Annotated in this window: 58 protein-coding genes and 2 tRNA genes (2 of these 60 cut by a window edge); 30 read left to right on the top strand and 30 right to left on the bottom strand. The window is 68.8% G+C overall.

What is annotated here, in order from left to right; genetic code table 11:
• Together H7J89_RS11220 and H7J89_RS11215 are read right to left on the bottom strand one after the other, a co-directional pair.
• Positions 1-125, bottom strand: partial view of an ABC transporter permease gene (locus H7J89_RS11220; RefSeq protein ID WP_264043429.1) — the start only. It extends 802 nt beyond the left edge of the window; 125 of the gene's 927 nt are visible here — the first part of the coding sequence; its start codon is at positions 123-125; its stop codon lies off the left edge, out of view.
• A 3-nt stretch (positions 126-128) separates the two neighbouring features.
• Positions 129-1,760: a peptide ABC transporter substrate-binding protein gene (locus H7J89_RS11215; RefSeq protein WP_264043427.1), complete on the bottom strand. Its 1,632-nt coding sequence runs from the start codon at positions 1,758-1,760 to the stop codon at positions 129-131.
• A 312-nt stretch (positions 1,761-2,072) separates the two neighbouring features.
• Here H7J89_RS11215 and H7J89_RS11210 point away from each other — a divergent pair, with 312 nt between their 5' ends.
• Positions 2,073-2,645, top strand: a complete 573-nt coding sequence (locus H7J89_RS11210) for a hypothetical protein (RefSeq protein WP_264043425.1) — start codon at positions 2,073-2,075, stop codon at positions 2,643-2,645.
• Position 2,646: 1 nt separating this feature from the next.
• On the opposite strand, the gene H7J89_RS11205 is transcribed toward H7J89_RS11210, so the two are convergent.
• Positions 2,647-3,189 carry a DUF4232 domain-containing protein gene (locus tag H7J89_RS11205; RefSeq protein WP_264043423.1) on the bottom strand — a complete coding sequence of 181 codons (543 nt, stop codon included), beginning with the start codon at positions 3,187-3,189 and terminating at the stop codon, positions 2,647-2,649.
• 115 nt (positions 3,190-3,304) lie between these two features.
• Here H7J89_RS11205 and acs point away from each other — a divergent pair, with 115 nt between their 5' ends.
• Complete coding sequence (acs, locus tag H7J89_RS11200) at positions 3,305-5,254, top strand: acetate--CoA ligase (protein WP_264043419.1); 1,950 nt, start codon at positions 3,305-3,307, stop codon at positions 5,252-5,254.
• A gap of 6 nt (positions 5,255-5,260) precedes the next feature.
• Here the strand turns inward: acs and H7J89_RS11195 are convergent, their stop codons facing one another.
• Positions 5,261-5,959 (bottom strand): chymotrypsin family serine protease, encoded by a 699-nt coding sequence (locus H7J89_RS11195; RefSeq protein WP_264043417.1) that lies wholly within the window; start codon positions 5,957-5,959, stop codon positions 5,261-5,263.
• Positions 5,960-6,308: 349 nt separating this feature from the next.
• Here H7J89_RS11195 and H7J89_RS11190 point away from each other — a divergent pair, with 349 nt between their 5' ends.
• On the top strand, positions 6,309-6,836 hold the full coding sequence (locus H7J89_RS11190) for a phage holin family protein (RefSeq protein WP_264043415.1): 528 nt from the start codon (positions 6,309-6,311) through the stop codon (positions 6,834-6,836).
• Entirely contained in the window at positions 6,837-7,790 is a 954-nt protein-coding gene (locus H7J89_RS11185; RefSeq protein WP_264043413.1) for an alpha/beta fold hydrolase, read from the top strand.
• Here the strand turns inward: H7J89_RS11185 and marP are convergent.
• From marP to nth, 4 genes are read right to left on the bottom strand one after another with little or no spacing between them, the layout of a single operon-like run.
• On the bottom strand, positions 7,783-8,976 hold the full coding sequence (marP, locus tag H7J89_RS11180; RefSeq protein WP_264043411.1) for an acid resistance serine protease MarP: 1,194 nt from the start codon (positions 8,974-8,976) through the stop codon (positions 7,783-7,785). The genes H7J89_RS11185 and marP overlap by 8 nt on opposite strands.
• Positions 8,977-8,987: 11 nt before the next feature.
• Positions 8,988-9,812, bottom strand: coding sequence for an NUDIX hydrolase (locus H7J89_RS11175; RefSeq protein WP_264043409.1), 825 nt, complete (start codon positions 9,810-9,812; stop codon positions 8,988-8,990).
• Positions 9,813-9,841: 29 nt separating this feature from the next.
• The gene (locus tag H7J89_RS11170) at positions 9,842-10,489 is read right to left on the bottom strand and encodes a TlpA family protein disulfide reductase (protein ID WP_264043407.1); all 648 of its coding nucleotides are present in this window, start codon (positions 10,487-10,489) and stop codon (positions 9,842-9,844) included.
• A 12-nt stretch (positions 10,490-10,501) separates the two neighbouring features.
• Entirely contained in the window at positions 10,502-11,182 is a 681-nt protein-coding gene (nth, locus tag H7J89_RS11165; RefSeq protein ID WP_264043824.1) for an endonuclease III, read from the bottom strand.
• A 173-nt stretch (positions 11,183-11,355) separates the two neighbouring features.
• Between nth and H7J89_RS11160 the strand changes: the two genes are divergently transcribed.
• Both H7J89_RS11160 and crp read left to right on the top strand, forming a co-directional pair.
• Positions 11,356-11,751, top strand: coding sequence for a hypothetical protein (locus H7J89_RS11160; RefSeq protein ID WP_264043405.1), 396 nt, complete (start codon positions 11,356-11,358; stop codon positions 11,749-11,751).
• 98 nt (positions 11,752-11,849) lie between these two features.
• A complete protein-coding gene (gene crp / locus H7J89_RS11155; RefSeq protein WP_044508824.1) occupies positions 11,850-12,524 on the top strand; it encodes a cAMP-activated global transcriptional regulator CRP in 675 nt (224 codons plus the stop codon).
• A gap of 79 nt (positions 12,525-12,603) precedes the next feature.
• On the opposite strand, the gene H7J89_RS11150 is transcribed toward crp, so the two are convergent.
• The 3 genes from H7J89_RS11150 to sp36 are packed head-to-tail and all read right to left on the bottom strand — an operon-like array spanning position 12,604 to position 14,018.
• Positions 12,604-13,395 carry an MBL fold metallo-hydrolase gene (locus H7J89_RS11150; RefSeq protein ID WP_264043403.1) on the bottom strand — a complete coding sequence of 264 codons (792 nt, stop codon included), beginning with the start codon at positions 13,393-13,395 and terminating at the stop codon, positions 12,604-12,606.
• Positions 13,392-13,856 carry a RidA family protein gene (locus H7J89_RS11145; RefSeq protein ID WP_264043401.1) on the bottom strand — a complete coding sequence of 155 codons (465 nt, stop codon included), beginning with the start codon at positions 13,854-13,856 and terminating at the stop codon, positions 13,392-13,394. The genes H7J89_RS11150 and H7J89_RS11145 overlap by 4 nt, the downstream gene beginning before the upstream one ends.
• Positions 13,857-14,018 carry a Sp36 family protein gene (gene sp36, locus H7J89_RS11140; protein ID WP_007166633.1) on the bottom strand — a complete coding sequence of 54 codons (162 nt, stop codon included), beginning with the start codon at positions 14,016-14,018 and terminating at the stop codon, positions 13,857-13,859. It abuts the gene before it with no gap.
• Between the two features lie 77 nt (positions 14,019-14,095).
• On the opposite strand from sp36, the gene bagA reads away from it, so the two are divergent.
• Entirely contained in the window at positions 14,096-15,115 is a 1,020-nt protein-coding gene (gene bagA, locus H7J89_RS11135; RefSeq protein WP_264043399.1) for an ATPase BagA, read from the top strand.
• Positions 15,112-16,281 (top strand): ATPase BagB, encoded by a 1,170-nt coding sequence (gene bagB / locus H7J89_RS11130; protein WP_264043397.1) that lies wholly within the window; start codon positions 15,112-15,114, stop codon positions 16,279-16,281. Before bagA ends, bagB begins: the two co-directional genes overlap by 4 nt.
• 21 nt (positions 16,282-16,302) lie before the next feature.
• Here bagB and H7J89_RS11125 read toward each other — a convergent pair whose 3' ends face one another.
• On the bottom strand, positions 16,303-16,653 hold the full coding sequence (locus tag H7J89_RS11125) for a WhiB family transcriptional regulator (protein ID WP_067943293.1): 351 nt from the start codon (positions 16,651-16,653) through the stop codon (positions 16,303-16,305).
• A gap of 363 nt (positions 16,654-17,016) precedes the next feature.
• Between H7J89_RS11125 and ponA2 the strand changes: the two genes are divergently transcribed.
• From ponA2 to H7J89_RS11100, 5 genes are all read left to right on the top strand, one after another.
• Positions 17,017-19,446: a transglycosylase/D,D-transpeptidase PonA2 gene (gene ponA2 / locus H7J89_RS11120; protein ID WP_264043394.1), complete on the top strand. Its 2,430-nt coding sequence runs from the start codon at positions 17,017-17,019 to the stop codon at positions 19,444-19,446.
• 69 nt (positions 19,447-19,515) lie between these two features.
• Positions 19,516-20,475 carry a metallophosphoesterase gene (locus tag H7J89_RS11115; RefSeq protein ID WP_264043392.1) on the top strand — a complete coding sequence of 320 codons (960 nt, stop codon included), beginning with the start codon at positions 19,516-19,518 and terminating at the stop codon, positions 20,473-20,475.
• The gene (gene cds1 / locus H7J89_RS11110) at positions 20,472-21,578 is read left to right on the top strand and encodes an L-cysteine desulfhydrase Cds1 (RefSeq protein ID WP_264043390.1); all 1,107 of its coding nucleotides are present in this window, start codon (positions 20,472-20,474) and stop codon (positions 21,576-21,578) included. Before H7J89_RS11115 ends, cds1 begins: the two co-directional genes overlap by 4 nt.
• Positions 21,579-21,639: 61 nt before the next feature.
• Positions 21,640-21,713, top strand: a tRNA-Pro gene (locus tag H7J89_RS11105).
• Positions 21,714-21,795: 82 nt separating this feature from the next.
• A complete protein-coding gene (locus H7J89_RS11100) occupies positions 21,796-22,371 on the top strand; it encodes a hypothetical protein (protein ID WP_264043388.1) in 576 nt (191 codons plus the stop codon).
• Between the two features lie 42 nt (positions 22,372-22,413).
• Here the strand turns inward: H7J89_RS11100 and H7J89_RS11095 are convergent, their stop codons facing one another.
• A complete protein-coding gene (locus tag H7J89_RS11095) occupies positions 22,414-22,716 on the bottom strand; it encodes a DUF4193 domain-containing protein (protein WP_264043386.1) in 303 nt (100 codons plus the stop codon).
• Positions 22,717-22,790: 74 nt separating this feature from the next.
• Entirely contained in the window at positions 22,791-23,081 is a 291-nt protein-coding gene (locus tag H7J89_RS11090) for a hypothetical protein (protein WP_264043384.1), read from the bottom strand.
• Positions 23,082-23,433: 352 nt separating this feature from the next.
• On the opposite strand from H7J89_RS11090, the gene H7J89_RS11085 reads away from it, so the two are divergent.
• On the top strand, positions 23,434-24,126 hold the full coding sequence (locus tag H7J89_RS11085; protein ID WP_264043381.1) for an HAD family hydrolase: 693 nt from the start codon (positions 23,434-23,436) through the stop codon (positions 24,124-24,126).
• On the opposite strand, the gene H7J89_RS11080 is transcribed toward H7J89_RS11085, so the two are convergent.
• Together H7J89_RS11080 and H7J89_RS11075 are read right to left on the bottom strand one after the other, a co-directional pair.
• Positions 24,094-24,594 carry a DUF6328 family protein gene (locus tag H7J89_RS11080; protein WP_264043822.1) on the bottom strand — a complete coding sequence of 167 codons (501 nt, stop codon included), beginning with the start codon at positions 24,592-24,594 and terminating at the stop codon, positions 24,094-24,096. The genes H7J89_RS11085 and H7J89_RS11080 overlap by 33 nt on opposite strands.
• Positions 24,595-24,776: 182 nt before the next feature.
• Positions 24,777-25,145: an STAS domain-containing protein gene (locus H7J89_RS11075; protein WP_264043379.1), complete on the bottom strand. Its 369-nt coding sequence runs from the start codon at positions 25,143-25,145 to the stop codon at positions 24,777-24,779.
• 162 nt (positions 25,146-25,307) lie between these two features.
• Between H7J89_RS11075 and H7J89_RS11070 the strand changes: the two genes are divergently transcribed.
• Genes H7J89_RS11070 through H7J89_RS11045 form a run of 6 tightly spaced genes read left to right on the top strand, consistent with a single transcriptional unit; the run spans position 25,308 to position 30,923 of the window.
• Positions 25,308-26,210 carry an STAS domain-containing protein gene (locus tag H7J89_RS11070; RefSeq protein ID WP_264043377.1) on the top strand — a complete coding sequence of 301 codons (903 nt, stop codon included), beginning with the start codon at positions 25,308-25,310 and terminating at the stop codon, positions 26,208-26,210.
• Between the two features lie 22 nt (positions 26,211-26,232).
• Positions 26,233-26,622, top strand: coding sequence for an STAS domain-containing protein (locus H7J89_RS11065; protein ID WP_067206181.1), 390 nt, complete (start codon positions 26,233-26,235; stop codon positions 26,620-26,622).
• Complete coding sequence (locus H7J89_RS11060; protein ID WP_264043820.1) at positions 26,612-27,022, top strand: anti-sigma regulatory factor; 411 nt, start codon at positions 26,612-26,614, stop codon at positions 27,020-27,022. Before H7J89_RS11065 ends, H7J89_RS11060 begins: the two co-directional genes overlap by 11 nt.
• Positions 27,015-27,641 carry a SpoIIE family protein phosphatase gene (locus H7J89_RS11055; RefSeq protein WP_264043374.1) on the top strand — a complete coding sequence of 209 codons (627 nt, stop codon included), beginning with the start codon at positions 27,015-27,017 and terminating at the stop codon, positions 27,639-27,641. Before H7J89_RS11060 ends, H7J89_RS11055 begins: the two co-directional genes overlap by 8 nt.
• Positions 27,638-29,854: a SpoIIE family protein phosphatase gene (locus H7J89_RS11050; RefSeq protein ID WP_264043372.1), complete on the top strand. Its 2,217-nt coding sequence runs from the start codon at positions 27,638-27,640 to the stop codon at positions 29,852-29,854. The genes H7J89_RS11055 and H7J89_RS11050 overlap by 4 nt, the downstream gene beginning before the upstream one ends.
• A 49-nt stretch (positions 29,855-29,903) precedes the next feature.
• A complete protein-coding gene (locus tag H7J89_RS11045; protein ID WP_264043369.1) occupies positions 29,904-30,923 on the top strand; it encodes an iron-containing redox enzyme family protein in 1,020 nt (339 codons plus the stop codon).
• Here H7J89_RS11045 and H7J89_RS11040 read toward each other — a convergent pair.
• From H7J89_RS11040 to selD, 10 genes are all read right to left on the bottom strand, one after another.
• The gene (locus H7J89_RS11040; protein WP_264043367.1) at positions 30,871-31,119 is read right to left on the bottom strand and encodes a CDGSH iron-sulfur domain-containing protein; all 249 of its coding nucleotides are present in this window, start codon (positions 31,117-31,119) and stop codon (positions 30,871-30,873) included. The two genes, H7J89_RS11045 and H7J89_RS11040, sit on opposite strands and share 53 nt — an antisense overlap.
• Positions 31,116-31,805, bottom strand: coding sequence for a HemK2/MTQ2 family protein methyltransferase (locus H7J89_RS11035; RefSeq protein ID WP_264043365.1), 690 nt, complete (start codon positions 31,803-31,805; stop codon positions 31,116-31,118). The genes H7J89_RS11040 and H7J89_RS11035 overlap by 4 nt, the downstream gene beginning before the upstream one ends.
• Before the next feature lie 99 nt (positions 31,806-31,904).
• A complete protein-coding gene (locus tag H7J89_RS11030) occupies positions 31,905-32,459 on the bottom strand; it encodes a type 1 glutamine amidotransferase domain-containing protein (protein ID WP_264043362.1) in 555 nt (184 codons plus the stop codon).
• A 24-nt stretch (positions 32,460-32,483) separates the two neighbouring features.
• Positions 32,484-33,656: a zinc-dependent alcohol dehydrogenase gene (locus H7J89_RS11025; protein WP_264043360.1), complete on the bottom strand. Its 1,173-nt coding sequence runs from the start codon at positions 33,654-33,656 to the stop codon at positions 32,484-32,486.
• On the bottom strand, positions 33,653-34,582 hold the full coding sequence (locus H7J89_RS11020; protein WP_264043358.1) for an SRPBCC family protein: 930 nt from the start codon (positions 34,580-34,582) through the stop codon (positions 33,653-33,655). The genes H7J89_RS11025 and H7J89_RS11020 overlap by 4 nt, the downstream gene beginning before the upstream one ends.
• Positions 34,583-34,760: 178 nt before the next feature.
• Entirely contained in the window at positions 34,761-35,747 is a 987-nt protein-coding gene (locus H7J89_RS11015) for an LLM class F420-dependent oxidoreductase (RefSeq protein WP_264043356.1), read from the bottom strand.
• 144 nt (positions 35,748-35,891) lie between these two features.
• Positions 35,892-36,977, bottom strand: a complete 1,086-nt coding sequence (gene nrfD / locus H7J89_RS11010; RefSeq protein ID WP_264043354.1) for an NrfD/PsrC family molybdoenzyme membrane anchor subunit — start codon at positions 36,975-36,977, stop codon at positions 35,892-35,894.
• Positions 36,978-36,984: 7 nt separating this feature from the next.
• Positions 36,985-37,956, bottom strand: coding sequence for a 4Fe-4S dicluster domain-containing protein (locus H7J89_RS11005; protein WP_264043352.1), 972 nt, complete (start codon positions 37,954-37,956; stop codon positions 36,985-36,987).
• Complete coding sequence (gene fdh, locus H7J89_RS11000) at positions 37,919-41,242, bottom strand: formate dehydrogenase (protein WP_264043350.1); 3,324 nt, start codon at positions 41,240-41,242, stop codon at positions 37,919-37,921. The genes H7J89_RS11005 and fdh overlap by 38 nt, the downstream gene beginning before the upstream one ends.
• A gap of 40 nt (positions 41,243-41,282) precedes the next feature.
• A complete protein-coding gene (gene selD, locus H7J89_RS10995; RefSeq protein ID WP_264043348.1) occupies positions 41,283-42,284 on the bottom strand; it encodes a selenide, water dikinase SelD in 1,002 nt (333 codons plus the stop codon).
• Between the two features lie 27 nt (positions 42,285-42,311).
• Between selD and H7J89_RS10990 the strand changes: the two genes are divergently transcribed.
• The 3 genes from H7J89_RS10990 to H7J89_RS10980 all read left to right on the top strand — a co-directional run bounded on the left by H7J89_RS10990 (position 42,312) and on the right by H7J89_RS10980 (position 45,402).
• A tRNA-Sec gene (locus tag H7J89_RS10990) sits at positions 42,312-42,406 on the top strand.
• A gap of 18 nt (positions 42,407-42,424) precedes the next feature.
• Positions 42,425-43,705 carry an L-seryl-tRNA(Sec) selenium transferase gene (selA, locus tag H7J89_RS10985; protein WP_264043346.1) on the top strand — a complete coding sequence of 427 codons (1,281 nt, stop codon included), beginning with the start codon at positions 42,425-42,427 and terminating at the stop codon, positions 43,703-43,705.
• Entirely contained in the window at positions 43,693-45,402 is a 1,710-nt protein-coding gene (locus H7J89_RS10980; RefSeq protein ID WP_264043344.1) for a selenocysteine-specific translation elongation factor, read from the top strand. Before selA ends, H7J89_RS10980 begins: the two co-directional genes overlap by 13 nt.
• Here H7J89_RS10980 and H7J89_RS10975 read toward each other — a convergent pair.
• Positions 45,386-45,850, bottom strand: coding sequence for a GatB/YqeY domain-containing protein (locus tag H7J89_RS10975; RefSeq protein WP_066955779.1), 465 nt, complete (start codon positions 45,848-45,850; stop codon positions 45,386-45,388). The genes H7J89_RS10980 and H7J89_RS10975 overlap by 17 nt on opposite strands.
• Between H7J89_RS10975 and H7J89_RS10970 the strand changes: the two genes are divergently transcribed.
• From H7J89_RS10970 to H7J89_RS10950, 5 genes are read left to right on the top strand one after another with little or no spacing between them, the layout of a single operon-like run.
• Positions 45,849-47,138: a DUF7847 domain-containing protein gene (locus H7J89_RS10970; RefSeq protein WP_264043340.1), complete on the top strand. Its 1,290-nt coding sequence runs from the start codon at positions 45,849-45,851 to the stop codon at positions 47,136-47,138. The genes H7J89_RS10975 and H7J89_RS10970 overlap by 2 nt on opposite strands.
• A gap of 9 nt (positions 47,139-47,147) precedes the next feature.
• Complete coding sequence (locus H7J89_RS10965) at positions 47,148-47,801, top strand: DUF4129 domain-containing protein (RefSeq protein ID WP_264043339.1); 654 nt, start codon at positions 47,148-47,150, stop codon at positions 47,799-47,801.
• Positions 47,801-48,949, top strand: coding sequence for a DUF4350 domain-containing protein (locus tag H7J89_RS10960; RefSeq protein ID WP_264043337.1), 1,149 nt, complete (start codon positions 47,801-47,803; stop codon positions 48,947-48,949). The genes H7J89_RS10965 and H7J89_RS10960 overlap by 1 nt, the downstream gene beginning before the upstream one ends.
• On the top strand, positions 48,946-49,923 hold the full coding sequence (locus H7J89_RS10955) for an AAA family ATPase (protein WP_264043335.1): 978 nt from the start codon (positions 48,946-48,948) through the stop codon (positions 49,921-49,923). The genes H7J89_RS10960 and H7J89_RS10955 overlap by 4 nt, the downstream gene beginning before the upstream one ends.
• Positions 49,923-51,245, top strand: coding sequence for a DUF58 domain-containing protein (locus tag H7J89_RS10950; RefSeq protein WP_264043334.1), 1,323 nt, complete (start codon positions 49,923-49,925; stop codon positions 51,243-51,245). The genes H7J89_RS10955 and H7J89_RS10950 overlap by 1 nt, the downstream gene beginning before the upstream one ends.
• A gap of 63 nt (positions 51,246-51,308) precedes the next feature.
• Here the strand turns inward: H7J89_RS10950 and H7J89_RS10945 are convergent, their stop codons facing one another.
• Positions 51,309-52,301 carry a stage II sporulation protein M gene (locus H7J89_RS10945; RefSeq protein ID WP_264043332.1) on the bottom strand — a complete coding sequence of 331 codons (993 nt, stop codon included), beginning with the start codon at positions 52,299-52,301 and terminating at the stop codon, positions 51,309-51,311.
• Positions 52,302-52,337: 36 nt separating this feature from the next.
• On the opposite strand from H7J89_RS10945, the gene H7J89_RS10940 reads away from it, so the two are divergent.
• The gene (locus H7J89_RS10940) at positions 52,338-53,216 is read left to right on the top strand and encodes an RDD family protein (RefSeq protein WP_264043330.1); all 879 of its coding nucleotides are present in this window, start codon (positions 52,338-52,340) and stop codon (positions 53,214-53,216) included.
• On the opposite strand, the gene H7J89_RS10935 is transcribed toward H7J89_RS10940, so the two are convergent.
• On the bottom strand, positions 53,213-53,605 hold the full coding sequence (locus H7J89_RS10935; protein ID WP_264043328.1) for a hypothetical protein: 393 nt from the start codon (positions 53,603-53,605) through the stop codon (positions 53,213-53,215). The genes H7J89_RS10940 and H7J89_RS10935 overlap by 4 nt on opposite strands.
• Positions 53,606-53,813: 208 nt before the next feature.
• Between H7J89_RS10935 and H7J89_RS10930 the strand changes: the two genes are divergently transcribed.
• On the top strand, positions 53,814-54,530 hold the full coding sequence (locus H7J89_RS10930; protein WP_264043326.1) for a PadR family transcriptional regulator: 717 nt from the start codon (positions 53,814-53,816) through the stop codon (positions 54,528-54,530).
• A gap of 27 nt (positions 54,531-54,557) precedes the next feature.
• On the opposite strand, the gene glpK is transcribed toward H7J89_RS10930, so the two are convergent.
• Positions 54,558-55,928 carry the 3' portion of a glycerol kinase GlpK gene (gene glpK / locus H7J89_RS10925; RefSeq protein ID WP_264043323.1) on the bottom strand. 150 nt of this gene lie beyond the right edge of the window, so only the last 1,371 of its 1,521 coding nucleotides appear in the window; the start codon falls outside the window, past its right edge — the gene reads right to left on this strand; its stop codon occupies positions 54,558-54,560.

Here is a 55,928-nt window from a genome sequence, read left to right as displayed (position 1 = left end):
CGGTCCCCGGCTATCGCGGCCACCGGGTCACCAGGCAACAGGAAGACCATCCCGTAGATCAGCAGCGTGGCGCCGAGGAAGACGGGCACCATGACGGCGATCCGGCGCGCGATGTACCAACCCATCTGTCAAGCCTTGACGATGTTCTCGTAGTCGGGCAGACCGTTCCAGGTGAGCTTGACGCCACCGACCTGCGGCGACCATCCGACCACCGCGATGTAGTACCACAGCGGCACAGCGGGCATGTCGTGCAACAGGATTCGTTGGGCCTCGTTGACCAGCACATCCGCTTGCTGCAGGTTGGGTGCGGCCTCGGCGGCGGCCAGCCCGGCGTCGAATTCCCGGCTCGAGTACCCGACGTCGTTGGATCCCGCCCCGGTGGCGTACAGCGGGGCCAGGAATTCGATCATCGACGGGTAGTCGCCGATCCAGCCCGCGCGGAACGCGGTATCGATGGTGCGGTTGGTGATCTGGGTGCGGAAGCCCGCGAACGTGGGGTGCGGCGCGCCGACGGCGTCGATGCCCAGCACGTTCTTGATGCTGTTGGCCACCGCGTCCACCCACTCTTGATGGCCGCTGTCGGCGTTGTATGCGATGGAGTACCGCCCGCGCCACGGCGAGATCGCGTTGGCCTGCGCCCAGAGTTGGCGTGCCCGTTCGGGGTTGAAGTCCAATGCGGCGTTGCCCGGGATGTTCCGATCGAAGCCGGGCAACGAGCTGGCGGTGAAATCGCGGGCGGGGCTGCGGGTGCCGTTGAAGATCTGCTGACAGATCTGCGGCCGGTTGATGGCCGCCGACAACGCCAAGCGGCGCAGCCGACCTTCTTCGCCCCCGAAGTGCGGCAAGCGCAACGGCGTGTCGAGCGATTGGCTGACCGCGACGGGCCCGCTGGCGGCGTTGCCCCCCAGGTCACGCTGGTAGATCGTCAGCGCGCTGGACGGAATCGTGTCCAGCACATCGAGATTGCCGGACAGCAGGTCGGCGTAGGCGGTGTCCAGGTTGGCGTAGAACTCGAACCTCAAACCTTTGTTGTGGGGCTTGCGATTGCCGTGGTAGTCGGGGTTTGGTTTCAAGTCGATCTTAACGTTGTGTTCCCAGGCCGGCCCGTCGGGACCGTCCGCCAGCTCATACGGGCCGTTGCCGACCGGATTGCGGCCGAACGCTGCCATGTCGCGAAAAGCCATGTCCGGTAACGGGTAGAAAGCGTTGTGTCCCAGCCGCAACGTGAAGTCGACGGTCGGCGCCTTGAGCCGCACGTCGAACTCGAGATCGTTGACCACTTGCAGCCCGGACATCGTCGTCCGGGCCGGCCTTTGGTCGCTCGTCAGACCGGCGACCTCGTCGTACCCGACGATCGGACTGAAGAAGCTTTGTTGCAGCTGGGCATTGGTACTCAGCGCCCCGTAGTTCCACGCGTCGACGAACGAATGCGCCGTCACCGCAGAGCCGTCGGTGAACTTCCAGCCAGGCTTGAGAATGATTCGGTAGTTGATGTTGTCGGTTGTCTCGACCGACTGCGCCACTTCCGGCGACGGTTTGCCGGCGGCGTCATAAGACACCAAACCAGCGAACAGCCGATCCAGGATGCGGCCTCCGAGGCTGTCGTTCGTGGCGGTCGGAATCAGCGGGTTCGGCGGTTCACCACCGTTCACCACCACCGACTCAGGGGTCAACGCGCCGCCGCCGCAACCCGTCAGCGACCCGGCCGCCAGCAGCCCGGCGACGACCACAATGGTCGCAAAGGCCCGCGTCCGACGCATGACACCCGACCCTAGGGCCTACCACGTCGCCGGCGGTGAAGTGCCCGGCGCGGGTCCGCGAATTTAGAATCGCGTCGTGACTGTCGCGTATCTGGCTTCGGAGAGACCGGGTGTGCTAGCGGGGGAACTGATCTTCGCCTTCGGCCTTCCGGCAGCCGGATTGGTGTGTCTGATCATTGGCCTGCGGGCTCGCGCAGGCGTCGACAGTCCCCGCCCCCGTACCACCCCCGCTATCCGTATCCACCGCCGCCACCACCGGCCATGGGGTACCCGTATCCCGCTCCGCCGCCCTATCCGGGTTACCCGCCTGCGGTGCCGCCCCGCCCGACCGCGGGCAAGTCGGCCACCACGCTGATCACCATCGGTATCGTCCTGCTGGGGCTGGGCGGGCTGAACCTCTTCTTCCACGCTGCGCGCGTTGCGTCGAGCCAAGCTGAGCGGTCCCGTAATACGTCGATGCAGGTGGGCGAGTGCGTGAATGAATCGACTTTCAAGGCAGAGCATTTCGCGTCCCGGCCGGACAACGACTGTGCCAACCCCGCGGCTGTCTACGAGCTCGCCTTCAAAGGCGGCCCCTCGGCGACGTGCCCCGACGGCAAACGCGATCACTCCGTGTACGACCGTTTCACGGACGATGATTCGATCCTGTGCTTCGCCTTCAACCTCAAAGAAGGGCAGTGCTACCGGGTACCGAGCTTGGATGCCGCCGACACTGACATGACGATGCGTCTCGACGACTGTCCGCCGCATTCCGGAGCCACGCAGGTGAAAGTCGTGCAACGCATCGACGGGAGCACCGACAAGACGCAATGCCCGCAAGGGTCCAAGGGCATCGGCTACCCCGTCCCGGCGCGCGTCTACTGCCTGGCGAGGGCCGACTCGTGACTCAGACGGGCGTGACGGGGTGCACCTGCAACGCGCAGGCGTCGATGGTGGCCGGCACGGTCAGCACCACGGTCGTGTCCGGCGGGTTGACCAGCAGCTCGGTATAGGTGGGGCAGGGCTCGCCGTTGGCGTCGATGGCGATGCCCTCCACGATCGCCTGCGCCTGGGTGGACAGGGACAGGATGACGGTGGGCGGCACCTCGGCGCCGCCCGGCAGGCCTCCCATGTAGCCGCGCAGCGTGGGCTGGGCGTGTATGAGCGGCCCGCCCGCGCCCGAGTCCACCCCGGGGTACCCCGTCAGCGTGCAGGGCTCCGCGCCCCCGGCGAGGCTGAACACCAGGGTCGCCGCGCGGTGGCCGACCGCGGCCTGCGTCGGCGAGGCGGTGACGGCGATCTGGTCCGACCAGCATGGGGTCGGCGCGTCGGCGGTGTCGGTCGGCATGGCCCACGCCGGTGACCCCAGCATGACGGTGGCCGCGTAACCCGTTGCGGCCGCGGCGAAGCTGGGGGCTAGTCGGCGGTTGCGCCGCCCGTGACCGGGCACACCGGTGATTATCCGCTACGGGGAAGGCTTTGACCTTTGATTTGCAGCTTCGCTTTTCACCTTGTGGGGCTAGGCTCTCTGACGATTGACGAGCCTCGACACCAGGAGGAAGCCAGTGACCGCCACAGACGCCGTAGGCCCGTCGTCGTATCCCCCGCCGCCGGCGTTCGCCGAACAGGCCAACGCGGGTGAGGAGCTGTACCGCGAGGCCGACGAGGACCGGCTGGGCTTCTGGGCCAAGCAGGCCAATCGGCTCTCCTGGTCGACGCCGTTCACCGAGGTGCTCGACTGGTCGCAGCGCCCCTTCGCCAAGTGGTTCGCCGACGGCAAGCTCAACGTCGCCTACAACTGCGTGGACCGCCACGTGGAGGCCGGCCATGGCGACCGCGTCGCCATCCACTGGGAAGGCGAGCCCGGCGACAGCCGCAGCCTGACCTACGCCGACCTGCAGGCGCAGGTGTGCAAGGCGGCCAACGCGCTGACCGGCCTGGGCCTGGTCGCCGGTGATCGGGTCGCGATCTACCTGCCGCTGATTCCCGAGGCGGTGATCGCGATGCTGGCCTGCGCCCGGCTCGGCATCATGCACAGCGTCGTGTTCGCCGGTTTCACCGCGAAGGCGCTGCGGGCCCGGATCGCCGATGCCCAGGCCAAGTTGGTGATCACCAGTGACGGGCAGTTCCGCCGCGGCAAGCCGGCACCGCTGAAGGACGCGGCCGACGAGGCCGTCGACGATCCCGACAGCCCCGTCGAGCATGTCCTGGTGGTGCGGCGCACGGGGATCGACGTGTCGTGGAACGACGACCGCGACCTGTGGTGGCACGACGTTGTCGACGCCGCGTCGCCCGAACACACCCCGGAGCCCTTCGATGCCGAGCAGCCGCTGTTCCTGCTGTACACCTCCGGCACCACCGGCAAGCCCAAGGGCATCGTGCACACGAGCGGCGGCTATCTGACTCAGTCCTCCTACACGCACTACTACATCTTCGACATCAAGCCCGAACGTGACGTCTTCTGGTGCACCGCCGATATCGGCTGGGTAACCGGGCACACCTACGGCGTCTATGGTCCGCTGTCCAACGGGGTCACCGAGGTTCTCTACGAGGGCACGCCCGACTCGCCGACCCAGCACCGGCACTTCGAAATCATCGAAAAGTACGGCGTGACAATCTATTACACCGCACCCACGCTCATCCGGACGTTCATGAAGTGGGGGCGCGAGATCCCCGACGCACACGACCTGTCCAGCCTGCGGCTGCTCGGCACGGTGGGCGAGCCGATCAACCCCGAGGCCTGGCGCTGGTACCGCACGGTGATCGGCGCCGAGCGCCTCCCGATCGTGGACACCTGGTGGCAGACCGAAACGGGCTCCGCGATGATCTCCCCCCTGCCCGGGGTCGCCGCGGCAAAACCGGCTTCGGCGATGAGGGCTTTGCCGGGCATTTCCGCCAGCATCGTCGACGACCACGGCGACCGATTGAAGCCCACGGTCCATCACGGCGAACACGTCACCGGGTACCTGGTCCTGGACCAGCCGTGGCCGTCCATGCTGCGCGGCATCTGGGGCGATCCGGAGCGCTACGTCGAGACCTACTGGTCCCGGTTCGCCGAGCAGGGCTGGTATTTCGCCGGGGACAGCGCCTATTACGACCGCGACGGCGCCATCTGGGTGGTGGGCCGCATCGACGACGTGATGAACGTGTCAGGGCACCGGCTCTCGAGCGCCGAATTGGAGTCGGCGCTCGTCGGCCACCACGGAGTGGCCGAGGCCGCGGTGGTCGCGAAGGCCGACGAGACCACGGGCCAGGCCGTCTGCGCGTTCGTCGTCTTGTGTGCCGAGTACGAGCTGCACGACGGAATCGTCGACGAGTTGCGCGCCGAGGTGGCCCGGGAGATCTCACCCATCGCCAAGCCGCGTGAGATTCATGTGGTGCCCGAACTGCCCAAGACCCGCAGCGGCAAGATCATGCGCAGGCTGCTGCGTGACGTCGCCGAGAAGCGGGAGCTCGGCGACACGTCGACGCTGCTGGACCCCGGCGTTTTCGACGCGATCCAGAGCTCGAAGTAGCCCGGCTCAGGCCGGCAGCGGCGTGAACCCGGCACCGGGCCGGTGCTTGGCGTTGATGTCGGCCAGGACCGCGTTGAACGACTGGACCACCGCCGGCGTGTGCAGCGGAATGTACTTGATGACGCAGGTCGGCAGGTTGTCGCTGAACGCCCCGTGGATCATGCCGACCAGCAGGTTGTTGACGGTCACCGGCGCCCCGGAATCTCCCGGCTGGCCGCAGACCTGCATGACGATCGTGCCCGGGTCCTGGCCCGGCCCCCAGGTGACGCCGCACGAGTTTCCGGTGGTCCGGCCCTGCTTGCAGGCGATCTCACCGAAGGCCGGATCCGGGCCGAGGCCATTGATCGCGAAGCCGTTGTAGTTGGCCGTCGGCGTCACCTTGGCGGGATCGAACTTGATTACGGCGTAGTCGAGGTTGTCGTTGCCGGCCACCATGGTGCCCAGAACGCCGGCGTTCTCGGCGCCCTCGGCGGCGACCTGCGCGCCCGGACCGCCGCAGTGTGCCGAGGTGAAACCGATCAGTTCACCGGCGGCATCGCCCCCGATGGTCGTCAGGGTGCACATCGTGTCCCCGTTGATGACGATGCCGGCGCCGCCGCCAATCGGGATCCGGACATCGGCGGCCGCGGCGCGAACGGGACAGCCCACCAGGACCAGGAGCGCCGTCGCTACTGCCGCCACGAAGCACCGGTGCGCCGTCTGCACAGCACCACTCCCATCGACAGGCCGGACCCGGACCGGCTTGACCAGTCTAGTCGGCCGGGCATCCCGCTCGCCGTGCCCAGCGCGGCCGCCGGCCCGCATCGACCGCTCCCGTTGTGCCCGTTGCGCATCTGAGCGGATGAAACCCACCGCCCGGCGGCTCGCTGACGCCGTAGAAGTTTGGAAACCGTCCGCATGGGCATGTGGTTGAACGCCCTCGCGACGACGCCGGTCGACCTCCGACAGGCGCCGGGCCGGCCGCCGCCTTCGGCTGGCCTCGTCCGGCAGGGCGCCGCATGGCAACATGAACCGCGACGACAGCGCCGGGCAGTGACGAAAGAGGGGACCGTCTGTGAGCAAACCCGATGGCAAGAACGGTGTGCCCAGCACCCTGACCACGATCCCCCTGACCGACCCGAACGCCCGGCCCGCCGACCCCTCGATCGGCGACCTGATCAAGGACGCCACCACCCAGGTCTCCACGCTGGTGCGCGCCGAGGTCGAACTGGCCCGGGCGGAGATCACCCGGGACGTCAAAAAAGGGTTGACCGGCAGCGTCTTCTTCATCGCCGCGCTGGTGGTGTTGTTCTACTCCACGTTCTTTTTCTTCTTCTTCGTCGCCGAACTGCTCGACACCTGGCTGTGGCGCTGGGCGGCGTTCCTGATCGTGTTCGCGGTCCAGGTGGTGGTCGGGGCGCTGCTGGCCCTGCTGGGCTTCCTCAAGGTGCGCCGGATCCGGGGACCGCGGGAGACGATCGAATCGGTCAAGGAGACGCGCACCGCGCTCACCCCGGGCCACGACAAGGCGCAGGGCACCCCCAAGCAGCTCGCCGAGCGTGGCAGGCACGAAAAGCCCGAAACCGATCCATCGGGTTGGTAAATGGCCCCGCCGGATCCGTCGGTAACCCGCATCGACGGGCCCTGGCGCCATTTGGACGTTCACGCCAACGGCATCCGGTTCCACGTCGTCGAGGCACTGCCCACCGGCGCGGACCCGACCGCGCCACCCACAGCCCGGCCGCTGGTGATGCTGCTGCACGGTTTCGGCTCGTTCTGGTGGTCATGGCGTCATCAATTGCGGGGACTGACCGGGGCGCGGGTGGTCGCGGTCGACCTGCGCGGCTATGGCGGCAGCGATAAGCCGCCCCGCGGCTACGACGGCTGGACGCTGGCCGGCGACACGGCCGGCCTCATTCGGGCGCTGGGGCACTCGTCGGCGACGCTGGTCGGTCACGCCGACGGCGGGCTGGCCTGCTGGGCCACCGCGCTGCTGCATGCGCGATTGGTGTCGGCCATCGCGCTGATCAGCTCGCCGCACCCGGCGGCGCTGCGCCGGTCCACGCTGACCCGGCGCGACCAGGGGTATGCACTGCTGCCGACGTTACTGCGCTATCAAGTGCCGATCTGGCCGGAGCGCCTGCTGACCCGCGACAACGCGTCGGAGATCGAGCGCCTGGTCCGCAGCCGCAGCTGCCCTAAATGGATTGCCTCCGAAGACTTTTCCGAATCCATTGGTTACCTGCGGATGGCCATCCAGATTCCGTCGGCGGCGCACTGCGCACTGGAGTACCAGCGCTGGGCGGTGCGCAGTCAGCTGCGCGACGAAGGCCGCCGCTTCATGAAATCGATGTGCCGGCAACTCAGCGTGCCGCTGCTACACCTGCGCGGCGACGCGGATCCCTACGTGCTGGCCGACCCGGTCAACCGGACGCGGCGTTATGCCCCGCAGGGGCGTTACGTATCAATCGACGGCGCAGGGCATTTCAGCCACGAAGAGGTGCCTGAGGAAATCAACAGACACTTGATGAAATTCATCGACTACGTGGTCAGCTGACGCAGGCCCCGGTGGTCACCTGCTGGGTGGCACCGATTTTGGCGAGCTGACCGGCCACCTCGTCGGCCGTCAACACGAAGCCGGTGTCGGGATCGTCGACGGCCGCGCCGAACACCACGCCGAGCACCTGACCGCTGAGGTCGATCAACGGCCCACCCGAATTGCCTTGTTCCACATTGGCTCTGATGGTGTAGACGTCGCGGGTTACCGGCGCGGGGTCGCGGTAGATGTCGGGTCCGCTGAGTTTGATGACCTCGCGGATGCGCGCCGGGGTCGCGGTGAAGTTACCGCCGCCCGGATACCCCAGCACCACAACGCTTGTGCCCGTTTTCGCCTCGGCCGACGCGAATGCCAACGGCTGCGGCGGCAGGTTGGGGACGGCAAGAATGGCGATGTCGACCGACGGATCGTAGGAAACAACGGTGGCGTCCAGGGGACTGCCGCTGGCGTAGATCTGCACGCTGTTGGAACCGGCGACCACGTGGGCGTTGGTCATCACCCGGTCGGGGGCGATCACAAATCCGCTGCCCTCCAACACTTTCTGGCAGCTCGGCGCCAGGCTGCGAACCTTGACGACGCTGGCCGCGGTGGCCTGCACCACCGGATTGTTCGCCAACGCGGGGTCGGGCGAGGCGACCGGAATGACCGGAGTCCGGCTGAACGGCTCCAGCACCGCGGGCAGGCCGGAGGTGTTCAGCAGCGCCGACAACCGCTTGGGCACCGTCTTCAGCCACGGCGGGGCGACCTCGTTGACCTGGGCCAGCACCCGCGAGCCGCGGACCGCCGCGGCCAGCTCGGGCTGGTCCTTGGACTGGGTCAGCGGCGTCGCCAACAACCACGCCGCGGTCAACACCACCACAAGCTGGACACCCACCCCGATGAACGAGTCGACCGTGCGGATGGTCCGGCTGCGGATCGCGCCGCGAACCGCCCGTCCCAACACCACTCCCGCGACCTCGCCGACGACGACCAGCGCCAGGATCAGGAAGAGGGCGGCGAACAACTTGGCCCGTGGCGCGGCGATGTGGCTGACGAGGTGGGGCGCCAGCAGCACACCCGCGATCGCGCCCAGCAACACACCCACGAACGAGAACAGCGACCCCACCGCGCCGGAACGCCAGCCCGATACGGCCGCGATGAAGGCGACCGACAGCACGGCCACGTCAAGCCACTGTGACGGGGTCATCGAGTTCATGTTCATCGAGGGGGACCGCCCTGCTCGCCGACCAGCGCCATCGCCGCGTCCAGCTCGCGGACGTCGGTGGTGTCCCAGGGCTGGGCCCAGCCGGCGACGTCGAGCATCGCACAGATCACCTGGCCAGTGAATCCCCAAACCAGCATCTCGTTCAGCAGAAACGCCGGTCCGGCCCACCGGCGGCCGAGGTCACCCCGGTAGACCATCAGCCGGTTGGCCGGGTTGATGAAGGCGCGCAACGGAACTCGCGCCACGACCGCGGTTTCGGCCTCGTTGACGACGGCCACCGGACCGGGATCCGGCGAGTAGGCCAGCACCGGGACGACGTGAAACCGCGACGGCGCAATGAACGTGCGCTCCATCGTCACCAAGGGACGCAACCGCGACACGTCGATCCCGGTTTCCTCCTGGGCTTCGCGCAAGGCGGTGGCCACCGGGCCGTCATCGGTGGGATCGGAGGCGCCGCCGGGAAACGCCGCCTGGCCGGCGTGGTGGCGCAAGGTCGAGGCGCGCACGGTGACCAGGAGGTCGGCGCCGTCGGGGACGCCGCCGTCGGCCGGCGCGGACTCCGGGCCCGAGAACAGCACCAAGACCGCGGCTTCACGACCGCTGCCGCGCATCGCCGACAAAGACGACGCGGCCTTGCCGGTGATCATCGCCAGCACGTCGGCCGGCAGCCGGCGCCGGTACGCGTCCGGCATCCGCTCGACGTTGTCGACCAGGGGCCTCAGCCACGGCGGGGAGGCGTCGGGGCTCAGCGCCACCGTCCCGCGCTCCCGGGTGGGGTTCCCACCTCCCGCGGATGGGGGCGTACCCCCAACACTCACGGGGCGCTCCAGTCCGTCCAATTTTCGGCTTATCCCTTGTCATTTCCGACCGCGGCCGCGATCTCGTCGGCGCTGTCGAAGGCCCGCGGCAGCATCTGGGCAACGCTACCGTCCGGTCGCAGAACCACAGTCGCGGGCATCACGTTTACCACGCCCAGGGCAGCCGCGACCCGTCGGCGACCGTCCTGCAGGGTCGGCAGCCGAACGCCCAGTTCGGAAAGCCGCAGCAACGCGGCCGTCTCGTTCTCGTCCTGATGCACCGTCACCACCATCACGTCGGACCCGACTCGCCGTTGATACTCGGCCATCGCGGGCAGTTCGGCCGCACACGGCGCGCACCAATACGCCCACAAGTTGAGGACCACCCGTCGCCCGGCCAGCGCGCGGGCGACGTCGACGGCCGAACCGTCGGCGGCGCACTCGGCCGTGACACCGCGCAGCGTCGGGGGGCCCGGGCCGTCACCGGCGGCCGGACACGGCGCCAGGTCGGCCCGTTGCCGCGGACCCGCCAGCGCGGCGGCCGTGTCGGCGTCGCGGTGTTCGCGATCGGGCGGGCTCGCGGCCGTGCCGGGCTTCGGGGCGGGCGCGGACTCGTCGCGCAGCTGGGCGACCAGGGCCACCGCCAGCGCCGCCACCACCGCGAGGATCGCGATGGTCCAGCGCGTGGTCCGCGTCAAGGTGGTAGACGCCTACAGGCCGGCCAGGGCCAGCAAGTGCTCGGTTTCCGGGCCCCGCACCAGGGGCGCGGCCAGCAGCGGTTCGGTGGGGCCGAGCCCGAAGGAGGGGCAGTCCTTGGCCACCACGCACACACCGCAGGCCGGCTTGCGCGCGTGGCACACCCGGCGGCCGTGGAAGATCACGCGGTGGCTCAACATGGTCCACTCGCTGCGTTCGATCAGTTCGCCCGCCGCGCGCTCGATCTTCACCGGGTCCTTGTCGCTGGTCCAGCGCCACCTGTGCAGCAGCCGCGCGAAGTGGGTGTCGACCGTGATGCCGGGGACGCCAAAGGCGTTGCCCAGGATGACGTTGGCGGTCTTGCGGCCCACGCCGGGCAAAGTGACCAGTTCCTCCATGGTGGAAGGCACTTCGCCGTCGAACCGTTCGACCAACGCCTGCCCGAGGCCGATGAGGGAGGTCGCCTTGTTGCGGAAGAACCCCGTCGGACGGATCAGGGTTTCCAGTTCGTCGCGGTCCGCCTGCGCGTAGTCCAGCGCCGAGGGGTACCGCTTGAACAACGCCGGCGTCGTCAGGTTCACCCGTTGGTCCGTGCTCTGCGCCGAAAGGATCGTGGCGACGGTCAGCTCCAGCGGCGTGGTGAAGTCCAGCTCGCAGTGCGCGTCCGGAAACGCCTGCGCCAGCGCCCGATTCATCCGGCGGGCCCGCCGCACCAAGCCCGCCCGCGTCTCCTCAGACCAGCGCCGCGCACCGTTGCCACCCGGTGGGACCGAAGTGGACTTCGAGCGCCCGGACGACTTTGCCGCTGTCACCTACGACAGAGTACTGATTTCGTGATCTCGCCGAGACCACGTGTTGATTGAAGTCCATGTTTACTCTCCTTGTGTCGTGGTTGCTGGTGGCCTGCGTTCCGGTGTTGCTGATGCTGGCGGCGCTCGGCTTGGGGCGGCTCGAACGGGGGCTCGCCCGCGAGGACGTCACCATGCTCGCGGTCACCGAGCTTTTCGAGTACGCCGAACTTGTCGACGTGCACACCCTGGCCCGGGAGGGGATGCCGGAGGCGCTGGAATTTCTGCACCGGCGCGAGGCCCGGGGACTTTCCGAGGCCGCGCTGGCCGGGCTGACGTCCGTACCGCGGCATGCGGCGCCGTCGTTCGCCGCCAGCTTCATTGACCATGCCGAGCTGACATTGCCGACGCGAATACAAGCGCATCCGCAGATCAATCCGCAGTTTAAGGCCACTCGACACGTCAATCGTGTGTAGCGTTGCACGTTGGACAAAATGTCCTACCGCTAGACTCATCACGCGAGCAAGGGATTAACCTGCCCGTACACAAATCATTGGAAAGCTGAAGAGGCAACGTGGACGAGATCCTGGCAAGGGCAGGAATCTTCCAAGGGGTTGAGCCCGGCGCGGTCGCCGCGCTGACCAAGCAACTGCAACCCGTCGACTTTCCCCGTGGGCACACGGTCTTCGCCGAAGGCGAGCCGGGTGATCGGCTGTACATCATCGTCTCGGGGAAGGTCAAGATCGGCCGTCGCTCACCGGATGGCCGGGAGAACCTGCTGACGATCATGGGCCCGTCGGACATGTTCGGCGAGTTGTCTATTTTCGACCCCGGCCCACGGACTTCCAGCGCCACCACCATCACCGAGGTGCGCGCCGTGTCGATGGACCGCGACGCGCTGCGGGCGTGGATCGCCGACCGTCCCGAGATCGCCGAGCAGCTGCTGCGGGTGCTGGCCCGCCGGCTGCGCCGCACCAACAACAATCTGGCCGACCTCATCTTCACCGACGTGCCCGGCCGGGTGGCCAAGCAGCTGCTGCAGCTCGCCCAGCGGTTCGGCACCCAGGAGGGTGGCGCGATGCGGGTCACCCACGACCTGACGCAGGAGGAGATCGCCCAGCTGGTGGGGGCGTCCCGGGAGACGGTGAACAAGGCGCTGGCCGATTTCGCCCATCGCGGATGGATCCGGCTGGAAGGCAAGAGTGTGCTGATTTCGGACTCCGAAAGGCTCGCCCGCCGAGCGAGGTAAGCGCGCGAATTGCGTCGAGTTCGACGTTATCGACCGTTCACTCGATCTTTTCCGCGATAGCGTCGATTTCGGCGCAAGTTCAGCGCTGCAAATAGTCCAGCTGCGCCTGAACGGACCATTCGGCCGCGTCCCAGAGTTTCTCGTCGACGTCTACATAGACGTGTTCGACGACTTGGCGCGCGGTGGCGTCGTCGCCGATGTCCCGCAACGCGGCACGCACCTGTTCCAGCCGTTCCTGCCGGTGCACCAGGTAGCCGGACGCGACGGCCTCCAGGTCGGGCAGGTCCGGCCCGTGGCCGGGCAGCACCGTACGTCGCCCCAGGCCACGCAAGCGCCGCAACGATTCCAGATAGTCGGCCAGGCTGCCGTCTTCGGAATCAATGACGGCCGTGCCGCGGCCCAGCACGCTGTCGGCGGTGAGGACGGCGTCGTCGAGCACGAACGAGAACGAGTCGGCGGTGTGTCCGGGGGTGGCCATCACCCGGATCTTGAGGCCGGCCGCATCGATGACCTCACCATCGGTGAGGTGACCGCCGAGGCCGCGCAGAAACCCACTGCCCGCCGACCGCACCGTCGCGCCGGTCCGCTCGACCAGCTTGTCGATGCCGTCGGTGTGATCGCCGTGCCGGTGGCTGATGAGCACCAGGGTGATACGGCCCAGCTCGGCGACCCGGGCGATGTGATCGTCGTCGTCGGGCCCGGGGTCCACCACGACCAACTCGTCGCTGCCCCTGCCGCGCAGCACCCAGGTGTTGGTGCCCTCGAGCGTCATCAACCCGGGGTTGTCGGCCAACAGAACCGAGGCAGTGTCGGTGACCGCCCGCAGCGTGCCGTATGCGGGATGACTCGGCGACTCCGGCGCGTCGGTCACGGTCGCGAGCCGACCTCCACGATCAGCTCCACCTCGACCGGCGCATCCAGCGGCAGCTCGGAAACGCCGACGGCCGACCGCGCGTGCGCGCCGTCCTCGCCGAACACCTCGGCGAGCAGTTCCGAAGCGCCGTTGACGACGCTCGGCTGGCCGTTGAAACCCGCAGCGGAGGCGACGAATCCGACGACCTTGACCACTCGGGTCACCGCGTCGATGCCCACCAGCGAATCGACGGCCGCCAGGGCGTTGAGCGCGCAGATTCGTGCCATCGCCTTGCCTTCTTCCAAGCTGACCTGCGCCCCGACCTTGCCGGTCCCGGCCAGTTGTCCCGCCTGCAGCGGCAGCTGACCGGCGGTGTACACCAGGTTGCCGGTCCGCACCGCGGGCACATAGGCGGCCAGCGGCGCCACCACCTCCGGAAGTGCGACCCCGAGTTCCGCAAGCCGGGCGGAGGCAGTCATCTACTTGGGACGCTTCAGATACGCGACGTGTTGCTCACCGGTTGGCCCGGGCAGAACGGACACCAACTCCCAGCCGTCGGCACCCCACTGGTCGAGAATCTGTTTGGTGGCGTGTGTGAGCAGCGGGACGGTGACGTATTCCCATGCGGTCGGTTGGCTCATGGCGCGAGCTTATCGGTCGGATGTGAACGGCTCTGGCCTGCCCGGGGGCCGAACGCCGGTCGGGCTAGCATGCGAAGGTGGCAAACTCATCGAGCGGCGGTAGCGCCGTCGGCTGGCCGGCGCGGCTCTCAAAGGCCCGCCTGCATTTCGTCACCGGCAAAGGCGGTACGGGCAAGTCGACGATAGCGGCCGCGCTGGCACTGACCCTGGCGGCCGGAGGCCGCAAAGTACTTCTCGTGGAAGTCGAAGGGCGGCAAGGTATTGCGCAACTCTTCGACGTCCCGCCGCTGCCGTACCAGGAGGTCAAGATCGCGACCGCCGAACGCGGCGGTCAGGTCAACGCGCTGGCCATCGACATCGAGGCCGCGTTCCTGGAATACCTGGACATGTTCTACAACCTCGGCATCGCCGGGCGGGCGATGCGGCGCATCGGCGCCATCGAGTTCGCGACGACGATCGCGCCCGGCCTGCGCGACGTGCTGCTCACGGGAAAGATCAAGGAATCGGTGGTGCGGGTCGATAAGAACCGGTTGCCCGTCTACGACGCGGTCGTCGTCGACGCGCCACCCACGGGACGCATCGCCCGCTTCCTGGACGTCACCAAGGCCGTGTCGGATCTGGCCAAGGGCGGGCCGGTGCACTCGCAGAGCGAGGGCGTGGTGAAGCTGCTGCACTCCGAGCAGACGGCCATCCACCTGGTCACCCTGCTGGAGGCGTTGCCGGTGCAGGAAACCCTGGAAGCCATCGAGGAGCTCGCCGAGATGGAGCTGCCGATCGGCAGCGTGATCGTGAATCGCAACATCGTGTCTTACCTGCAACCCGCCGATCTGGCGAAGGCCGCCGAGGGGCACGTCGACGCGGACTCGGTGCGGGCGGGGCTGGACATGGCGGGGATCAAGCTGAACGACACCGAATTCGCCGGACTGCTGACCGAGACCATCGAGCACGCGACGGTCATCGCCGCGCGGGCCGAGATCGCGCAGCAACTCGACGCGCTGCAGGTGCCGCGGCTGGAACTGCCGGCGATCTCTGACGGCGTCGACCTCGGAAGCCTCTATGAGCTTTCGGAATCACTTGCACAGCAGGGGGTTCGATGAGCACCACGCCGAATAGGCTTGACATGGCCTCGATCTTGGCCGACACCACCAACCGAGTGGTGGTGTGCTGCGGCGCCGGCGGGGTGGGCAAGACCACCACCGCCGCCGCGATGGCGTTACGCGCGGCCGAATACGGCCGCAACGTATGCGTTTTGACGATCGACCCGGCCAAGCGGCTGGCTCAAGCGCTGGGGGTCAACGACCTCGGCAACACCCCGCAGCGGGTGCCGCTGGCGTCCGAGGTCTCCGGCGAGTTGCACGCGATGATGCTCGACATGCGCCGCACGTTCGACGAGATGGTGGTCCAGTACTCCGGAAACGGCCGGGCGCAAGCGATTCTGGACAACCAGTTCTATCAGACGGTCGCCAGCTCGCTCGCCGGCACACAGGAATACATGGCGATGGAGAAGCTCGGTCAGCTACTGGCCGAGGATCGTTGGGACCTGGTGGTGGTGGACACCCCGCCGTCGCGCAACGCGCTGGACTTCCTCGACGCGCCCAAACGGTTGGGCAGCTTCATGGACAGCCGGCTGTGGCGGCTGCTGCTCGCGCCCGGCCGTGGCATAGGCCGATTGGTCACCGGCGCAATGGGTTTGGCGATGAAGGCGATGTCCACCGTGCTCGGCTCACAGATGCTGAGCGACGCGGCGGCTTTCGTGCAATCGCTGGACGCCACCTTCGGCGGTTTCCGGGAGAAGGCGGATCGGACGTACTCGCTGCTGAAGAGGCGCGGCACGCAGTTCGTGGTGGTGTCGGCGGCCGAACCCGACGCGCTGCGCGAGGCCTCCTTCTTCGTCGACCGGCTGTCCACCGAAGGCATGCCCCTGGCCGGGCTGGTCTTGAACCGCACCCACCCGACGTTGTGCTCGTTGCCCGCCGAGCGGGCGATCGACGGAACCGAAACGTTGGCGGCCGAGCCCGATTCCGAGGCCGCCTCGCTGGCCGCGGCCGTGCTGAGGATTCACGCCGACCGCGCGCAGACCGCCAAGCGGGAGATCAGGTTGCTGTCGCGGTTCACCGGTGCCAACCCGCACGTGCCGGTGATCGGCGTTCCCTCGCTGCCGTTCGACGTCTCGGACCTCGAAGCGTTGCGCGCGCTCGCCGATCAGATCACGTCGGCGGGCGACGACGCGGCCCGCGCCACGGCCCAGGGGCCCCTGCACTAGGAGCCCGGCCGAACCGCCGGGTCAGCCGACGCTGCGGGTTCTCCTCTTGTCGAAGAAGTCCGACCAGGACACCACTTCCGGGTGCTGCTTGAGCAGGGCCCTGCGCTGACGCTCGGTCATGCCGCCCCAGACGCCGAACTCGACTTTGTTGTCCAGCGCGTCCGCCCCGCACTCCTGCATGACCGGGCAGTGCCGGCAGATGACGGCGGCCTTGCGTTGGGCGGCCCCTCGAACGAAGAGTTCGTCCGGGTCCGTGGTCCGGCACAGTGCTTTGGAAACCCAGGCGATCCGTTCTTCGGCATCAACGCTGCGGAGTACCCCTTGTGCGGCCGCAATGTTTGTCCTACGCGCCGCAGGCCGTGTTCCTGACACGAACTGTTCCCTTCCCTACCGGCCGCTCTCACGGCCGCCCTCCTGGGGTGCAGATCCCCACCTGCGATCTACGCCACACTGTGTACATCGGTGTTACCTGAATCTCACCGTGTGTCTAAGTTAGGTGGTCAGCCACCAATTGCGCAACAGTCCGATAACGCCTTTTTTGGGACGGGCGTCCCGTCTCGTCTCAAAAGGGTAGGCGATCGAAGTGATCTTGCACACGTGCGCGGGGGCTCGCCTCACTGACGCACGCGCAAATTTTATCGCACTCGCGGCGGTAAAGCGCTGGTCAATGACAGCGCAAAAAGTCGGTGAACTCGCAGCGTGGCGGCGTGACTGGGGGCCGCTACTGTAGTAGCCATGTCAGACCGCCCCCCGGCCCTTCTCACGATTTTGAAGCTCGCCGGGTATTGCTTGCTGGCCGGCGTCGTCGCCACGGCACTGATGTTTCCGTTCGCGGGTGGTTTGGGACTGGTGTCCAACCGGGCCTCCGAAGTCGTCGCCAACGGCTCGGCCCAGCTCCTCGAGGGTGAGGTGCCCGCGGTCTCGACGATGGTCGACGCGAAGGGCAACACCATCGCCTGGCTGTACTCCCAGCGCCGCTTCGAAGTGCCCAGCGACAAGATCGCCAACACCATGAAGCTGGCGATCGTGTCCATCGAGGACAAGCGGTTCGCCGACCACAACGGGGTGGACTGGAAGGGCACGCTGACCGGGCTGGCCGGCTACGCGCGCGGCGACGTCGACACCCGTGGCGGTTCGACCATCGAGCAGCAGTACATCAAGAACTACCAGTTGCTGGTGACGGCGAAGACCGACGCGGAAAAGCGCGCCGCCGTGGAAACCACCCCGGCCCGCAAGCTGCGCGAGATCCGGATGGCGCTCACGCTGGACAAGACCTTCACCAAGCCCGAGATCCTGACCCGCTACCTGAACCTGGTGTCGTTCGGCAACGGTTCGTTCGGCGTGCAGGATGCGGCCCAGACCTACTTCGGCATCAACGCCTCGGACCTGAACTGGCAACAGGCGGCGCTGCTGGCGGGCATGGTGCAGTCGACCAGCGCGCTGAACCCTTACACCAACCCCGACGGCGCGCTGGCGCGGCGAAATCTGGTGCTGGACACCATGATCGAGAACATCCCTCAGGAAGCCGACGCGCTACGCGCCGCCAAGGCCACCCCGCTGGGTGTGCTGCCGCAGCCCAACGAGTTACCGCGGGGCTGTATCGCGGCCGGCGATCGCGCCTTCTTCTGCGACTACGTGCAGGAGTACCTGTCCCGCGCCGGCATCAGCAAAGAACAGGTGGCCCGCGGCGGCTACCTGATCCGCACCACGCTGGACCCGGACGTGCAGATCCCGGTCAAGGCCGCCATCGACCAGTTCGCCAGCCCGACCCTGCCCGGCATCTCCAGCGTGATGAGCGTGATTCAGCCCGGCAAGACGTCGCACAAGGTGATGGCGATGGCCAGCAACCGCACCTACGGCCTGAACCTCGACGCCGGCGAAACCATGCGACCGCAGCCGTTCTCGCTTGTCGGCGACGGCGCGGGGTCCGTTTTCAAGATCTTCACGACGGCCGCCGCCCTGGACATGGGCATGGGCACAAACGCCACGCTCGAGGTGCCGAGCCGATTCCAGGCCAAGGGCATGGGTAGCGGCGGGGCCAAGGGCTGTCCCAAGGACACCTGGTGCGTGGTCAACGCCGGCAACTACCGCGGGTCGATGAACGTGACCGAGGCGCTGGCCACCTCGCCGAACACCGCGTTCGCCAAGCTGATCCAGCAGGTCGGGGTGACCCGCACGGTGGACATGGCGATCAAGCTGGGCCTGCGCTCCTACGCCGATCCCGGCACCGCCCGCGACTACAACCCCGACAGCAACGAGAGCCTGGCCGACTTCGTCAAACGGCAGAACATCGGCTCATTCACCCTGGGCCCCATCGAGGTGAACGCGCTGGAGCTGTCCAACGTCGCCGCCACGCTGGCCTCCGGCGGCACGTGGTGCCCGCCCAACCCCATCGACAAGCTGATCGACCGGCACGGCAACGAGGTCGCGGTGACCACCGAGACCTGCGACCAGGTGGTTCCCGAAGGCCTGGCGAACACCCTGGCCAACGCAATGAGTAAGGACGCGGTGGGCGGCGGCACGGCCTCCGGCTCCGCCGGCGCGGCGGGCTGGACGCTGCCGATGTCCGGTAAAACGGGCACCACCGAGGCGCACCGCTCCTCCGGCTTCGTGGGATTCACCAACCACTACGCGGCGGCCAACTACATCTACGACGACTCCACGACGCCGACGGACCTGTGTTCGTCGCCGCTGCGCCATTGCGGCGAGGGCGACCTGTACGGCGGTAATGAGCCGGCCCGCACCTGGTTCACGGCGATGAAGCCGATCGCCACCAATTTCGGACCGGTGCAGTTGCCGCCCACCGATCCCCGGTACGTCGACGGGTCGCCCGGGTCGCGGGTGCCGAGCGTCGCCGGCCTGGACATCGACGCGGCCCGCTCGCGACTCAAGGAGGCGGGCTTCCAGGTCGCCGACCAGAACAACTTCGTCAACAGCACCGCGAAACAGGGCGAGGTGGTCGGAACCACGCCGAGCGGCGCAACGATCCCGGGGTCGATCATCACCATCCAGGTCAGCAACGGCATCCCACCGGCTCCTCCGCCGCCGCCCGAGGGCGGGCCGCCGCCCGTCGGGTCACAGGTGGTGGAGATCCCGGGCCTGCCCCCGATCACCATTCCGCTGCTGGCGCCGCCGCCCCCCGCGCCGGGGCAGCCGCCTCCGTAGGCCGCCATCTTTTGGTGCTGTGGCGCAAGGTATGCGTTGCCAAAGCGCAACCGGCAGTAGGCTGCCAGCATGGCTGATGTTTTGCCCACGCTGATACGCACCGGTGCCGCCGCACTCGGTTCGGCCGTCGCCGGCATCGGTTACGCCGCCGTCGTCGAGCGCAACGCCTTCGTCCTGCGCGAGATAACCATGCCCGTCTTGGCGCCCGGTTCCACGCCGCTGCGGGTGCTGCATATCAGCGATTTGCACATGCTGCCCAACCAGCGCCGCAAACAGGCTTGGCTGCGCGAGTTGAGCAACTGGGAACCCGACCTGGTGGTCAACACCGGCGACAACCTGGCCCACCCCAAGGCGGTGCCCGCGGTGGTGCAGGCCCTCGGGGATCTGCTATCGCGGCCGGGCGTCTTCGTGTTCGGCAGCAACGACTACTTCGGCCCGCGCCTGAAGAATCCGCTGAACTATCTGACCAACCCGTCGCACCGGGTTCGCGGTGAGCCGCTGCCCTGGCAGGATCTGCGGGCGGCCTTCACCGAGCGCGGCTGGCTCGACCTCACCCATACGCGGCGCGAGTTCGAGGTGGCCGGCCTGCACGTCGCCGCCGCCGGCGTCGACGACCCGCACATCGACCGGGACCGCTATGAGACGATCGCAGGCCCGGCCAGCCCGGCCGCGAACCTGCGACTCGGCCTGGTCCATTCGCCGGAGCCGCGGGTGCTGGACCGCTTCGCCGCCGACGGCTACCAGCTGGTGATGGCCGGACACACCCACGGCGGGCAGGTCTGCCTGCCGCTCTACGGCGCCCTGGTGACCAACTGCGGCCTGGACCGGACCCGGGCGAAGGGCCCGTCCCGGTGGGGCGCGAACATGCAGCTGCACGTCTCCGCCGGCATCGGCACCTCACCGTTCGCGCCGGTGCGCTTCTGCTGCCGGCCCGAGGCCACCCTGCTGACGTTGATCGCCACCCCGATGGGCGGCCGCGATTCGGCCAGTGACCTAAGCCGTTCGCAGCCAACAGTTTCGGTGCGTTGACCGAGCGGACCCGGATCGCGGTCCGCAACCGTTCGCGGTGCTGGACCGACAGCGCGGTCCGGCTGATCCAGGCCGACGCGCGCCGCAGCGCCGACACGCACCTGTTGCGTTACCCGCTGCCGTCGGCGTGGGGCGCGGACGTTGACGTGACGCTCTACCTCAAAGACGAGACCACGCACATCACCGGCAGCCTCAAGCACCGGCTGGCACGCTCCTTGTTCCTGTATGCGCTCTGCAACGGCTGGATCGACGAGGGCACCACGGTGGTCGAGGCCTCGTCGGGTTCGACGGCGGTGTCGGAGGCGTATTTCGCGGCCCTGCTGGGCCTGCCGTTCGTCGCCGTGATGCCGGCGTCCACCAGCTCGGCCAAGGTGGCACTGATCGAAGCCCAGGGCGGCCGTTGCCATTTCGTGCAGAACTCCGCTGAGGTGTACGCCGAGGCCGAGCGCGTCGCCCGCGACACCGGCGGGCACTACCTGGACCAGTTCACCAACGCCGAACGCGCCACCGACTGGCGGGGCAACAACAACATCGCCGAGTCGATCTTCGAGCAGATGGCCGAAGAGACGCATCCCATCCCGGAATGGATCGTGGTGGGCGCGGGCACCGGCGGCACCAGCGCGACGATCGGCCGCTACATCCGCTACCGCCGGCACGCGACCCGGCTGTGCGTCGTCGACCCGGAAAACTCCGCGTTCTTTCCCGCCTATGCCGACGACCGCTACGACTTAGTGATGCCCACCTCGTCTCGGATCGAGGGCATCGGCCGGCCGCGGGTCGAGCCGTCGTTTTTGCCCGGCGTGGTCGACCGCATGGTTTCGGTGCCCGACGCCGCGTCGATCGCCGCCGCCCGGCACGTGAGCGCCGTTCTGGGGCGCCGCGTGGGGCCGTCGACGGGTACCAACCTCTGGGGCGCCTTCGGCTTGCTCGCCGAGCTGGTCGCCCAGCGGCGCAGCGGTTCGGTGGTCACGCTGCTCGCCGACAGCGGTGACAGGTACGACGACACCTACTTCAGCGACGAGTGGGTCAGCGCGCAGGGGCTCGATCCGAGCGGTCCCGCCGAGGTACTCGCGCAGTTCGAGCGCTCCTGCCTCTGGCAATGAGCCGCCACGCCGCGGTTTGGCCAGCCGATGGGCCGGTGCGATAGGCTGTCGGAGCTTCAAGCGGGGTGTGGCGCAGCTTGGTAGCGCGCTTCGTTCGGGACGAAGAGGCCGTGGGTTCAAATCCCGCCACCCCGACCCGGTTGTATTCGCTGGCGTGACAGCCGAACGCCGACTTTGACACTGCGGCGTTGCGGCTTTGCCGTTAAGCTCTGCCCGCATGCCGCTGGTAAGCCCGCCGCCCGAGCAGGGCGAGTCACGCGGGGTCGGCCCACAGGTCACCGGATTTGCCGATTTCCCGGCGCCGGTCCGCAGTCCCGGCCACCCCACCCTGGCGGAGATCACCCGGCGACAGCAGGAGATCCAGGCGTGGGAAGCGCTGAACGTCGGTGGCTACCGATTCGCCAAACCCGGCACCATCATCGGCGGCGCGATCTCCGCCGTGCTGGTGGTCCTCGTGCTGACGCCCCTCCCCCCGAACTGGCCGTGGGACATCCCGACGATGATCCTGGCCGTCTTCACGGCGGTGGCGACCGTGACCTGCGGTCTGTTGTGGTTCGACAATCCGCACCCCGCTCCCCGCCCCGAGTCGTTGGCGATCGTGCCGTTCTCTCGGGCGGAAAACCTGCGGCTGATGCAAGACCAGCCCGTCGAGCCCTACCGCGCCATCTGTGCCTGCCCCGGCTGTGGCGACTTATCCACGCACCTGATCCGCGAGCCCGTCAAGAACGAACCGGACTGGGCGATGGTCACCCGGCGTTGCGCCGGGTGTCACCGCGAGTGGGCGCAAGCCTGAACCTGGTTGTGCGCCAACGATTCAGGCCCGACCATCGCGGCGCTAGGCGCAGTCGGCGCAGACGGACCTGCCCCCGGTCGAGCTGTGCAACCGGCTGCGGTGCTGCACCAGAAAACAGCTCGAACACATGAACTCGTCGGAGCGCTGGGGAATGACCGTCACCGACAGTTCCTCGCCGGACAGGTCGGCGCCGGGAAGCTCGAAGAAATGCACATCGTTGGGGTCCTCGTCGACCACCGTGGTGGCGGATCCCTGCAGCGTCGGGGCCAGCTCGCGTATCGGGGACTTGTCCGGGGTTTCGGAGTCGGAGACCCGGCGTGCGTCATAGTCGCTTGCGGTCGCCATGGCAGTTCCTTCCTGCTGATGAGCCGGGTTGACGCACTTTCCTGTACTCACCCGTGGCGCAGGCAGTACCCCATTCAGGCGCGAGTTACACCGACCGGCCCGAAAAAGTCACGCCGCCGGCCAGTGAGCCGCCTCAGCCGCCTGGCGATCGTGGGGTAATGCGCAAGGGCCAGGCCCAGCCACGGCGCCACGACCGACACGGTTAGCGCGACGATCGCCGCCCCTTCGTGCCCAAACAGCAGCTCGAACAGCCCGACTGCCAGACTGATGGCCCAGACCGCCACGGCCGCGAGGCCCAGCAGGGGGAAATCGCGCTCGTACTCGACCGAGTAGTTTGCTGCTCGTAACGAAACGGGCGCGACCATGATCGGCCTCTACCCGGTCATCGCCGCGATTAAACGTCTCGGAGGGCGGATTCGCGCAGGCCGGTGTTCGTTAGCTCACAGCGGTCAACTGGTCGGCGGCGGGGTGGGCTCATCGGAATTCGAAGGCATGCCAAGCAAGTTCGAGGTCGCGCACCCGTCGGTGCTCATGAGAAAGTCTGTGTATCAGTGTGATTCGTGCGGCATGCGGTTCGCCGGCGGCCCGCCGCCCGGCCCGGCGGCCAAGGAGCCGTAACCGATTTGCGGATCACGCTTCGCCGTCACCCGCTGCTCCCGAACCCACACGACGCGGCATCCCGGTGTCAGCCGTCCCTGGCCTGGGTATGCCGCGCAGATGAAACCCGCCGTTCTCTTCGACGTCGACGGAAGCCTGGTCGACTCCAACTATCTTCACGTCCACGCCTGGCTACGCGCCTTCGACGATGAGGGCCTGCCCGTCACGGCCTGGCAGATCCACCGGTGCATCGGCATGGACGGCTCCACGCTGGTGCGAACGCTCTCCAACAACGCCCCGGACGAGGTCCAGGAGCGGCTGAGCGACGGGCACAGCCGTTACTACCGGGAGAACACCCCGCTGCTCACGCCGCTACCGGGTGCCCGCGCGCTGCTGCGCCGCGTCGCAGAGCTGGGGCTGCAGGTGGTGCTGGCCACCTCGGCACCCGACGACGAGCTGGAGATCTTGCGCAAGGTCCTCGACTGCGACGACGTCATCTCCGAAACGACGTCCTCGCGTGACGTCGACACCGCCAAGCCCGAACCCGGCATCGTGCAGGTCGCGCTGGACCGGGCCGGGGTGGATGCCGACCATGCCGTGTTCGTCGGGGACGCCGTGTGGGACGCACATGCCGCGGCGGGCGCCGGATTGCCCTGCATAGGGCTGCTCAGCGGCGGCATTGCGCGCGAGGAGCTGCAGGCGGCGGGCTCGGCACCGATCTTCGCCGACCCACAAGATCTGCTCGAGAATCTGGACTCGACCCGCATCTCCGAACTCGCGCTACATACCGCGGGTGCGGAGCAGAATCGGTAGCAGCCACCAGAAAAACGTAAACAGCGTCAGCGCACACGCTCCGGCGATCAGGGCCGGTGCGCGTCCGGCCACCGCGGCGAACACGATGATCGTCACCCCGGTCAGGGCGAGGCCGAGCAGCGCCAGCCCGGCGTACGCGCAGCGGTGCGCGGCGGACACCACCACCTGGAGACGATGGCGCCGGAAGAGCATCCGGTGCATGCCCACCGGGGCGATCAGCAGCACCGTTGCGCCCACCGAGCACCCCACCGTCGCGAGATAGGCGTCGCGCAGGAGCGGGGCGAGAACGTCGAAACGTTGCTGGAACGGCAGGGTCAGCAGGAAGCCGGTGAGCAGCTGCACTCCCGTCTGCACGACCCGCAGCTCCTGCAACAGGCTGTTCCAATTGCGGTCCAGCCGTTGGATTTCGGTTTCGCCACGCTCGTGGCTATCCCATCGCTGGTCGTCTTGCGGATTGTCGACGTCCATAGGCGTGATCATCGCACCTGTCGCTTGCGCCAGCGCCGTTTCACCCAGGATAGTCACGAAGATTCGTTATCCACTTTCGCAAAGTGAATTGATTTCCGCGCCCGCCAATTTGGTAGCCATCTATCGCAATGGACACCGACAATTCGCCAAAAACGTTGTCGCGCAACCGCGCGCAGCGCCAACTACCGGCCGATGTTGTCGTCCCGGACCGCGGTCAACGCGTCGTCCAGCGTCGGGTACAACGGGAACGTCTTGTCCAGCCCGGTGAGGTGAATCGGCCGTCTGGTCGCCGGGCCGCGCGCAACCACCCCGAACCCCGTCGCCTGGCCCAGCTTCTCATACGTTGCCGCGAGGATCTTCAGACCCACCGAGCCGAGGAACTCCACCGCGGAGAGGTCGATGACCAGTGCCGTTGGGCTCTCCGCGACGACCGCGCCGACGGCCTGTTCCAGGGCCGGCGCCGTGACCAAATCGATTTCGCCGCTGACACTGACCACGGACACCCCATCGTGGTCCTCAACCAACGTGGTAATCGAATCAGGAGCTGACAATGGCGATCCTTTGTCCTGGGCTTCAGGTGTGGTGCAAGCCTAGCCTGCGTTGCGAACTGCGAGAAGAATATGCCCTCAACACTTGCCCCGCGACAACCCAGGCTAGTCTCGCAAAATCGAGCCTGCACACAGCGGGGCGCTTACCGGCACTCGGGAGGCAACATGTCAGATTCGCCGGCGGAGTTCAGCGGCGCGGGCGCCACCGCGCAGGCGGTCAGCATTTCGAGCGAGGGCCTGCTGCCACAGCTCGTCCAGCACCTGCGGCAGAACCGCACCGTGCTGCGCGAGGAGTGGGCACGCCGGATCACCGAGGCCGAACTGCTCACCGCGATGACGCCGGAGGAGCTGTTCTCCGAGGCGACCGCCGTCTACGACAACTACGTGGAGGTGCTCGAGACCGGTAGCGTCGAGGCGCTGCAGGCCTACGCGCGCGACCTGTCCGAGCGCATCATCCCGCGGGGCGTGGAGACCGACGAGGTCATTGGCATCGTACTGCTGCTGCGCGACGTGCTCGCCCGCTCGCTGTTCGAGAAGTACCAGGCCGAATTCGAACTGCTCAACCGGGTCCTGGACGCCTACGAACCGGCGGCCAACCGCATCGCCAACACCGTGGCGGTCAGCTTCGTGCAGGAACGCGAGCGCATCATCCGCCAACAGCAGGAAGCGATCCGCGAGCTGTCGACCCCGGTGCTGCAGGTGCGCGAACAGCTGCTGATTCTGCCGATCATCGGTGTGCTCGATTCCCAGCGCGCCCGCCAGGTCACCGAACAACTGCTGCGGGCCATCCGCGCCAACCGCGCGAAAGTGGTGGTCATCGACATCACCGGTGTGCCCACCATCGACTCCACCGTGGCCAACCACCTCGTGCAGACCGTCGACGCCTCGGGGCTGATGGGCGCCAGCGTCATCATCACCGGCCTGTCCTCCGAAATCGCCCTGACGCTGGTGACGATCGGGCTGGACCTGTCGAAGATGAACGCCGTCGGCGACCTGCAGGGCGGCATCGAGGAAGCCGAACGCCTGCTGGGCTACGAGGTCACTCGCACCGGCGAGCAGCCGGGATAGCTACGAGGAACACGAGCGCGCCATGCCCGTACCGATCCTGAAACAGGGTGCGATCCTGATCGCCTCGGTCCAGGCCGCGCTCAGCGACTCCGACGCCGAGCGGCTCCGCTATGACCTCATGGAGCGGGTCAGCCGGTTCCGGGCGCAGGGCATCATCGTCGACGTCACCGCCATCGACGTGATGGACTCGTTCGCGGCCCGGTCGCTGCGGACCATCGCGCACATGACGCGGCTGCGCGGCGCGGACACGGTGATTGTCGGCCTGCAGCCGGAAGTGGCCTTCGCGATGGTCCAGCTGGGCTTGGCGTTCGACGACATGAATACGGCGCTGGACCTCGAAGAAGGCCTCGCCCTGCTGAATCGTCAACTGACGCAGCGGAAACCGACGATCGGGCGCGATGGTGGCGACTGATATCGTCGTCGCCATCGACAATTCCGACGACATCGTCGAAGCTCGCAAAGCCGGACATCAACTCGCACTCGATCTGGGATTCTCTCTCACCGACGTCACAATGATCGCGACGGCGATCTCTGAGATCGCGCGAAACATCACCAGCTACGCCGGCCGCGGCAGCGTCCGGGTCTTCGTGGCCGACCGGGAGGGCCGCAAGGCTCTGGTGGTGCGCGCCGAGGATCAGGGGCCGGGCATCGCCGACATCGAGCGGGCGATGGAAGACGGGTATTCGACCGGCCGCGGGTTGGGGATGGGCCTACCGGGCTCCCGGCGGCTGATGGACAGGTTGTTCGTGGAGTCCGCGCTCGGCCGGGGGACGGTCGTCGAGATGTGGAAATGGGTCCCTCCCCGTGCGTGAGAACGGCCGGTTCGGTCCGATCGAGTGGGCAAGGGCGGGCCGCCCGCTGCCCAGCGAGTACGTCTCGGGCGATCGGGGCCTCGCCGTCGACATCGGCCGCGACGCTGCGCTGTTCGGCGTCGTGGACGGCCTCGGCCACGGTCCGGATGCGGCAGCCGCTGCGCTGCGCGCCATCGAAGCGGTGAAACGCTCCAGTTCGGAGCGGCTCGAGGTATTGATCCAGCTTTGCCACCGTGTGCTGGAGGGCACCAGAGGGGTGGCGATGACGTTGGCACGGGTGGACTTCGCCGCCAACACGCTGACCTGGACGGGCGTCGGCAACGTCACCGCCGACCTGGTGGCCAAATCCCCGACAGGCGTCCAAATCCGGTCCAGCGCACGGCTTACCGCGGGGATCGTCGGCTATCGCATACCGGAAATCAGACCGGCGCAGGTTATTTCGATCCGTCCGGGAGACCTGCTCGTGATAAGCACCGACGGGATCGCCGAAAACTACCTTGACCACGTCGACTTCTCGGCCACCGCGGTCGTCATCGCCGAAGAATTGCTTGGCAAGGACGCCAAGGAAACCGACGATGCCATGGTGCTGACCGCTCGTCATCGGGGCGTCTCGACATGAATGACAGCGACGAGTTCCACGCCCAGTACGCCGCGGCGCTGCGCACCTTTATGGAGGCACGTGACGAGGACAGCCTGGCGGCCGCGTATGAGCTCGGCCGCCGGGCCCTGCAGGAGGAAGTCAGCCTGCTCGCGATCATCGAGCGGCACGTCGAGCTGATCCTCGGTCTGGCCAAGGACATCCAGGTAGACGCGCCGATCGCGCTGGAATTCCTGTTGCAGCTGCTGGTCCCGCTCGACATCGCCACCCGCGGCTTCCTGGACGGCACCAGGCGCTTCGCGCGCGAGCGCGACCGCGCCGAGGGACTGGCCGACCGCGACAGATTCCGCACCGCGCTGGTGAATTCGTTGCAGGAGGGCTTCTTCGTCGCCGATCACGAGGGCTCCGTGATCGAGATGAACAACGCCCTGATCGAAATACTCGGCTATCCCGCCGAGGGCATGCCCTACCGGTGGCCGCACCCGTGGTTGGTCGACCAACAGGGCGCGCGCCAACAGCAGGCGCTGGTCCAGAGCATCGGCACCACCACTTACGAGACACCGATTCGGCACTGCGACGGGCACCTGGTCTGGGTGACGGTGAGCATCAACGCGGTGCAGGGCAGCGGCAGCGAACAAGGCGTCTTCGTGGGGACGATTCGTGACATCACCGCCGAAAGGGCCTTCGCGGCAAGGGAAAGCGCGGTGCTGCGGTTGGCGACTGCGGTGGCGGTGGCCAAAAGCGTTGACGAGCTGCTGTCCATCACCCTCGACGAGTGCAGCACGGCCATCGACGTACAACGGGTGGTCGCGATCTCGTGGCCGACCGGCGACGGCGAACCGACCGTCCAAGTGGCGGGCGAGACGTCCACAACGTCCTGGCGCAAGCTGGATCCGTGGTTGCGGCACACCTTCGAGGACGCCCGTCACCAGCTGCCGCTGACGGCCAAAACGGTTGAGCGATCTGACAATCCCGGCAAGGCACATGGATTGGTGGCGGTGCTCTCCGGCGCGGGCGACCTGGCGCTGTGGTTGGAGCTGCGCTCGCCGCGCTGGATCAGCGCCGAAGACCGGCTGCTGGTGACCGTCCTCATCGGCCACCTGAGCCTGGCCATGCAGCACGTCCGCCAATTCGAAAGCGCCCGCGAGACATCGCTGACCCTGCAGCGCGCCCTGCTGCCGACGATGCAGCCGCCGCCCGGCTTCGCCGTGCGCTACGAGCCCGCGGTCCCGCCCCTGGAAATCGGCGGCGACTGGTATGACGTGCTGCCGATCGGCGATCATCGCATCGGCATCGTCGTCGGTGACTGCGTGGGTCGCGGGCTGCCGGCCGCGGCGGTCATGGGCCAGCTGCGCAGCTCGGCGCGGGCGCTGTTGATCAACGGGGCAGAGCCCGCGTTGCTCCTCGAGCAACTCGACTCGGCGGCATCGCTCATCCCGAACGCATACTGCACCACCGTTTTCCTGGCGATCCTCGACACCGAATCCGGTGTCCTGCAATACAGCAACGCCGGCCACATGCCCGCGGTGCTCGTCGGGTCCGAGCCGGGGACGACGGTGATGTTGACCGATGCCGCGTCGGTGCCGCTCGCGGTCCGCCGCCCCGAGCCCCGCCCGCAGACCAGCCGCGTGCTGCCGCCCGGCTCCACCCTGATGCTGTTCACCGACGGGCTGGTCGAGCGCAAACACGAGTCCATCGATGACGGGATGGGCCGCGCCGCAGCGGTGCTGGCGAAGACGACGGCGTTGCCGTTGGACTCGGTCGCCGATGCGGTCCTGCGTGAGCTGGCGCCCGCGGCGGGGTATGACGACGACGTGGCGATGGTGATCTACCGGCACCAGCAGTCCCCGCTTCGGATCGAAACTGATGCCAGCGCAGGACGGTTGGTTGGCATCCGGCATCGGTTAGCCGAATGGCTGCGCGCCGCGGACGTGCCGGATGAACTGGCCGCCGACATCGTGCTGGTGGTCAACGAGGCCTGCACGAACTGCGTCGAGCACGCATACTCCGGACAACCGCTGGGCACGATGCTGCTCGACGTCGAACTCGCCGACGGCGAAATCCGCGCCCGGGTCACCGACCAGGGCTCGTGGAAGACACGCGAGGTCAACGCCGGCAACGGGGGGCGGGGCCTGATGCTGATGCGGGCGCTCAGCACCGCGCTCGAACTCGACGGCACCCCCGCCGGGACGACGGCCGACATCACCTTCCGGCTGCCGGCCGAGGGCGGCTAGCAGTGGCGCCGCACCGTTTGTGGCCCCTGGATTGCGGGTAGTCGTGGGCGTGACCCGCGCATCGATCACCACCGAACCCGCCCTGCCGGCGGCACACGGGCCGCTGTCGACCGCCGTCCGTCGCGCCCTGACCGGACCGCCGTCGCATGACCACCTGACCCGCATCGCCGCGTCCGTGCGCGACTCGGATCCCTACGGCCTGGATCTGCAGCTGGCGCTGTGCATGTGCTACGAGCTGCACTACCGCGGGTTCGCGGGCGTCGACCCCGGCTGGGAATGGAATCCGGCGCTGCTGGCGCTGCGCGCCGAGCTTGAACGCGTTTTCCTGGCCGGCGTGCGCCGCGACGTCGGGCCCATCGCATCGGATCAGACCGCCGCCGCCGAAATGGACGCCATCTCGGCCGAACCGGTCGACGGCAGGGGTCCGTCGTATTACCTGCGCGACACCGGAACCTGGCAGCAGATGCGCGAGTACTTCGTCCACCGCTCCGTGTATCACCTCAAAGAGGGCGATCCGCACGCGTGGGCGATCCCGCGGCTGATGGGTGTCGCGAAAGCGGCTTTCGTGGCAATCGAATTCGACGAGTATGGCGCGGGCCAGGGTCCCCGGCTGCACCAGCAGCTTTTCGCCGATCTGATGGGGGCCGCGAATCTGGACACGACGTATCTGGCCTACGTGGATGCGGTTCACGCCGAAGCTTTGGCGGCGGTGAACCTGATGTCACTGTTCGGGCTGCACCGCGAGTTGCGCGGCGCGGCGATCGGGCACTTCGCTTCGACGGAGATCACCTCCCCACCGGGATCCCGGCGGATGGTGCAGGCCCTGCAGCGGATGGGGGCGCCGTCGGCGTGCGTCGAGTTCTACGCCGAGCACGTCGAGGCCGACGCCGTGCACGAGCACGTGGTGCGCATAGACGTGGTCGGGGATCTGGTCGAGCGGGAGCCACACCTCGACTGCGACATCGTGTTCGGGATCCGCGCGCACGCCGCGGTCGAAAACCGTTTGGCCAACGCGGTTATGGCGTCGTGGCAGCAGGGTCGGTCGTCGTTGCGGAGGGCGCTGGACTAGGCGTCCGGCGGGCCAGGTTCCGGCATCTGCGATGGCTGGTGTCGCACAACGGATACTTCTCGCTGCGCCGGCAGGTGCAGATCGCCACCATGAACCGGTCGGACTCGACGACGTCCCCGTTAGGCATCTCGATGCGCACCGGGCCGGACACCAGCACCGGCCCGCCGGCAACCACCTGGACCCGAGTGGTGCTCACCGCTTGTCCGCCCGGATCACGATCAGCTCCTCTTCCCGGCGTCCACGGGGTATCAGGCCGACGCTCTCAAGCCACTTCGCGCGCGCCGTCATCACGGGGCCGAACGGTATCCACTTCGAGGCAATGACTTTGGCGTCCATGCCGGCCCACTTCAGGGAATCCAGCGAATGCCGGACACCGGCGAGTGCCGAGTGCACGAGAAGCAGGGATCCACCGTCGCACAGCAACTTCGGCGCCGCTTCGCACAACGGGTCCAACACCATCCGGCCATCAGGGCCGGCGTTCCAGGCCCACGACGGCCCGGCGCTGGGGCTGATGTACTCCGCGTCACCGTTCGGCGGTGTCGGCACGTACGGCGGGTTCGACACGACAACGTCGAACGGCGCGCAGTCGAGCGCGTCGCTCCAGGTGCCCTTGCGCACATCGACATTCACGCCGACCGCGGCCGCGTTGTCACGAGAGCAACCCACGGCGTGTGGGCAGATGTCGAAGGCCGTCACGTCGGCGCCACCCATCTCGGCGGCGGCGATCGCCACGAATCCACTGCCCGTACACAAGTCGAGAACACGCCTGCCCGGAATGAGCGCGCTTTCTCGCATCACATTTACCAGTAATCGGGAATCTTCCTGGGGCTGATACACGTTCGAAGCAGCCGAGACAGCGGGTCCTCGATATGTTGTGGTCAACTTTGGCCTTTCGACAGATCGCCGCGGCGATCACTGCTTGGCCTGTGTAATGCCCGCAAACCGACGGGTTCAAACGGAGTGGGTAAGCGCATTTCTCGGCTAACTCGCAGGCGCATGGGCGAATTGCTCGACAATGGTCGCGCAAAACGCCGGCAGGTCCTTCGGTGAGCGACTGGAGATCAAATTGCCGTCGACGACGACCTCCTCGTCCACCACGTTTGCGCCGGCGTTGCGCAGATCGGTGCGAATGGACGGGTAAGACGTCAGCGTGCGGCCCTCTGCCACACCGGCTTCCAGCAGCGTCCAGGGACCGTGGCAGATCGCCGCGACCGGCTTTCCGGAGGCGACGAAGTCGCGCACGAAGGAGACCGCGGTCGCGTCCATCCGCAGCTTGTCCGGATTCACGGTGCCGCCCGGAAGTACCAGGCCGTCGAATTCCGCTACCAACGCGTCCGACACCGCGCGGTCGACTTTGAAGGTTCCGGCCGGTTCGAGGTCGTGATTGCGAGCCTGGATTTCTCCGGCCTTCAGCGAAAGCAGCTCGACCTGTGCGCCGGCCTCTTCGAGCGCCGCACGAGGTTGTTCGAATTCCACCTTCTCCACGCCGTCCGCGGCGAGAATCGCAACTTTCTTGCCTTCCAATTCCTTTGCCATGGCTATTCCCCTTCACCCTTTCGATTACGTCGGATTGAGGATGACTTTGGTGCAGCGGTCCTCTTTGTTCTTGAAGATCTCGTAGCCGTGCGGCGCCTGGTCGAGGCTCAGGTGGTGGCTCACGACAATGGTCGGGTCGATGTCGCCGTTGCGAATCCGGTCCAGCAGCGGGCGCATATAGCGATGCACGTGACACTGACCGGTCTTGATGGTCAGCGATCGGTTCATCACGGCCCCGATCGGGAATTTGTCCATCAGGCCGCCGTACACCCCGACGATCGAAAGGGTGCCGCCGTTGCGGCAACTCATCGCCGCTTCCCGAATGGCATGCGGGCGTTCGGTTTCCAGGCGTGTCGCCTGCTTGACGCGGTCATAGACATCCACCGGCGCGGACCCACTGCGCGCTTCCATGCCGACGGCGTCGATGCAATGGTCGGGTCCCCGGCCGGCGGTGATGTCCCGAAGCTCCTCGAGGACCGGCGTTTCGGCGAAGTTGACCGGCGTGGCGCCGATCTGCTTCGCCAGTTCGAGTCGATACGGAACACGGTCGACGGCAATGACTTTCGATGCCCCGAGCAGGTACGCGCTCATGATCGCGAACAGGCCGACCGGGCCCGCACCCCACACAGCGACCACGTCGCCGGGGGTGATGTTGCACATCTCCGCACCCATGTAACCGGTCGGGAGGATGTCGGACAGGAACAGGACCTGCTCGTCGGTCAGGTCGTCTTCGATCTTCAGCGGGCCCACATCGGCGAACGGCACCCGTGCGTATTCGGCTTGACCGCCGGCGAAACCGCCGAGCATGTGCGAATAGCCGAACAGTCCCGCCGGGGAGTGGCCCATGAATTTCTCGGCGATCCCGGCGTTCGGATTGGAGTTCTCGCACAGCGAGTACAGGTCGCGCCGGCAGGCGGAGCATGCCCCGCACGCGATCGGAAACGGCACCACCACCCGGTCACCGATGGCCAGGTTGTTGACCGCCTTGCCGACTTCGACCACCTCACCCATGAACTCGTGCCCGAGCACGTCGCCGTGCTTCACGGTGGGGATGTAGCCGTCGTATAGGTGCAGATCGGAACCGCAGATCGCCGTCGAGGTGATGCGCACGATGGCGTCTCGATCGTTGAGGATCTTGGGGTCCGGAACGGACTCCACCTGGACGCTGTTGCGGCCCGCCCAGACGGTGGCTTTCATGCGCTGGCTCCTTCGTTCGGTTGAGCGGGCTGCTGGTGCAGCTGACGGGCCGCCGCCGTCCCTTCGGGAGACCCGTCCGAACTCAGCACCTGGCCGGTTTCGAGAATCTGCTTGAAACGCCGGAGGTCGTCGCTGACTTGTTGTTCGGGGGACTCGCCGAACAGGCTTGCCGCCGCCTTTGCGAACAGCCCGCCGGGGATGTGGTAGCCGATCCTGACGCGAACTTCGGTGCCGTCGCCGGTGGCGGTGGGCGTGAACTCGACGCTGCCGCCGTTCTCGATCGCCGAGCCCGGCAGCGACTGCCATGCGATCCGCCGGTTGGTGTCGTCCTCGGTGATCTGCGCGTCCCACTGCACCGACTGTCCGGCCGGGGCGTTGGCGACCCAGTGCGACTGTCCGTCGGCACCGGGGGTGACCGCTTGCAGGTGGTGCATGAAGCTCGGCAGGTTTTCCAGGTCGCGCCAGAACCGGTACACCTCCTCGGGCGGGCGCCGCACGGTGACCGCCGCGCGCAGCGTGCGGTGCCGGGCGCCGTTCACGTGCCGGCCGCCGCCGTTGACCGTGCGCAGTGCCGTGTAGAGGTCGAGGCCCGCTATGCCGGTGAGCAGCACGGCCGAGACCGTGCCCTGCCGCCGCCGTCCGGGGCCGCGGGCGGCCACCCCGGCCATCAACAGCGCCATGTCCAGGACGTCGCCGGCCACCCGGGTCCACACCAGCTTGTCGGGGCCGCCCAGCAGCGCGGCGCCGTGGCCGCATTCCCGCGCGCCCAGCGCGCGGATGACCTTTCGTGACCGGGGGGTGTCGTCGACTCCCGCAACGGCAGCAACTTTTCCCGGGGCGACCAGCTCGCTCAGACCCAGCCCGAAGCTGGCGCCGCTGAGTGCCTTGACCAGGGCGGCGGTGGTGGTGGCGGATCGATCGCCCATCGTCAACTCTCCTTGCCTTGCGGCGAACGTAATCGGGGCAAAGTTGCTGCGGGACAGCCGCTTGCAGATCATCGGGTAGTCCGCGCCGCCAGCCGGTGCTCGCGCCCCATCACCCGTACTCACCGGGTGCGCACGATTGAAGCCGGATACCCGGGCAGCTACCGCCCAAACGTCTGGATCAACCTGCCGCTTTACGCAGCGCGGCAAGCAAAGGTTCGGCTGCTTCTTTCAGGAAGAGGTCCTGCGAGTCGCCGCCGACCTGGACGAGCGCCACGTCGGTGAACCCCGCCTCCCAATAGGGCCGGACGGCCTCGACGATCGCGTCGAGGTCGGGTCCACAGGGGATGGAATCGGCGACGTCTTCGGGCCGGACGAACTGGGTCGCGCCGGCGAATCCGGCCGGCGTCGGCAGGTCGGCGTTGACCTTCCAGCCGCCGGCGAACCAGCGGAACTGCTCGTGGGCGCGTTTGATCGCGGTCTCGCGGTCGGGGTCCCAGCACACCGGGATCTGGCCGACCACGCGTCCGCCGCCGGCCAGGTTGGCGGCCTGACGCGCGGCGTGCCAGGCGTCGACGAGCTCCCCGTCGGGCTCCACCGCGACGAAGTGGTCGGCCAGCCGGCCGAATTTGTCGACGGCCTTGGTGCCGCCCATCGCCACCGCGATGCCGACCGGGACCTCGGGCACGTCCCACAGGCGCGCGGAGTCCACCCGGAAGTAGTCGCCGGTGAAGTTCACCAGCTGGCCACCGAACAGCTCGCGGATGATCTTGATGGCTTCACGCAGCATGTCCTGGCGACGTTCCACGGTCGGCCAGCCCCTACCGATGACGTGCTCGTTGAGGTTCTCGCCGGTGCCCAGGCCCAGGGTGAACCGGCCGTCGGACAGGATCTGCACGGTCGCGGCCTGCTGAGCGACGATCGCCGGGTGATAGCGCATCGTGGGGCACGTCACGTACGTGTAGAGGTCGACCCGTTCGGTGGCGTGTGCCACCGCGCCCAGCACGGTCCAGGCATTGGGCGCATGCCCCTGCGTGGTCAGCCAGGGCGAGAAGTGGTCGCTGCACACCTCGAAGTCGAAACCCCGCTCTTCGGCTGAAATTGCTTGCCGTACAAGGTCTTTGGGTCCACTCTGCTCGGTCATCAGAGTGTAGCCAAAATTCGTCATGTTTCTATACTTACCCCGGCCCGCCCGGCGCAAACCGCGCCGACGGCCGCGCGGCCCCCGAGCGTAACCGCAGCGCGAATAATCGGACCGAGAATTGCGGTGTGGTTACGCTCGCGAGCGGCCTGGCGCAAACCGCGCAAGCGCTCAGCCCGCGGTGGTGATCGAGTCGCCGGCGGCCCCGGCGGCCCGGCGCGCCTCAAGCCGGCGCTTCTGGGGTTCGATCGTGTAGCGGGGATCGCGGGCCGATTCCAGCCCCGCCTCGAAGAAGCCGAACCGCAGCATTGCCGACGCCGTCAGCAGCGCCAGGCCGGACAGGGCGGCGACGCCGCGATGTCGTCCGCCGAGCAGTGCGCCCAGACCGCCCGCGGCGGCCAGGCGTTCGCTCCAGGCCAGCAGCCGGCCGGGCCTGCCTTCGTGCAGCGGTTCCCTGGTCACCGGGTCCATCCGGTATTCGGTGAACCTGGCGGAGATCAGGTCGGCGGTCGCGCCGATGACGGCCAGCCTGCGAGCGGGCCCCGCCTCGGCTACTCCGGTGGTGATCATCGCCAATCCCGATGCGGCCAGGCTCGCCGAGCTGACGAACACGAACGGCAGGTCTCGGTACGCGGCATTCCACGTCGGGGTGGCGGTGTCGGTGAGCAGCACCGCCGTGTAGACCGCAAGTGGCGGCGCGAAGACCGCGGCTTCCAATCCGGCGGGTCCCTCCACGGCGCGCAGAACGGGGCGCAACGGCCCCAACGGGATTCGCTCACCGGTCATCCGGTCGATCTCTGACACCGCGGCCACCCCGATGCCGGCGCTGAAGAAGCTGAGGATCCACGAGCCGATGCTCATCGGCGAGGTCAGCTTGACCGTGCGCAGCATGTTGACGAAACGCTCGGGCCGGCCCAGGTCCTTGACCAGGGCGACTGCGCCCAGCATCACCGCGATCAATGCGGACAGCCTGGTGTTGCGGCGCAATATGTCTCGCCCGGTGAGCTGGGCCCCGGCCGCGAGCAGGCCGGACCCGCCCGCGACGCCACCCAGGAACAGGTACGCCGCAACCTCATGTCCCCAGGGCGCGGGCTTGACCACCGGGCGCCCGTAGTACGAGCTGAACTCGACATCCGGGACCATCGGCATTTCGCGCGCACCGTCGCCGCCGCCCCGGCGGACCGCCCGCCTGCCCCTGCGGCGCTTGCCGCCCGCGGGCTCCGGCGGCCGCAGGCTGTCGTATTCCGAAGTGCTCATGGGCTTTTCATCTACCCTTCCAGAACGCCACCGCCGCGGCGGCGAACATCCCCGCCGCGGCCATACCCGCTCGTTTGAACATCTGGGGCAGGTCCGCCGTGCACACGCGCGGGTCGGGCGGCAGGCCGTACACCTCCGGCTCGTCGAGCAGCAGGAAAATCGAGCCCGTGCCGCCCACGCCGTCGTGTTCGTTGGCGCCGTAGAGGCGGGCCTCCGTCAAACCCTGGGCGTGCAGCGCGGCGACCCGTTCGGAGGCCATGACCACCAGGTCGTCGTGGTCACCGAACTTGATCGACGTGGTCGGACAGGTCTGGGCGCACGCCGGGATCTGGTCTTCGACGAGGCGGTCGTAGCACAGCGTGCACTTCTGGGCGACCCCGGTGACGAACTTCTCGGCGGGACGATCGGGGCTTTTGGTGGGCGTCGCGTACGTGCCGTCGCTGCGACGTTCCACCACGCCGAACGGGCACCCGGCCACGCAGGTGCCGCACCCGTTGCAGACGTCGTCCTGCACGACGACGGTGCCGAACTCGGTGCGGAACAACGCGCCGGTCGGGCAGACGTCCAGGCAGCCGGCGTGGGTGCAGTGCTTGCACACGTCCGACGACATCAGCCAGCGGAATTCGGGGGTGTCCGGCGGCGTGATGTCTGGGCGCGGCGCGTTGCCGGGAAGCGTGGGCATGCCCAATTCGGTTAGGGCGCGCCCGGATTCGCGCGCCTGGTCGATCCGGTCACGCCCCTGCTCGATGAACGCCACGTGCCGCCAGGTGCTGGCGCCCAGCGCTCCGGTGTTGTCGTAGGACGAACCCAGCAGCTCCAGGTCGCCGTCGCGGGGATTGCGGTTCCACTCCTTGCACGCGACCTCGCAGGCCTTGCAGCCGATGCAGATCGAGGTGTCGGTGAAGAATCCCTTGCGCGGCTTGGGTTCGACCCAGCCGGCGTCACTCGTCGGATCGGTCGGCCCGCTCAGCTGACCCATCGGCTCCCCCTTCCCAGACGCCGTCGCTGATCCGCACATTGCCGGTCTCGGTGGTGGCCCCCGAGCGCGACTGATATTCGGCGATCAGGCGCAGCAGGTCCTCGCCCTGTGGCCGGCGGCCCGGGCGGATGTCGCACGAGCCGGCCTTCGACTCCTGGATCTGCACGTTGGGGTCGAGTGTCACGCCGAGCAGGTCGTTGGCCGCGTCCCCGCTGACCACGGCGTCGCTGCCCACACCCCAGTGGTACGGCAGGCCGATCTGGTGCACGGTGTGGCCGTTGATCACCAGCGGGGCAACACGTTTGGTGACCAGTACCCGGGCCTCGATCGCCGCGCGCGGCGAGACGATGGTGGCCCACCCGTACGGCTCGAGTCCGCGTTCGGCGGCCAACTCCGGGGACACCTCGCAGAACATCTCCGGTTGCAGCTCCGACAAGTAGGGCAGCCAGCGGCTCATCCCGCCGGCGGTGTGATGCTCGGTGAGCCGGTAGGTGGTGAACACGTACGGGTACACCTCGGCCCCGGGCTCCCCGGCGCTCGGCGCGCTCAGGTTGTCCTTGCGCGGGAAGGTGATTCGTCCGGGGTTTCGCTGCTGGGGATACAACGCGTTGGCGACCGGCGACTCCTGCGGTTCGTAGTGCGTGGGCAACGGCCCGTCGACCAGACCCTTCGGCGCGAACAGCCAGCCCTTGCCGTCGGCCTGCATGATGAACGGGTCGTCGCCGGCGAGCGCGTCGGGACCGCCGACGTCCGGGTCGGGCCGGCTGCCCGGCGCCCGGTCGGCGACGAAATCGGGCACGTCGTAGCCGACCCACCGTTGCTGGTCCGAGTCCCACCACACGTATCGCTTGCGTTCGCTCCACGGCTTGCCCTCCGGGTCGGCCGACGCGCGGTTGTAGAGAATTCTCCGATCGGCCGGCCACGCCCAGCCCCACTCCTGTTGGCTCGGCGACGCACCGCCGTGCGGGACACGGCGCGCGGCCTGGTTGGTGGCGTTCGCGTAAACACCGGTGTAGATCCAGCAACCGGCGGCGGTCGACCCGTCGGCGCGCAACTCGGTGTACGACGACAGCGGAGCGCGGTCGGCGACGTAATACCCGTTGATCTCGGCCAATACGGCTTCGCCGTCGGGCTCGCCGTGCTCGTCGGTCGGGTAGTCCCACGTGAGGTCCAGCAGGGGCCGGTCGCGCTCATCGGTCGACCCGGCCAACCGCTGCCTGATCCGCTTGCCGAGTTCGAAGAAGAACTGCAACTCGCTCTGGCACTGGCCCGGCGGCTCGACGGCCTTGTGCCGCCACTGCACCAGGCGCTGGGTCTGGGTGAACGATCCCGCCTTCTCCACGTGCGTGGCGGCGGGCAAGAAGAACACCTCGGTATCGATGTCCTCAGTTTTCAGTTCGCCCGAAGCGATTTCGGGCCCGTCCTTCCACCAGGTGGCCGACTCGATGAGGTTCAGGTCGCGCACCACCAGCCACTTGAGGTGGGACATGCCCATGCGCTGCATCCGGCCGTGCGCCGACCCGACCGCCGGGTTCTGGCCCAGCAGGAAGTAGCCCTCGACCTCGTCGGCCAGCATGCCCATGACGGTCTGATACGTGCCGTGCGGGCCGGACAGCCGCGGCAGGTAGTCGTAGGCCCAATCGTTGTCCTCGGTGGCCGCCTCCCCCCACCACGCCTTGAGCAGGCTGATCGCGTATGCGTCGGAGTTGGCCCAATAGCCCTTCTGCTTCTTCGATCCCACCGCGTCGAGATAGTCGGCCAGGGTGTCGTGCGTGCCCGCCTTGGGCATCGCCAGGTAGCCCGGCAGCAGGTTGAACAGTGTCGGGATGTCGGTGGAGCCCTGGATGGTGGCGTGGCCGCGCAGCGCCATGATGCCGCTGCCCGGACGGCCGACGTTGCCCAGCAGGAGCTGCAAAATGGTTGCGGTGCGGATGAATTGGGCGCCCAGGGTGTGCTGTGTCCACCCGACGGCGTACGCGAAGCACGTCGTGCGCTCGCGCCCGGAGTTCTCGACGATGGAGCGGGCCAGGTAGTCGAAATCGGCGCGGCTGATGCCGCAGACGTCCGTGACCATTTCCGGCGTGTAGCGGGCGTAGTGCCGCTTGAGGATCTGAAAGACGGTGCGCGGGTGCTGCAGGGTCTCGTCCCGCTTCACCCGGGCGTGCTCGAGCGGCGGGCCGCCGCTGCCGTGCTCGTGGCCCGCCCCGCTCTGCGCGGCCGTCTCCCCGTGTGTGTGGCCGCCGCCGGCGGACTCGATCTGGCCGTTCCCCTCTTCGTCGTACGCCCACGTCGACGTGTCGTACTGCCCGGTCTCGGGGTCGAAGCCGGAGAACAGGCCATTCAGATCCTCGGTGTCCCTGAACTTTTCGTTGATCAGGGTGGCGGCGTTGGTGTACGCGACGACGTACCCGGAGAACCAGAGGTCATTGCTCAGCACGTGGTTGATGAGCGCGCCGAGCAACACCACGTCCGAGCCGGCCCGGATCGGGATGTGTTTGTCCGACACCGCCGAGGTGCGGGTGAAGCGCGGGTCGACGTGGATCACCCGCGCGCCGCGGGCCCGGGCCTCCTCGACCCACTGGAATCCGACCGGGTGGCACTCGGCCATGTTGGAGCCCTGGATGACGATGCAATCGGCGTTCGCCATGTCCTGCAGTGTTTGGGTGGCGCCGCCGCGCCCGAAGGAGGCTCCCAGACCGGGAACCGTGGCGGAGTGTCAAATGCGGGCTTGGTTCTCGATCTGAATGGCGCCCGCGGCGGTGAAGAGCTTCTTGATGAGGTAGTTCTCTTCGTTGTCCAGCGTCGCCCCGCCGAGCGCGGCGATGCCCATGGTGCGGCGCAGCAGGTTGCCCTTCTTGTCGATGTCCTGCCAGGTGTGGCGGCGGGATTCGATGAACCGGTCGGCGATCATGTCGATCGCGGTGTCCAGCTCAAGGGGCTGCCATTCGGTCGCTCGCGGCGCGCGGTAGAGCACCTGCAGCTGCCGGCCCGGCGAGTTCACCAGCTGCTCGCTGGCAGCGCCCTTGGGGCACAAGCGGCCTCGCGAGATCGGCGAGTCGGGGTCGCCCTCGATCTGCACCACCCGCTCGTCCTTGACGTAGACGCGCTGGCCGCAACCCACCGCGCAATACGGGCAGATGCTCTGCACGACGCGGTCGGCCGTCGTCGTGCGCGGCGTGACGGCGCGGGTGCGCTTCGAGGTCACGGCCGACCCGCGGCCGAGCTTGTCCGGTGAACGCAGCTGACGCACGACGGGCCACTCCAGGAAGAGCTTGCGCATAACCATGGCCTTTACCCTAGTGCGCGCGTCCGAAACGCCGCTGAGTTCAGCGCACCACGATGGTGTGCTCGCCGCGCGGCACCAGCTCCCCGACCACGGGCGCGCCCGGGATCTCGCCGGCGATCAGCAGCCCGCCCGAGGTCTGCGCGTCGGCGAGCAGAAGCGCCTCCTCCGCGCCGACCGCGGACAGGTCGGCGTGCGGGGCCACCCAGTCGAGGTTGCGCCGCGTGCCCCCGCTGACGTAGCCGGCCGCCAGCGCCTCCCGCGCGCCGTCCAGGTAGGGCACCGCCGCGGCGTCGATCATCGCCGTCACGCCGCTGGCCCGCGCCAGCTTGTGCAGGTGCCCGAGCAGCCCGAAACCCGTTACGTCCGTGGCGCATTCGACACCGGCGGCCAGCGCCGACGCGGCCGCGTCGGCGTTCAACGTGGTCATCGCCTCGATCGCCTGCTCGAAGCGCTCACCGGTCGCCTTGTGCCTGCTGTTCAGCACGCCGACCCCGAGCGGCTTGGTCAGCGACAGCGGCGTGCCGGGCTTGCCGGAGTCGTTGCGCAGCAACCGGTTCGGGTCCGCGATCCCGGTGACGGCCAGGCCGTATTTGGGCTCCGGGTCGTCGACGCTGTGCCCACCGGCGAGGTGGCAGCCGGCCAGCCCGCAGACGTCCAGCCCGCCGCGCAGCGTCTCGGCCGCCAGCTCGAACGGCAGCACGTCGCGCGGCCAGCCCAGCAGATTGACCGCCACCACCGGACGCCCGCCCATCGCGTAGACGTCGGACAGCGCGTTGGTGGCCGCGATGCGGCCCCAGTCGTAGGCGTCGTCGACCACCGGGGTGAAGAAGTCCGTCGTCGCGATCAGCGCCACGCCGGCCGTGCCAGTTTCGAGGCGCACCACGCACGCGTCGTCGCCATGGTCCAGGCCGACCAGCAACTCGCCGGCCGGGTCGCGCGGCGCGCTTGCCCCCAACCCGCGGACCACATCCTCCAGCTCGCCGGGCGGGATCTTGCAGGCGCAGCCGCCGCCGTGGGCGTACTGGGTCAGTCGATAGGTCACGCGTCCATACTTGTCCCTATGGTTCGAGGAGGCGTGTCCGGTCTGGTGACCGGCGCGGTCTTCAAAACCGTCGAACGGCAGACGCTGCCGCTGGCGGGTTCGATTCCCGTCCGCCTCCGCCATACTTCGTCGAGCCTGACATGACCGACCCGCGCCGGCGGGTGCCGCGCACCGACACGCTGCTCGCCGATCCGCGCCTGGTCGAAGCCCAGCGGGTGCTGGGCCGCGATCTGGTGAAGTCCGTGATCGCCGATGCGCAGCAGCGGGCGCGCGCGGGCGAGATCGAACCCGAGCGCGTCGCCGAGCACGCCGTCGCCGCACTTCCGGCCACCGCGTCGAGCCTGCGGCCGGTCATCAACGCCACCGGCGTTGTGGTGCACACCAATCTGGGCCGGGCGCCGCTGTCGCGGGCCGCCGTCGACGCGGTGGTCGCCGCGGCGGGGACCACGGACGTGGAGCTGGACCTGGCGACGGGCCGCCGCGGCCGCCGGGGCCGGGGGGCGCTGGCCGCGCTGGCCCGGGCGGTGCCCACCGCGGGCGCCGTGCACGTGGTCAACAACAACGCCGCCGCGCTGCTGCTGACGGCCTTGACGCTCGCGCCGGGCAAGGAAATCGTGCTCAGCCGCGGCGAGCTCGTCGAGATCGGGGACGGGTTCCGCATCCCCGAGCTGCTGGCCTCCACCGGATCCCGGCTGCGCGAGGTCGGCACCACCAACCGCACCAGCCTGCGCGACTACGCCGGGGCGATCGGGCCGCAGACAGGTTTCATCCTGAAGGTCCATCCGTCCAACTTCCACGTCACCGGGTTCACCTCGGCGGTCGGCGTGGCCGAGTTGGCGAAACTCGGTGCGCCCCTGGTGGTCGACATCGGCTCCGGGCTGCTCTCCCCGCACCCCCTGCTTCCCGACGAGCCCGACGCCACGTCGACCCTGCGCGACGGCGCCGACCTGGTCACCGCGAGCGGCGACAAGCTGCTCGGCGGCCCCCAGGCCGGCCTGCTGCTGGGCGACGCCGAGCTGATCGAGCGGCTGCGCCGGCACCCGGCGGCCCGCGCGCTGCGGGTGGACAAACTCACCCTCGCCGCCCTGGAAGCGACCCTGACCGGCCCGCCAACCCCGGTGGCCGAGGCGTTGATCGCCGACGTGGCGGAGCTGCGGTCGCGCGCCGAGTCGCTGGCCGCCGCGCTGCCGGGCGCCGAGGTGGTGGATTGCATCGCGGCCGTCGGCGGCGGCGGGGCGCCGGACGTCCAGCTGCCCAGCGCCGCGGTGAGCCTGCCCGAGTCCTACGCCGCCGCGCTGCGCGCCGCCAGCCCGCCGGTCGTCGGCCGGCTCGAGGCGGGCCGGTGCCTGCTCGACCTGCGCACGGTCGCTCCCGAGGACGACGCGCGGCTGGCGGCGGCGGTGCTCGCATGTTCGTCATAGCCACCGCCGGGCACGTCGACCACGGCAAGTCCACCCTGCTGCACCGGCTCACCGGCATGTGGCCGGACCGGCTGGCCGAGGAGCGGCGCCGGGGTCTGACCATCGACCTCGGCTTCGCGTGGACCGAGCTCGGCGGGCGCCGGCTGGCGTTCGTCGACGTGCCGGGCCACGAACGGTTCGTGGCCAACATGCTCGCCGGGGTGGGCCCGGTCCCGGCCGTCATGTTCGTCGTCGCCGCGACCGAGGGCTGGATGCCGCAGTCCGACGAACACCTCGCGGCGCTGGACGCCCTCGGTGTCCGCCACGGGCTGTTGGTGATCAGCAAGGCCGACCTCGCCGCTCCCGGTCCGGCGATCGAGCAGGCGCGCGAACGGTTCGCCGCGACCTCGCTGGCCGGGGCCGCCGTCGCGATCGGCACCGACCTCGAGCGGGTGCGCGGGGAACTGCTGGCGCTGACCGACCGGCTACCGGTTCCGGACGCGGAAGCCGACGTGCGGCTATGGGTGGACCGGAGCTTCACCGTCCGGGGCGCGGGCACGGTGGTGACCGGCACCCTCGCGGCCGGCACGATCCGGGTGGGCGACGAACTGGAACACGCCGGCCGGCGCGTCACGGTCCGCGGGCTGCAATCGCTGAGCCGCGACGAATCGGCGGTCGGTGCGGTGGCCCGCGTGGCGCTGAACCTGCGCGGCGTGGACCGCCGGGACATCGGCCGCGGCGACACCGTCCAGACGCCGGGCGTGTGGCTGGACACCGCGGAGATCGACGTCGCGCTGCGCTCGGCGGACGCGCTGCACCGCCAGCTGGTGCTGCACGTCGGGTCCGCGGCCGTGCCCGTCCAGGTGCGGCGGCTGGGTGAGGCGGCGGCCCGGCTGCGGCTGGCGAGGCCCCTGCCGCTGCGGGTTTCGGACATCGGGCTGCTGCGCGATCCCGGGGAGCACCGGATCGCGGCGGGCATCGAGGTGCTCGACGTCCGGCCGCCGGCGCTGCGCCGCCGCGGCGCGGCCAGGGATCGTGGCGCGGAGCTGGCAACCGGCCGCGTCCGCCCGCCCGATTACGCCCGGGCCGACGAGCTGCGCGCGATGGGCCTGCCGCCTTCGGGGCTACGGGTCGGCGACTGGGTGGTGCAGCCGCGGTGGTGGGCCGCGCGGCGCGAGTGCGCGACCGCCGCGGTGCGGGGCTGGGCCCAGGACCACGACATCGCGGCGGGAATGCCGCTCGAGACGTTGCGGCAGCGCGCCGGCCTGCCCGCCGCTGAATTACTGCCGACGCTGCTGGAGGGCACCGGACTTCAGGTGGTCGACGGGTTGGTCCGGTCGCCGGGGGCGGCCCTGCCGGCCCGCGTCGACAAGGCGGTGCGCACCATCGAGGAGTGGCTGGCCGCCGAGCCATTTCGGGCACCGGAGGCCGACGAACTGGCCGAGCTCAAGCTCGGGCCCCGGGAGCTGGCCGCGGCGGTGCGCGCCGGGCGGTTGACCCGGATCGCCGACGGCGTCGTGCTCGGGTCCGGCGCGCTGGACCGGGCGGCGGGCGTCCTCACGACGCTGCCCCAGCCGTTCACCGTCAGCGACGCGCGCCGCGCGCTCGGCACCACCCGCCGCGTCGCCGTGCCGTTGCTCGAGCAGCTCGACGCCCGGCGCGTGACCAGGCGGGCCCCGGACGGCACCCGGGTGGTGGTCGCTACAGCCGCTCCTTGACCGCCGCCGACAACCGGGCGCCGTCGGCCTTGCCCGCCGCGATCGCGGTGGCCGCCTTCATCACCAGCCCCATCTGCTTCATGCTCGGCCGCTCGCCGATCTCCTCGGCGACCTGCGCGATGGCGGTGTCCGCGACGTCGGCCACCTCGGCCTCGGTGAGCGGCGTCGGCAGGTATTCGTCGATGATCCGCGCCTCGGCGTGCTCGTTGGCGGCGAGCTCACCGCGGCCGTTCTGGGTGTAGATCTCCGCCGACTCGGCACGCTTGCGGGACTCCCTCGCCAGCACCTTGATGACTTCGTCGTCGGAGAGGTCTTTGGCCTGTTTGCCGGAGACTTCCTCGGTTTGGATCGCGGCGAGCAGTAGGCGCAGGGTCGCCGTGCGCAGCTTGTCCTTGCTCTTCATCGCGTCGGTCAGGTCGGCCCGCAGCCGGGATTTGAGTTCGGCCATGCCAGAGACGCTACGCGCCGACCGCCTGGCCATGATTGAGAAATGCCCGGACCACCGACAGGATGGAGCCCATGACGAACGACGGGCCCGTCCGCAAACACCGCGGAACACGTTGAGCGCGCCGCCGCCTGGCTATCCGGGCTACGGCCCGCCACCACCGGCTTACGGCCCCCCACCCGGCTACGGCCCGCCACCCGCGTACGGTCCCCCACCCGGTTATGGCCCCCCACCGGGCTATGGCCCCCCACCCGGCTATGGCCCGCCACCGGGATACGGGCCGCGGCCCGCTTGGCAATACGGCCCGCCGCATCTGGTTCCGGGCGCGGTCAAACCCGGCATCATCCCGCTGCGCCCGCTGACCCTGGGCGACATCTTCAATGGCGCGGTCGGCTACGTCCGCGCCAATCCGAAGGCGGCTTTGGGCTTGACCGCGATCGTGGTGGTGGTCATCCAGATCGTCACCAAGGCCGCCGTGTTCGGACCGTTGGCGGCCTACGGCAGGTTGACGACCGATCACGCCAAGGAGCTGACCACCGGGGTCGTCGGCGCGTGGTTGACGTCGATGGGCGCCGGCGTGCTGGTCGCCTGGCTGGGCGGCATGCTGCTGTCCGGGATGCTCACCGTCATCGTCGGGCGGGCGGTGTTCGGGTCGCCGATCACCATCGGCGAGACGTGGGCCAAGATCCGCGGGCGCCTGGTGCCGTTGCTCGGTCTCGCGGTGCTCGAAGGCGCGGTGATGGCGGTTGTCGCGGGGCTGGCGGCGGTGATCGTCGCGGTGCTGGCGGCCATCGGCAACCCCGCGGAGGCGGTCGTCCTGGGCTTGCCGCTCGCGCTGGCCGTGATCGCGTTGCTGGTGTTCCTGTACACGGTGGTGTTGTTTGCACCCGTGCTGATCGTGCTGGAGCGGCTACCCGTCCTTGACGCCATCACCCGATCGTTCGCGCTGGTCCGCGGCGGCTTCTGGCGGGTGCTGGGCATCCGGCTGCTGACCTTCGTGGTGACATCCGTCGTCGGGGGCGCGGTCGCCGTCCCGTTCAACATCGTCAGCCAGTTCTTTGTGATCACCTCGTCTACCGCGGCTTTCCTCATCGGCACCGTGGTCGCGTCGGTGGGCGCAGCGATCGGCGAGATCATCACCGCCCCTTTCAATGCGGGCGTCATCGCGCTGCTGTACACCGATCGCCGGATGCGCGCCGAGGCCTTCGATCTGGTCCTGCAGACCGGTGCCGCCGGCGGCCCTTACGCGGCCGGCTCCACCGACAACCTCTGGCTGACGCGGCCGGCCTGAGGATAGACAGTGCCCTCCATCGACATCGACCGCGATGCCGCGCACCAGGCCGCCCAGGACGAGCTGAACAAACCGATCTACTCCAAAGGCTCGGCCGAGCAGCAAATAGCCGAATGGCTCAACGAGACGATCTACCGGCTGCTGCAGAAGACGGCCTCGCTGCCGGGTGGATGGCTAACGGCGACGGTGCTTTTCATCATGCTCGGGATCGCGCTGGCGGTCGCCGTCCACATCGCGCGGCGCACCATGCGCACCAGGCGGGGTGGCGACTACCAGTTGTTCGAAGCCGCGCAGCTCACCGCGGCCCAGCATCGCGCGACCGCCGAAAACTATGCGGCGCAAGGTGAGTGGGCCGCGGCGATTCGTCATCGACTGCGGGCCGTCGCCCGTCAACTCGAGGAGACCGGCGTGCTGAACCCGGCGCCCGGCCGTACCGCGAACGAGCTGGCCTCCGACGCCGGCGCCGCATTGCCCAATCTGGCCGGCGAATTATCGCAATCCGCAACGGCTTTCAACGACGTCACCTACGGTGAACAACCCGGAACTCAGGGCGCGTATCGGATGATCGCCGACCTCGACGACCACCTGCGGTCCCGCTCGGCGGCCGTGCTCGCGGGGCCGGCGCAACCCGCCGCCTCCGACTCGTGGGCGCAGGTGCGGTGATGGCGACCATCGGGCGTCCCGAAGCCGCCGGCCCGACGCCGATGCAGCGCTGGCGGTCCTGGCGCTGGGTCATCCTCACCCTGGTCGTGCTCGCCGTCATCGCAGGCGTCGATGCCTACCTGACCGCGCCGCGGCCCGGCGCCCGCATGGACCCGGCATCGACGGCTCCCGACGGCACCCATGCGCTGGTTGCACTCCTGCGCGGCGGCGGCGTCGACGTGGTGGTCGCCGACGGCATCGCCGGCGTGGAACGGGCGGCGCGGCCCGACGCGCTGATCCTGGTGGCGCAAAGCCAATACCTGACCACCCCGCTGCTGGACCGGCTGGCGAAGGCGCCCGGCGATCTGCTGCTGGTGGAGCCGACGGCGCGCACCCGCGCGGCATTGCTGCCCGGCCTGCGCGTCTCGGCGGCCGGCGGCACCTTCGATACCGATCCAGACTGCGCGTTGCGCGAGGCCACACGGGCCGGCCGGGTGCGATTCGGGCCCAGCGACACCTACCGCGCCACCGACGGCCGGGCGATGACCCGTTGCTACGACGGTGCGTTGATTCGCTTCCGCGACGGCGGGCGGACGATCACGGCGGTGGGCAGCACCGACTTCCTGACCAACGGCGCGCTGCTGCAAGCAGGCAACGCCGCCCTGGCGATGAACCTGGCGGGCGCCCGGCCGCGGCTGATCTGGTACGCGCCCCACCGCGTCGAGGGCGAATCACCGCCGCCCGGCTCGGTTGGCGACCTGATCCCGCAGAACGTGACGTGGATCGTCTGGCAGCTGTGCCTGGTTGTGCTGCTGGTCGCCCTGTGGCGGGGCCGTCGGCCCGGTCCGCTGGTCGCCGAGGAGCTGCCCGTCGTGGTGCGCGCTTCGGAGACCGTGGAGGGCCGCGGCCGGCTGTACCGTTCCCGCCGGGCGCGCGACCGCGCCGCCGCGGCACTGCGCACCGCTACGCTGCAGCGGCTGGTGCCCCGGCTGGGTCTGAGCATCGGGGCGCCGCCACCGGCGGTGGCGGCCGCGGTGGCCGGGCGAAGCGGGGCCGACCCCGCATTCGTCTCCTACCAGCTGTTCGGGCCGCCCCCCGCGACCGACCACGACTTGCTACAACTTGCCCGTGCGCTCGACGACATCGAAAGGCAGGTCACACGGACGTGACGCAACCATCTACCGCCTCCACCCCCACCGCTGAATCGGCGCGAGAGGCGCTGCTGGCGTTGCGCACCGAGCTCGCCAAGGCCGTCGTCGGACAGGAGGGGGTGGTCAGCGGTCTGGTGATCGCGCTGCTGTGCCGCGGCCACGTGCTGCTGGAAGGCGTCCCGGGAGTGGCGAAGACGCTGCTGGTGCGCGCGCTGGCGGCCGCGCTGCAACTGGAGTTCAAGCGGGTGCAGTTCACCCCCGACCTGATGCCCGGCGACGTGACGGGTTCGCTGGTATACGACGCGCGCACCGCCGCGTTCGAGTTCCGGCCCGGCCCGGTGTTCACCAACCTGCTGCTGGCCGACGAGATCAACCGGACCCCGCCGAAAACCCAGGCCGCGCTGCTCGAGGCGATGGAGGAGCGCCAGGTCAGCGTCGAAGGCGTCGCGCGGCCGCTGCCCGACCCGTTCATCGTCGCCGCGACCCAGAACCCCGTCGAATACGAGGGTACTTACCAGCTGCCCGAAGCGCAGCTGGATCGATTCCTGCTCAAGCTGAATGTCACTCTGCCGCCCCGGGATTCGGAGATCGCCATCCTCGCCCGGCACGCGCACGGCTTCGATCCCCGCGACCTGTCGGCGATCAAACCGGTGGCCGGGGCCGCCGAACTGGCGGCCGGGCGCGACGCCGTGCGCAACGTGCTGGTCGCCGACGAGGTCCTGGGATACATCGTCGACACCGTCGGTGCCACCCGCTCCTCGCCCGCGTTGCAGCTGGGCGTCTCGCCGCGCGGGGCCACCGCGCTGTTGGCCACGGCGCGTTCCTGGGCCTGGCTGTCCGGCCGCAACTACGTCACCCCCGACGACGTTAAGGCCATGGCCCGCCCGACGCTGCGGCACCGGGTGATGCTGCGCCCCGAGGCCGAGCTCGAGGGGGCCACACCCGACGGTGTGCTCGACGGGATCTTGGCCTCGGTCCCGGTGCCCCGCTAGTGGTCCTGACCGGACGCACCGGGCTGGTCGCGCTGATGTGCGTCCTGCCCATTGCGCTGTCACCTTGGCCGGCAAGAACTTTCGCCGTGCTGGCGGTCACGCTGGGGGTCGTGGTGGCCGTGGACATCGGGTTGGCGGCCGGCACCCGCAGGTTGCGTTACATCCGCTCCCCGGATCGCTCGGTCCGGCTCGCGCAGCAGGTGGACGTCGGGCTGCTGATCCACAACGACGGTCGGCGACGGTTTCGCGGCCAGGTTCGCGACGCCTGGCCGCCCAGCGCCGGCGCGCGACCGCGCATCCATCCCGTGAACATCCCCGCCGGGCAGCATCAGCACATCCAGTCCCAGCTGCGGCCGGTCCGCCGGGGCGAGCAGCGCGCCGCGGTGGTCACCGCCCGGTCCATCGGGCCGCTGGGGCTGGCGGGACGGCAAGGGTCACAGGCGGTGCCGGGCCTGCTGCGGGTGCTGCCGCCGTTCCTGTCCCGCAAGCACCTGCCGGCGCGGCTGGCCAAACTCCGCGAGATCGACGGGCTGCTGCCCACGCTGATCCGCGGCCAGGGAACCGAATTCGACTCGCTGCGCGAGTATGTCGTCGGTGACGACGTGCGGTCGATCGACTGGCGCGCCACCGCGCGTCGCGCCGATGTCGTCGTCCGCACCTGGCGCCCCGAACGCGACCGGCGGGTGGTGATCGTGCTCGACACCGGGCGCACCTCGGCGGGCCGGGTGGGTATCGATCCGACGGCCGCCGATCCCGCGGGGTGGCCCCGGCTGGATTGGTCCATGGATGCCGCGCTGCTGCTGGCGGCGCTCGCGTCGCGGGCCGGCGATCACGTCGACTTCCTCGCGCACGACCGGGTCAGCCGCGCCGGCGTCTTCGGCGCGTCGCGCACCGAACTGCTCGCCCAACTGGTCGAGGCGATGGCCCCCCTGCAACCCGCGCTGCTCGAACCGGATTGGACCGCAATGGTTTCCGCGATTGCGCGGCGGACCCGCCGGCGGTCGCTGGTGGTGCTGCTGACCGACCTCAACGCGACCGCGCTCGACGAGGGCTTGCTGCCGGTGCTGCCCCAGTTGTCGGCCAAACACCACCTCATGGTGGCCGCGGTTGCCGACCCTCGAGTGGACCAACTGGCGGCCGGGCGTTCCGACCCGGCCGCCGTCTACGACGCGGCGGCCGCCGAACGATCACGCAACGACCGCCGCGCGATCGCCACCCGCCTGCGCCGCAGCGGGGTGGAGGTCGTCGATGCCCCGCCCACCGAACTGGCCCCCGCCCTGGCCGACCACTACCTGGCGATGAAGGCCACCGGTCGGCTTTAGCCCGGTGACGATGCACGCCGCGCAGCGGCGTGAGGAGAAACCGGGCAATCGGCTGTAGCGCGTTCAGCTGGTGGGAATCACGTCGGGCGCGTCTTCGATGTCGCCGGTCTCCCCGGCCTTCGCCGCGCGGCGACCGAAATACACGATGTAGGTGAGGAACGCCGCCTCGGCGATGATCCCGATGCCGACCCGAACGAAGGTCGGCAGCGGCGAGGGCGTCACCAGCGCCTCGATCAACCCCGAGACCAGCAGCACACCCGCCAGACCGATCGCGACCGACACGACGGCGCGACCCTGTTCGGCGAGCACTTGTCCGCGTGGCCGGTCGCCGGGCGAGATCACCGACCACCCCAGCCGCATCCCCGCCGCCCCCGCCAGGAACACCGCCGTCAGCTCCAGCAGCCCATGCGGAATCAGCAGCCCGAGCAGCACACCGCCCTTGCCGGCCTGGAACATCAGCCCCGAGATCAGTCCCAGGTTGGCCGCGTTCTGGAACAGCACGACCGGGATCGGCAGTCCCAGCAGAACGGACAACGCGATGCACTGCGCAGCCACCCAGGAATTGTTCACCCAGATCTGCAGCGCGAACGCCGCGGCGGGATGTTCGCTGTAGTAGGAGGCGACGTCGTGGTTCACCAATTGTTCGATGTCGCTTGGTGTTCCGGCGGCCGATTGCACCTCGGGATTGCCGGCCACCCACAACGCCATCACGACCACCACGGCGAAGAACGCCACCGCGGTGCCCAGCCACCACCGCCACGACCGGTACGCGACCACCGGGAAAGACACCGTCCAGAACCGGACGAACGTACTGCTCATCGGCGCGTGGGCGCCGGTCACCACGGAACGGGCGCGCGCGACGAGGCTCGAGAGCCGACCGATCAACAGCGAGTCCGATGAGGCCGAGCGCAGCATCGACAGGTGGGTGGAAACACGTTGGTATAGCTCGACCAGCTCGTCGACCTCGGCGCCGGTCAGCGAGCGACGCCTCGCGACCAGCCGATCGAGGCGGTCCCACGTACCGCGATGGTGCAGCACGAATGCGTCGACGTCCACCCTGCGCAGCCTAATCGCCCTGTACCGTTCGGTGTTATGTCGGAGGTGGTGACCGGCGACGCCGTCGTGCTCGACGTGCAGATCGCCCAGTTGCCGGTGCGGGCCGTGGGCGCACTGATCGATATCGCCGTGATCGTCGTGTGCTATCTCCTCGGGCTGATGCTGTGGGCCGCCACACTGACCCAGTTCGACACCGCGCTGAGCACCGCCATCCTGCTCATCTTCACCGTGGTGGTGATCGTCGGCTATCCGGTGGTGCTCGAAACGGCAACGCGTGGACGCTCGGTCGGCAAGATAGCGATGGGTCTGCGCGTGGTGTCCGACGACGGCGGGCCAGAACGCTTCCGGCAGGCCTTGTTTCGGGCCCTCGCGGCGGTGGTGGAGATCTGGATGCTGTTCGGGAGTCCCGCCGTCATCTGCAGCATCCTGTCGCCGAAGGCCAAGCGGGTCGGCGACATTTTCGCCGGCACCGTCGTGGTGAACGAACGCGGCCCCCGCCTCGGCCCCCCGCCCGTGATGCCGCCTTCGCTGGCCTGGTGGGCCTCGTCCCTGCAACTTTCCGGCCTGTCCCCCGGTCAGGCCGAGGTCGCTCGCCAATTCCTCTCACGGGCAACGCAACTCGATCGCCAGCTACGACTGCAGATGGCCTATCGCATCGCCGGTGATGTGGTGTCCCGCATCGCCCCGCCGCCCCCGCCCGGCGCGCCGCCGGAACTGGTGCTCGCCGCCGTGCTCGCCGAACGTCACCGCCGCGAACTGGCGCGGCTTCGCCCCGCGATGCCGCCGGCAGGCGCCGCGCCGTGGCCGGCCTGGCCGCCCGCGCCACCACAGCAGGCGGTCCCGTGGCCGGACCCGGGTGCACCCCACCAGGGGCCGCCGCATACCGCGCCGGGCGGTTTCGCGCCGCCCGGTTAACCGGAGACGCTCGCCGCCATCAGGGCGACGTCGGCGATCAACAGCGCCCATCCGCACAGCGGGACGGCGATGCCGCCGCGGCGCTTCGCGGTGAAAAGGGAGATGACGATCACGACCACCGCAACCGCGGGCGCGCCGTAGAACGCGACCCCGAAACTGATCCCGCCGTGGCCAAGGTTGGGGCAACTGCGGTCGCTGCAGCCGTCGGTACTCATCACCGCGCCGAGCGCGAAGAGCATGACGATGGCGGCGGCGGGCACCGTGGCCAGCGCCAAGCCCCAGTTGACCCACGGCCACACGTTGCGCCCACTGCCGCTGCCGCCCCACGCGGGGCCGGCCGCGGTCGAGGTCCCGCTGCCCACCGAAAGGTTGGACTCGTCAGCGTTCATCCCAGAGTTCCTACCCGCCGCCCGGCTAGTGCAAACGGGCCGGCCCGTCCGAACGGCCGGACCCGCGGACCCAACACCGCAGGTCATGCGCTCTACCGGCGGCGTCACCGCACGACAGCCGACACCCCGTTGCATCACGATAGTTTCCGATATATCGTGATACCTCGAAGCGCACGGTGCGCTTCCCCTTCAGACGTAAGGAACAGACATGTACAACCTATTCACGCCTACCGGCGGCCCGTTCTCCGGCGGCCCCGGTCTAGGCTTCGGCCCCGAAACGCAACGGCGCGTCCCGCACGGCGCCCGCCGGCGCGCCCAACAGCAGTTCTTCGAACACGTCCGCGACCACGGCCCCAACCACGACGGCCCGGCCTTCGGGCCCGGATTCGGGCCCGGATTCGGCCCGGGGTTCGGCCCCGGATTCGGTCCCGGCTTCGGCTTCGGGCCGGGGGGCCGACGCGGCGGACGGCGCCGTGGCGGCCCGGGTCGCGGCAAGCGCGGCGACGTCCGCGCGGCCATCCTGGCGCTGCTGGCCGAGCGGCCGATGCACGGCTACGAGATGATCCAGCAGATCACCGAACGCAGCAACGGGCTCTGGAAGCCCAGCCCGGGCTCGGTCTATCCGACGCTGCAGCTGTTGACCGACGAGGGCCTGATCACCGCCAGCGAAGGCGGACGCAGCAAGAAGCTCTTCCAGCTGACCGACGAGGGCCGCGCGGCGGCCGAAAAGGTCGAGACGCCGCCGTGGGACGAGATCGCCGAAGGCGCCGACCCGGGTCACCTGAACCTGCGGGCGGCCATCGGCCAGCTGTTCGGCGCGGTCGCGCAGTCCGCGCACACCGCCACCGCCGAGCAGCAGCAGCGCATCGTCGAAATCCTCAACAACGCGCGGCGCGAGGTTTACGGCATCCTCGGCGAAGACTGAGCCCCGGCAGACGCAGCGGACCCTGGATCAAGTCACGTCGACCCAGTCCAGGGTCCGCTGCACGGCCTTACGCCAACCCGCGTACCCGGCGGCGCGCTGCTCGTCGGTCCAGGCCGGCGTCCAGCGCTTGTCCTCGTGCCAGTTGGCCCGCAGGTCGGACGGATCGGCCCAAAACCCCACCGCCAAACCCGCCGCGTAGGCGGCGCCCAGCGCGGTCGTCTCGGCGACCACGGGACGCACCACGTCGACGCCGAGCACATCGGCCTGAATCTGCATGCACAGGTCATTGCCGGTGACGCCGCCGTCGACCTTCAACACCTCAAGGCGCACACCGGAATCCGCTGCCATCGCGTCCACCACGTCGCGGCTCTGATAGCAGATCGCCTCCAGCGTCGCGCGGGCCAGGTGCGCGTTGGTGTTGAACCGCGACAGCCCCACGATCGCGCCGCGGGCGTCGGATCGCCAATAGGGCGCGAAAAGCCCGGAAAACGCGGGGACGAAATAGACTCCGCCGTTGTCGGCAACCTGGCGCGCCAACGCCTCGCTTTGCGCCGCGCCACTGATGATGCCCAACTGGTCGCGCAGCCACTGCACCGCAGCGCCGGTGACCGCGATCGAACCCTCAAGGGCGTAAACGGGTTTCGCGTCGCCGAACTGGTAACAGACGGTGGTCAGCAGGCCGTTTTTCGACCGCACGATCGTCTCGCCGGTGTTGAGCAGCAGGAAGTTCCCGGTGCCGTAGGTGTTCTTCGCCTCGCCCTCCGACAGACACACCTGGCCGACCATCGCCGCGTGCTGGTCACCGAGAACCCCCGTGACCGGCACCTCGCCGCCGATCGGCCCGGCCTGCGCCGAGACGCCATACGGTTGCGGCGACGACGACGGCGCGATCGCCGGAAGCATCGCACGCGGGATGGCGAAGAACGACAACAGCTCGTCGTCCCAGTCGAGCGTCTCGAGGTCCATCAGCATGGTCCGGCTGGCATTGGTCACGTCGGTGACGTGCACGCCGCCGCGCGGACCTCCGGTCAGGTTCCACAACACCCAGCTGTCCGGGGTGCCGAACAGCGCGTCACCGCTCTCGGCCGCCTCGCGCACCCCGTCGACGTTCTCCAGGATCCACTGCAGCTTGCCGCCCGAGAAATACGTCGCCGGTGGCAGGCCCGCCTTTCGGCGAATCACGTCGCCGCGGCCGTCTCGTTCCAGCGCCGACGCGATCCGGTCGGTGCGGGTGTCCTGCCAGACGATCGCGTTGTAGTACGGCCGCCCGGTGCGCCGGTTCCACACCAGCGTGGTTTCGCGTTGGTTCGTTATACCAAGCGCGGCAATGTGGTTGGCGGTCAAGTTGGCACGGTTGAGCACCGACAACAACACCGACGAAGTGCGCTCCCAGATTTC

This window comes from Mycobacterium paraffinicum (assembly GCF_025822865.1).
Lineage (GTDB): Bacteria > Actinomycetota > Actinomycetes > Mycobacteriales > Mycobacteriaceae > Mycobacterium > Mycobacterium paraffinicum.
This window is presented reverse-complemented; position numbering and strand designations above follow the sequence as displayed.

Excerpts from the sequence above, each read along its gene's own strand:
- H7J89_RS11215 (WP_264043427.1), bottom strand. The coding sequence starts at position 1,760 with ATGCGTCGGACGCGGGCCTTTGCGACCATTGTGGTCGTCGCCGGGCTG.
- H7J89_RS11185 (WP_264043413.1), top strand. The coding sequence starts at position 6,837 with ATGGCCCCGCCGGATCCGTCGGTAACCCGCATCGACGGGCCCTGGCGC.
- marP (WP_264043411.1), bottom strand. The coding sequence starts at position 8,976 with ATGACCCCGTCACAGTGGCTTGACGTGGCCGTGCTGTCGGTCGCCTTC.
- nth (WP_264043824.1), bottom strand. The coding sequence starts at position 11,182 with ATGAATCGGGCGCTGGCGCAGGCGTTTCCGGACGCGCACTGCGAGCTG.
- H7J89_RS11160 (WP_264043405.1), top strand. The coding sequence starts at position 11,356 with ATGTTTACTCTCCTTGTGTCGTGGTTGCTGGTGGCCTGCGTTCCGGTG.
- H7J89_RS11145 (WP_264043401.1), bottom strand. The coding sequence starts at position 13,856 with ATGACTGCCTCCGCCCGGCTTGCGGAACTCGGGGTCGCACTTCCGGAG.
- sp36 (WP_007166633.1), bottom strand. The coding sequence starts at position 14,018 with ATGAGCCAACCGACCGCATGGGAATACGTCACCGTCCCGCTGCTCACA.
- bagB (WP_264043397.1), top strand. The coding sequence starts at position 15,112 with ATGAGCACCACGCCGAATAGGCTTGACATGGCCTCGATCTTGGCCGAC.
- ponA2 (WP_264043394.1), top strand. The coding sequence starts at position 17,017 with ATGTCAGACCGCCCCCCGGCCCTTCTCACGATTTTGAAGCTCGCCGGG.
- H7J89_RS11115 (WP_264043392.1), top strand. The coding sequence starts at position 19,516 with ATGGCTGATGTTTTGCCCACGCTGATACGCACCGGTGCCGCCGCACTC.
- H7J89_RS11100 (WP_264043388.1), top strand. The coding sequence starts at position 21,796 with ATGCCGCTGGTAAGCCCGCCGCCCGAGCAGGGCGAGTCACGCGGGGTC.
- H7J89_RS11095 (WP_264043386.1), bottom strand. The coding sequence starts at position 22,716 with ATGGCGACCGCAAGCGACTATGACGCACGCCGGGTCTCCGACTCCGAA.
- H7J89_RS11090 (WP_264043384.1), bottom strand. The coding sequence starts at position 23,081 with ATGGTCGCGCCCGTTTCGTTACGAGCAGCAAACTACTCGGTCGAGTAC.
- H7J89_RS11085 (WP_264043381.1), top strand. The coding sequence starts at position 23,434 with ATGAAACCCGCCGTTCTCTTCGACGTCGACGGAAGCCTGGTCGACTCC.
- H7J89_RS11080 (WP_264043822.1), bottom strand. The coding sequence starts at position 24,594 with ATGGACGTCGACAATCCGCAAGACGACCAGCGATGGGATAGCCACGAG.
- H7J89_RS11070 (WP_264043377.1), top strand. The coding sequence starts at position 25,308 with ATGTCAGATTCGCCGGCGGAGTTCAGCGGCGCGGGCGCCACCGCGCAG.
- H7J89_RS11065 (WP_067206181.1), top strand. The coding sequence starts at position 26,233 with ATGCCCGTACCGATCCTGAAACAGGGTGCGATCCTGATCGCCTCGGTC.
- H7J89_RS11050 (WP_264043372.1), top strand. The coding sequence starts at position 27,638 with ATGAATGACAGCGACGAGTTCCACGCCCAGTACGCCGCGGCGCTGCGC.
- H7J89_RS11030 (WP_264043362.1), bottom strand. The coding sequence starts at position 32,459 with ATGGCAAAGGAATTGGAAGGCAAGAAAGTTGCGATTCTCGCCGCGGAC.
- H7J89_RS11025 (WP_264043360.1), bottom strand. The coding sequence starts at position 33,656 with ATGAAAGCCACCGTCTGGGCGGGCCGCAACAGCGTCCAGGTGGAGTCC.
- H7J89_RS11020 (WP_264043358.1), bottom strand. The coding sequence starts at position 34,582 with ATGGGCGATCGATCCGCCACCACCACCGCCGCCCTGGTCAAGGCACTC.
- H7J89_RS11015 (WP_264043356.1), bottom strand. The coding sequence starts at position 35,747 with ATGACGAATTTTGGCTACACTCTGATGACCGAGCAGAGTGGACCCAAA.
- nrfD (WP_264043354.1), bottom strand. The coding sequence starts at position 36,977 with ATGAGCACTTCGGAATACGACAGCCTGCGGCCGCCGGAGCCCGCGGGC.
- H7J89_RS11005 (WP_264043352.1), bottom strand. The coding sequence starts at position 37,956 with ATGGGTCAGCTGAGCGGGCCGACCGATCCGACGAGTGACGCCGGCTGG.
- selA (WP_264043346.1), top strand. The coding sequence starts at position 42,425 with ATGACCGACCCGCGCCGGCGGGTGCCGCGCACCGACACGCTGCTCGCC.
- H7J89_RS10980 (WP_264043344.1), top strand. The coding sequence starts at position 43,693 with ATGTTCGTCATAGCCACCGCCGGGCACGTCGACCACGGCAAGTCCACC.
- H7J89_RS10970 (WP_264043340.1), top strand. The coding sequence starts at position 45,849 with ATGCCAGAGACGCTACGCGCCGACCGCCTGGCCATGATTGAGAAATGC.
- H7J89_RS10975 (WP_066955779.1), bottom strand. The coding sequence starts at position 45,850 with ATGGCCGAACTCAAATCCCGGCTGCGGGCCGACCTGACCGACGCGATG.
- H7J89_RS10960 (WP_264043337.1), top strand. The coding sequence starts at position 47,801 with ATGGCGACCATCGGGCGTCCCGAAGCCGCCGGCCCGACGCCGATGCAG.
- H7J89_RS10940 (WP_264043330.1), top strand. The coding sequence starts at position 52,338 with ATGTCGGAGGTGGTGACCGGCGACGCCGTCGTGCTCGACGTGCAGATC.
- H7J89_RS10935 (WP_264043328.1), bottom strand. The coding sequence starts at position 53,605 with ATGAACGCTGACGAGTCCAACCTTTCGGTGGGCAGCGGGACCTCGACC.
- H7J89_RS10930 (WP_264043326.1), top strand. The coding sequence starts at position 53,814 with ATGTACAACCTATTCACGCCTACCGGCGGCCCGTTCTCCGGCGGCCCC.